Annotated in this window: 27 protein-coding genes; 19 read left to right on the forward strand and 8 right to left on the reverse strand. The window is 55.5% G+C overall.

Going from position 1 to position 55,426, the window contains the following annotated elements:
• Positions 1 to 214: 214 nt before the first annotated feature.
• Together WKJ04_RS04670 and WKJ04_RS04675 are read left to right on the forward strand one after the other, a co-directional pair.
• Positions 215 to 676 carry a transposase gene (locus WKJ04_RS04670; RefSeq protein WP_337879334.1) on the forward strand — a complete coding sequence of 154 codons (462 nt, stop codon included), beginning with the start codon at positions 215 to 217 and terminating at the stop codon, positions 674 to 676.
• 171 nt (positions 677 to 847) lie between these two features.
• Positions 848 to 2,221 carry an MATE family efflux transporter gene (locus tag WKJ04_RS04675; protein ID WP_337879335.1) on the forward strand — a complete coding sequence of 458 codons (1,374 nt, stop codon included), beginning with the start codon at positions 848 to 850 and terminating at the stop codon, positions 2,219 to 2,221.
• Between the two features lie 22 nt (positions 2,222 to 2,243).
• Here the strand turns inward: WKJ04_RS04675 and WKJ04_RS04680 are convergent, their stop codons facing one another.
• Positions 2,244 to 2,954 carry an SGNH/GDSL hydrolase family protein gene (locus tag WKJ04_RS04680; RefSeq protein ID WP_337879336.1) on the reverse strand — a complete coding sequence of 237 codons (711 nt, stop codon included), beginning with the start codon at positions 2,952 to 2,954 and terminating at the stop codon, positions 2,244 to 2,246.
• 244 nt (positions 2,955 to 3,198) lie between these two features.
• On the opposite strand from WKJ04_RS04680, the gene WKJ04_RS04685 reads away from it, so the two are divergent.
• The 6 genes from WKJ04_RS04685 (at position 3,199) to WKJ04_RS04710 (ending at position 8,912) form a co-directional block, all read left to right on the forward strand.
• Positions 3,199 to 3,654, forward strand: coding sequence for a hypothetical protein (locus tag WKJ04_RS04685; protein WP_337879337.1), 456 nt, complete (start codon positions 3,199 to 3,201; stop codon positions 3,652 to 3,654).
• 153 nt (positions 3,655 to 3,807) lie between these two features.
• On the forward strand, positions 3,808 to 4,941 hold the full coding sequence (locus WKJ04_RS04690; RefSeq protein ID WP_337879338.1) for a glycoside hydrolase family 43 protein: 1,134 nt from the start codon (positions 3,808 to 3,810) through the stop codon (positions 4,939 to 4,941).
• A gap of 52 nt (positions 4,942 to 4,993) precedes the next feature.
• Entirely contained in the window at positions 4,994 to 6,007 is a 1,014-nt protein-coding gene (locus tag WKJ04_RS04695) for an alpha/beta hydrolase (protein ID WP_337879339.1), read from the forward strand.
• A gap of 924 nt (positions 6,008 to 6,931) precedes the next feature.
• The gene (locus WKJ04_RS04700; RefSeq protein WP_337879340.1) at positions 6,932 to 7,957 is read left to right on the forward strand and encodes a RelA/SpoT domain-containing protein; all 1,026 of its coding nucleotides are present in this window, start codon (positions 6,932 to 6,934) and stop codon (positions 7,955 to 7,957) included.
• A gap of 95 nt (positions 7,958 to 8,052) precedes the next feature.
• On the forward strand, positions 8,053 to 8,316 hold the full coding sequence (locus WKJ04_RS04705) for a hypothetical protein (protein WP_337879341.1): 264 nt from the start codon (positions 8,053 to 8,055) through the stop codon (positions 8,314 to 8,316).
• A gap of 11 nt (positions 8,317 to 8,327) precedes the next feature.
• Positions 8,328 to 8,912, forward strand: coding sequence for a hypothetical protein (locus WKJ04_RS04710; RefSeq protein ID WP_337879342.1), 585 nt, complete (start codon positions 8,328 to 8,330; stop codon positions 8,910 to 8,912).
• Positions 8,913 to 9,025: 113 nt separating this feature from the next.
• On the opposite strand, the gene WKJ04_RS04715 is transcribed toward WKJ04_RS04710, so the two are convergent.
• The 5 genes from WKJ04_RS04715 to WKJ04_RS04735 all read right to left on the reverse strand — a co-directional run bounded on the left by WKJ04_RS04715 (position 9,026) and on the right by WKJ04_RS04735 (position 14,075).
• Complete coding sequence (locus WKJ04_RS04715; RefSeq protein WP_337879343.1) at positions 9,026 to 9,439, reverse strand: biopolymer transporter ExbD; 414 nt, start codon at positions 9,437 to 9,439, stop codon at positions 9,026 to 9,028.
• Positions 9,440 to 10,195, reverse strand: coding sequence for a MotA/TolQ/ExbB proton channel family protein (locus WKJ04_RS04720; protein WP_337879344.1), 756 nt, complete (start codon positions 10,193 to 10,195; stop codon positions 9,440 to 9,442). It lies immediately after the preceding gene.
• A 45-nt stretch (positions 10,196 to 10,240) separates the two neighbouring features.
• The gene (locus WKJ04_RS04725) at positions 10,241 to 10,927 is read right to left on the reverse strand and encodes an energy transducer TonB (protein ID WP_337879345.1); all 687 of its coding nucleotides are present in this window, start codon (positions 10,925 to 10,927) and stop codon (positions 10,241 to 10,243) included.
• Positions 10,924 to 11,604 carry a Fe2+-dependent dioxygenase gene (locus WKJ04_RS04730; RefSeq protein ID WP_337879346.1) on the reverse strand — a complete coding sequence of 227 codons (681 nt, stop codon included), beginning with the start codon at positions 11,602 to 11,604 and terminating at the stop codon, positions 10,924 to 10,926. Before WKJ04_RS04730 ends, WKJ04_RS04725 begins: the two co-directional genes overlap by 4 nt.
• A gap of 140 nt (positions 11,605 to 11,744) precedes the next feature.
• Positions 11,745 to 14,075: a catecholate siderophore receptor Fiu gene (locus WKJ04_RS04735; protein ID WP_337879347.1), complete on the reverse strand. Its 2,331-nt coding sequence runs from the start codon at positions 14,073 to 14,075 to the stop codon at positions 11,745 to 11,747.
• 248 nt (positions 14,076 to 14,323) lie between these two features.
• Between WKJ04_RS04735 and WKJ04_RS04740 the strand changes: the two genes are divergently transcribed.
• On the forward strand, positions 14,324 to 15,283 hold the full coding sequence (locus WKJ04_RS04740; protein WP_337879348.1) for an ATP-binding cassette domain-containing protein: 960 nt from the start codon (positions 14,324 to 14,326) through the stop codon (positions 15,281 to 15,283).
• Positions 15,280 to 16,443 (forward strand): ABC transporter permease, encoded by a 1,164-nt coding sequence (locus tag WKJ04_RS04745; protein ID WP_337879349.1) that lies wholly within the window; start codon positions 15,280 to 15,282, stop codon positions 16,441 to 16,443. Before WKJ04_RS04740 ends, WKJ04_RS04745 begins: the two co-directional genes overlap by 4 nt.
• Here the strand turns inward: WKJ04_RS04745 and WKJ04_RS04750 are convergent.
• Positions 16,426 to 27,921, reverse strand: a complete 11,496-nt coding sequence (locus WKJ04_RS04750) for an amino acid adenylation domain-containing protein (protein ID WP_337879350.1) — start codon at positions 27,919 to 27,921, stop codon at positions 16,426 to 16,428. The genes WKJ04_RS04745 and WKJ04_RS04750 overlap by 18 nt on opposite strands.
• A 1-nt stretch (position 27,922) precedes the next feature.
• Complete coding sequence (locus WKJ04_RS04755; RefSeq protein WP_337879351.1) at positions 27,923 to 45,811, reverse strand: amino acid adenylation domain-containing protein; 17,889 nt, start codon at positions 45,809 to 45,811, stop codon at positions 27,923 to 27,925.
• Between the two features lie 401 nt (positions 45,812 to 46,212).
• Here WKJ04_RS04755 and WKJ04_RS04760 point away from each other — a divergent pair, with 401 nt between their 5' ends.
• The 9 genes from WKJ04_RS04760 to WKJ04_RS04800 all read left to right on the forward strand — a co-directional run.
• Entirely contained in the window at positions 46,213 to 46,773 is a 561-nt protein-coding gene (locus tag WKJ04_RS04760) for a DUF697 domain-containing protein (RefSeq protein WP_337879352.1), read from the forward strand.
• A gap of 87 nt (positions 46,774 to 46,860) precedes the next feature.
• Positions 46,861 to 47,946 carry a DUF481 domain-containing protein gene (locus WKJ04_RS04765; protein ID WP_337879353.1) on the forward strand — a complete coding sequence of 362 codons (1,086 nt, stop codon included), beginning with the start codon at positions 46,861 to 46,863 and terminating at the stop codon, positions 47,944 to 47,946.
• Between the two features lie 35 nt (positions 47,947 to 47,981).
• Positions 47,982 to 49,616 carry a cyclic peptide export ABC transporter gene (locus WKJ04_RS04770; RefSeq protein ID WP_337879354.1) on the forward strand — a complete coding sequence of 545 codons (1,635 nt, stop codon included), beginning with the start codon at positions 47,982 to 47,984 and terminating at the stop codon, positions 49,614 to 49,616.
• Entirely contained in the window at positions 49,613 to 50,557 is a 945-nt protein-coding gene (locus WKJ04_RS04775) for a prohibitin family protein (protein WP_337879355.1), read from the forward strand. The genes WKJ04_RS04770 and WKJ04_RS04775 overlap by 4 nt, the downstream gene beginning before the upstream one ends.
• Entirely contained in the window at positions 50,557 to 52,377 is a 1,821-nt protein-coding gene (locus WKJ04_RS04780) for an ABC transporter substrate-binding protein (RefSeq protein ID WP_337879356.1), read from the forward strand. Before WKJ04_RS04775 ends, WKJ04_RS04780 begins: the two co-directional genes overlap by 1 nt.
• 23 nt (positions 52,378 to 52,400) lie before the next feature.
• Positions 52,401 to 52,580 (forward strand): hypothetical protein, encoded by a 180-nt coding sequence (locus tag WKJ04_RS04785; RefSeq protein ID WP_337842006.1) that lies wholly within the window; start codon positions 52,401 to 52,403, stop codon positions 52,578 to 52,580.
• Positions 52,581 to 52,669: 89 nt separating this feature from the next.
• Positions 52,670 to 53,428, forward strand: coding sequence for a 4'-phosphopantetheinyl transferase superfamily protein (locus tag WKJ04_RS04790; RefSeq protein ID WP_337879357.1), 759 nt, complete (start codon positions 52,670 to 52,672; stop codon positions 53,426 to 53,428).
• Between the two features lie 96 nt (positions 53,429 to 53,524).
• Positions 53,525 to 53,761 (forward strand): FeoA family protein, encoded by a 237-nt coding sequence (locus WKJ04_RS04795; RefSeq protein ID WP_337842004.1) that lies wholly within the window; start codon positions 53,525 to 53,527, stop codon positions 53,759 to 53,761.
• 28 nt (positions 53,762 to 53,789) lie between these two features.
• On the forward strand, positions 53,790 to 55,426 hold a 1,637-nt coding region (locus WKJ04_RS04800), incomplete at its 3' end, for a ferrous iron transporter B (protein ID WP_337879358.1).

The following is a 55,426-nucleotide window of genomic DNA, read 5'->3' on the forward strand; positions in this document are numbered from 1 at the left end:
ATGATAAAAATGTGTGGGTCACCGCCAACCAATAAATTGTCGTAGGGGCGGGGTTTGGCCCGCCCGACGTGAGACGGTTGATAATGTGTTTTGGGGCGCAGCAAGCTACGCCCCTACAATGTATCGGTGGGTATTGGATTCGAAGATGGAATAAAACCCCTGGGGCGGGGTTTAGCCCGCCCGTGGATAAATGAACAAATTTGTGGAGGCAAGGATGCTTCAGCGCAAACAGGTCAGGCTGGCCAATTATAACTATGGAAGCCCGGGTTGCTATTTTGTGACCCTGTGTTGTTGCCAACGGCAGCACTATTTGGGGTGGATTGACGAGTCTGGCTGGCATCCTAACAAGCATGCTGATGGGGTCTGCAGCCTTTGGCTGTCACTTCCACAACGTTTCCCTGGATTGTTGTTACATAGTTGGTGCATCATGCCAAACCACTTTCATGGCATCCTGGAGCTGACCTGTCAGACGCAAGCACAGCAGGTGAAACTGCATGACCCTATCCGTGTTTTTAAGTCACTTAGCAGTAAACTCTTTAGCCCGACAAAGTTATGGCAACGTGGTTTTTATGACCATGTGATACGTTCAGAGTGTGATTTTCTAAAAATTTCGAAGTACATCCAAAATAATCATCTGCAATGGCAATTGGATTATTTCAACTCAAGCAAACAATGACTGTAGGGGCGGGATTTACCCCGCCCGACGTGAGACGGTTGATCATGTGTTTTGGGGCGCAGCAAGCTACGCCCCTACGATGATAAAAATGTGTGGGTCACCGCCAACCAATAAATTGTCGTAGGGGCGGGGGTTAGCCCACCCGGATGACAACAGGCAGAGAGAACGAGAATGACAGATTTAACCCAAGGGCCTGTCCATAAACACCTGGTCAGCATGGGCTTGCCGATGATGATTGGGATGGTCGTGCATAGCCTGTATTTGTTTGTCGATTTGTATTTTGTGTCGGCACTGGGCGCCAGTGCGGTGGCGGCTGTCGGGGCAGGGGCGGCGCTGATGTTTTTGGTGATGGCGTTCAGCCAGGTGCTGGGGGTGGGCACGGTCAGTCTGATGGCGGTGGCCATAGGGGCGAAAAAGCGCCGTAAAGCCCGCCAGCTGTATCAGCAAAGTTTAACCCTGGCGTTAGGGATGACGCTGGGCACTGTAGTTCTGGGGTATCTGGGCATTGGGCATTATATGCAGCTGCTGTCGGATGACCCGGATGTGCAGCGTCAGGGGTATGCCTTTTTGCAAGCTTATCTGCCGGGTCTTTGCTTGGCTTACCTGTCGACAGTATTAGGCTCAGGCCTGCGTTCCTTAGGTATCGTGAAACCGGCCATGCTGGTGCAGCTGGCGTCGGTGGGCTGCAATATTGTGCTGGCGCCTGTGCTGATTGCCGGTTGGGGCACTGGTGTGCCGTTGGGGGTTGCCGGGGCTGGCCTGGCCAGTACCATATCGGGCTTGCTTGGATTTTTACTGCTGTTTTATTTTGTGCGACGCGAGCACAACGCCATGTTGCAGTTTGCCAAACCCGCGCGCTGGTCGCCTGTGCTGAGTAAAGCTTTGCTGAAAGTGGGTTTTCCGGCTGGTGGTGAATACGGCATTATCTTTTTGTACAGCGCCTTTGTGTATTGGGTGATTGCCGATATGGGCACTGAAATACAGGCGGCCTTTGGTATTGGTCTGCGTGTAGTGCAGGCGTTGTCGTTGCCCGCAGTGGCGTTGTCCTTTGCCATTCCTGCTGTGGCCGGGCAGAATTTTGGTGCCAAACGGTTCGACCGGGTTCGTCAGACCTTTGTAGCCGCGGCGCAAATCTCTTTTGGTCTGATGGGCTGCGCTTTGCTGATGATGCAGTGGCAGGCTGAACATCTGGTGGCATTTTTCACTTCAGACATCGCGGTGATTGCGGCCGGGGCTTTGTTTATCAAAATCAGCTCCTGGAATTTTCTGACGTCCTCGTTAGTCTTGTGCTGCTCAGGCATGTTTCAGGCGCTGGGCAATACCTTACCCTCGTTGCTGGCGTCGTTAAGCCGTTTACTGTTGTTTATGGGCCTGGTGCTGTGGTTGCAGCAGCAGGCTGGGTTTGATGCCGAACAAATCTGGTGGACGTCGGTAGTGACAGTGCTGCTGCAAGGCCTGCTGGCGCTGTATTGGCTGGACAGACAGATGAAAAAACGGGGCATTGGGCTGCTGGCCAACAGCCAGCCTGTGCAGGGGCGCGGTTAACCGCACTGCGACAAGGCAGGAGCTAGTCTGACGCCTGCAGGGCTTGTTGAATGGCGGGCGTGATCAGCGCCTCCATCACCTGGTAACCTGCTTTGTTCGGGTGAACCAGGTCTTTTGCACTGGTGTAGTCGGGCACCTTTAAACCGCCGTGACCGTCGACCAGAGCGCTGTAAAAGTCGACATAGGCCAGCTGATGCTCGGCCGCATACTGCTTAAGTTTCCGGTTCAGTGCCAGGATGTTCTGCGCAGGCTCGATACCCTGGCGCCACGGAAACGCAATGGCTGGCAACACCGAACATAAGATCACCCTGGCGCCATGCAGCTGCGCCAGTTCTGCCATTGAATAGATATTGCCTGCCGTAGCGTCCAAACTGACCGGGCCGCTGTTTTGCGCCAGATCGTTGGTGCCAGCCAGAATCACCACCACTTTGGGTTTCAGCGCAATCACATCGTCGCGAAAGCGCAGCAGCATCTGATGGCTGACCTGGCCGCTAATGCCACGGCCAATATAGCCATGGCGGGCAAAAAAATCCGGGTTGTGCACTGGCCAGAATTCGGTAATGGAATCGCCCATAAAGACCACACGCTTCTCACCCACAGCAGGTTGCCCCAGCCCGGCATTGGCCTGCCGGTACTTTTCCTGATTGGCGTACCCGCTGACAGAAAAGGGCCCGTTGGCCGCCGCCATGCTGGTGACAAAAATCAAAGGTAAACAGGCGATAGCTTTTCTCACGACAAAATTCCATAAGGCAAGTTATTGAATGTTATTTTAATTTTTCAGGTATCTTAACCAATGTCAATGCAACTTATGTTGCAGCGCTGTGATAGACGCTAAAGGAGTGCAATGGGCCCAAAGGGGGATCGCGATATAGGAAATTCGCAGCGATTCAGAAGCCGTTCTACTGATGGAGCCGACAAGAGAGGCGTGCAACCAGATAAAGCCTCTTATTGAACAGTCTTACTGACAAGGAGTTGCTATGAAATATTTCCTCGTACTTTGTTTTATGGTGTTCTGCGCAGCCGCCCAGTCTGACCATGCAGATGGTATTTCGAATAAAGTACTTAATGAGTACTTTAAGGATGAACTGAACTACGAAGCGTATTTCAGTAAATTTAAAACTGCTTTGTTAGCCGGCGATAAGCAACTGGTGGCATCACTGAATTTATACCCCCTTCGGGTTAACTATCCTTCCGGCCCCGTTTATTACGCCACCAAAGAGCAATTCATTGAAAATTACGACAAGGTGATTACTGCAGAATTGCTGAACAGAGTAAAAGGGCAGCAGTTTAAAAACTTATTTTATAACTACCAAGGGCTTCACATAGGCTTTGGTGACATTTGGTTTGGCGCCATTTGCCTTGACGGTGAGCAGTGCAAGAAGGTTGAAATATATGCCTGGGCTTACAATGTCATGTCGATAAGCAAGAAGTAGCTCTGCCCCTGGAAAAAACTGCAGCAGCAACGGCAAAATAAGGTAAATCTGTCCCCAGCTTTCGTAATGGGCTTATGGCGATTTTTTCTTTAAAAACTATGGTCATGAGCAATGACTGACTTCTAAAGTCTCAGGACGAAACGCATGCGCTGCATGTCAACTAAACACGTCAGGCCTCTGCTGTTGGCCGCAGTGCTGGCTGGGCTTTGGGCTTGCCCGGCAGAAAAGGCCCAGCTGACCGACACAACCAGGGCGGCCATGGCCGTGCCCGACACCTTTGCCAACCCCATTATTAAATACGACACAGCTGACCCAACCCACCAGGTGGGTGAGCTGATTTACACCGCCGACCCGGCCGTGATGGTGCTGGACGATACCGTCTACCTGTACAGCACCCACGATGAACAAAGTGCCGAAGGCCAGGATTATCGTATGTACGATTACCGGCTTTGGACCAGTCGCGACCTGCAGCGCTGGGAAAATAAAGGTGCGGTGTTTCGTTATTCTGATTTTGCCTGGGCACGCGGCGATGAAAAAACCGGCAACGCCTACGCCCACCATGTGATAAAGCGCAACGATGCGTCGGGCAAGCCACGTTACTACTTTTATGCTGCGGTGGAAGGCGGCCAGACCGGTGGGAAATTTGGTTTCTCTATTGGCGTGGCCGTATCGGACAACCCTGAAGGCCCGTTTAAAGACCCTCGTGGTATGCCCATGATTTTGCTGGAAGATACAGCGCAGTACAAAGACCACAGCTGGCGCAATATAGACCCGGCGGTTTTTGTTGACGATGATGGCCGGGCTTACCTGTACTGGGGCAACAAACAATTATGGTGGGTGGAACTGGAGGACGATCTGGTTCACCTCAAAGGTGAGCGTTACAGCCTGGACGGCCAGGGAAAAATGCAAAACCGCGACGCCAGCCAGGTGCAAATTCATGCGGTGGATACCTTACCCAATTTTGAAGAAGGGCCTTATGTGTCCAAGCATAACGGCCTCTATTACCTGGTGTATGCCGCTGGGTTTCCGGAAAGCCTGGCTTATGCCACCAGCAGGTCGGCCACCGGCCCCTGGCAGTACCGCGGCATTCTGATGGACCCTTTGCCCAACACCACCACTATTCATCCGGCGCTGTTTGAGTTTAAAGGCCACACCTATCTGGCGTACCACAATGCCGACCTGCCGGGGGGCGGTAATTATCGCCGTTCAGTGGCGTTGGACCGGGTGGTTTTCAATGCCGATGGCAGTATCAAACCTGTGATCCGCACCACAAAACAACCCAACTAATGGCCGGCCTGAATGGCGGCTTTGCATCACGGACACTAAGGAGACGGAGACTATGTACCCACCACGCACAGGCTTCAGTGCCATCTGGCGGCAATTCACTCACTTACATTCAGTGCCAAGCCATCGCACAGGGGGGCTGACGCGGCTGGCCCTTGTTGGCCTGGCGTGCTGGGCCTTGTTGGCCAGTACTCAGGCTGCGGCTCAGGCCCATGATGCGATGACGCCGATAGCCACCCCGGCTCAACCCACGGCCATTGAGCTTGGTACAGGCCCGCTGCCCAATGCCAAAGCCGTTGAGGCCTGGCATTCGCAGTACGGCAGCCAGTTTACCCGTAATGTGACACAAGCCACCTTAACGCCATTTTTTCCTGAACCGGGCAAAGCCAGTGGGGCGGCGGTGATCGTTGCACCCGGTGGTGGTTTTCGCACCCTGTCGATGGAAAATGAGGGCTGGCAGGTAGCACAAGCCCTGGCCGCCAAAGGGGTCACGGCTTTTGTGCTGAAATACCGCCTGAATCAGACACCCGCCGACATGGCCGCCTTTCAGGAAGAAATGGCGCAGATGTTTTCCGGCACAGCACGCCGCCCGCCGCGGCCTGACCCATCCACCATGAAAGCACAGCTGGCGCCACAAATTGCCGACTCCCGCGCTGCTTTTGCCTTGGTTCGTGCCAGGGCTTTGGAGTGGAAGCTCGACAAAGACCGCATTGGCATGCTGGGATTTTCGGCAGGTGCCATGCTGACTATGGCGACAGCTTTGGTGGGTGACGACGCCAAACCGGCCTTTATCGGCAACATTTATGGGCCTTTGGATGCAGTGCCAGTGCCTGCGGACGCGCCACCGCTTTTTGTGGCGCTGGCAGCCGACGACCCGTTTTTCGCCCACAGCAAATTCGGCTTAATTGAAAGCTGGCAAGCGGCGAAAAAACCGGTGGAATTCCATTTCTACGAGCAGGGCGGCCATGGCTTTGGCATGTACCCCAAAGAAACCACCAGCACCGGCTGGTTTAACGCCTTCGCCAGCTGGCTGCAAATGCATGGCCTGCTGCAACCTAAGGCGCGGTGAGTTAGCAACACTCAAGGTGTCCTGTAAGTGGGATGAGTAAACATGGCGGACCAGCCACCGGCAGTTATTGCGTTCGTCCGCTCACGCTTGGCCTAATGGGCTGAGCTTATAGTTTGTTGCTTATTCCGTAATAACTCTGTTTGGTTGATGGGAAGGCTGATTTGTGCCGATGGCAGACATATGTAGATCGGTATTGTCTCAAATATTTTAGATAAAGCCCTAAAAACACTGGTGAAACATCCAACACACGGTTATGAGTTAAATTTCGGGCAACTAGCGTATAGATAGTACGGATTTTGTCGCCTGTGTTTGTAAAGCATTAAAAAATGGTTGATAAATAGGAACTTCGGTATTAGCTTAGATTGAATAAATATCAGGAAAGAAGGCAATAAATTTTCCGACTTGCGTGCGTTATGGCTATTCAATTCATTTAGGTGAGGCACGATGAAACGAGATATGGAGATAATCCGTAAGCTATTGTTTGAAATTGAGGAGAATCCACGTCAATTAACCGTTGATGGATACAACAAAGAAGTTGTTAAATATCATGCTTTACTGTTGATTGAGGCAGGGCTGCTTGATTGCAAGGTTTCGGACACATTAGCAATACGTCAGTGGTACCCAGTCATATTTTCGTTAATCGTCTAACTTGGGATGGTCACGAGCTCCTTGATAATATTCGAAAAGAATCAGTTTGGAATGCTATCAAGTGAGAGTTTAAGAATGCGAGTGTCTCAACCATTTTGAACATAGGCAAAGAGCTTGCGGAAAGTTATGCAAAGAAAAAGTTGCGGTCTATTTTAGGTGAACAATAGTCATAACAAATCACGTCATTCGGGGCCTGTGGCCCCTGCGACGCTCACAAGTTCGAGCTCATGCGCAGGGCGTTAGGCAAAACTATCGTAATACGATTGGAATATTGACATGAATGAACAAGACAGGCCATTTCCAGGTGGGTCGAAAAGCCGAGTGAATCGAGCAGGTGACAATGTCCGACACGGAAGAGCTAATAGTGATGATCTTTATGCAATTGATGAATGGCGGGCCGCTCACAAAGTTGTGTTGAATACTTTTCAAGCGAGTTTGCGTAATAGAACTAGAAATAAAAGTATTGTTGTCGCACAAAGGCATAAGAGGCGGAACACGATCTTTAACAAGTTATTGAGACAGCCAAAGATGGAATTGTCTCGCATGGATGATATCGCAGGATGCCGGCTTATATTTGAATCAGTCGATGACTTAACTAAGTTTAGAGAGCAATTCCATAAGGCTCGATTCAAACACAAACGAAAAAATGACGTTGATAAATACAATTATTTATTGCGGCCGAAATCTACGGGCTACAGAGGAATTCACGATGTCTACAGTTATGATGTGAATTCTAAGAATGGCGAATTACATAAAGGCTTATTAGTAGAGATTCAGTACAGAACTTTAGTACAGCACGCATGGGCAACGGCTGTCGAGGTCATCGGTTTTATAACAGAGAATCAACCCAAATTTCAGCAGGGTGATAAGAGATACGAGCTCTGCATGGCATTGGCCAGTGAAATATTGGCAAGATATTATGAAGGCGGACACGGTCCGTTCCCTGAATTGTCTGATAAAGATTTAGTTAAGCAATTTCTTGAATTGGATGCGGAGCTACATTTAACCAGAAATTTTACGGGGTTGAATACGACTGAATCAGAGACTACAGCCAAAAGAAATACTATTTTGATATTTAAGCCAGATGGAGAGTTAGAGGCATTTTCATATAAAAGCGAATCAGATGCTCTTAAAGAACTCTTTAGAATAGAGAAAGAAAATCCTTCTCTTGATGTGGTTCTAGTGAAAGCAGATACGAGCGAGGAGATACGACTGGCTTTTAGAAACTACTTTTCCGATGCTAAGGAATTTATTCGGCTTCTCACACAAGCTATTGAGGGGATTAACGAAAAAACAGCCTAACAAGGTGCTGCTAGGGACAAACCTACACTGCGCTTCAGTTTGCCCCAGAGCAAGGTGTTGCAACTGAGAACTCCCTCTCAAATGGAGAAAATCAAATGAGTATTGATTCAGAGTTAGATAAAACCATTGCATCGTTAAGGAAGCTAACTGCAGCTCTACAGGATAATGCGCACTTAAATGACGAAGCTAAAGAGTTTTGTTTAAGACTTATCCGAGAGAATATAAAGCAAGTAGGTGGTTGGTATGCCGCAACAGGAGTGCCGACGTCCGTGCCAATTGGAGGGGGCGCTAGTTCGGGCAGCAGCAATGCGAAATGCCCCCACTGTAAGAAAGATATTTATGTAAAGAAAGCACCATAGGAAAGGGCATGATGGATTGGAGTATTATAGGTTCAGGAATTCTTGGTTCACTTGTAGGTGCAATTGTTGCAATTGTTTCCGTTTATTATTCTCACAACTTAAATATGAAAAAGGAAGAAAATGCTCATGCGTCGGCATTACTAAACTATAAGCAAGCTCTTTACGATGAATTGGATGTGTTTTGGAAGGCATACAGGCAAGGAATTGGAAATAAAATTTCAATTGCAAGTGAAGAATTTATTCTAAATGAATTTTATCCTGAAATAATTACGCCATTTGCTATTTATGAGGGGAACGTAGGGTTTCTTGGTAAAATTAAAGAATCTGACTTACGAAGACTAACTGTTAAAGCTTATAGCGAAATTAAAGCTCTGTTGGCTCAATTGTCTCTACATAACAAATTGTTGGTTAAATATGAAGAGGCGCATTGGAAAAATATAGAGAATTCAAATGAATATATGCAAGCTAAATTTGAAGGTATGAGAAATAGCGTGTATGCAAGTACAAGGATCTTGGTCTCTCTTCATAAAGAGAGTGAGTCGTCATTAGACGCATTACTCCGAGAGTTTAATAAGCATGGTGTGCTCTCAAGCTAGCTCTAACAAACACGTCAATTTGGGCACTCACAAGATCGCGCCTATTGCTCGGGCGTTATCGTCTGCTTTTCGCAATAAGCTGCCTTTAAAACCAATGAAAATACAAGTCCCTGCTAGGACGCGGGCTCGCTGATAAAGCCCAGTTTGAGTAAACCGGCTTGCTGCACGGCGGCCATCACTGTTAACACCTGCTCATAAGGTGTGGCTTTGTCGCCGCGGATATGAATTTCCGGCTGCTGAGGCAAGGCGGCCTGTTCCGCCAGTTTGACGGGCAGGGCGTCGCGGGGGATGGCGTCGTTATTCCAGTACACTGAGCCGTCGGCCTTCACTGTTAAGGTGACGGTGCTGGGTTTGGTCTGGTGTTGTTCGTTGCTGACGCGCGGCAAATCCACCTTCACACTGTGGGTGATCACCGGCACTGTAATAATAAAGATGATCAGCAGCACCAGCATCACGTCCACCAAAGGCGTCATATTGATTTCGCTCATCACCTCGTCGTCCTGGTCAAATCCGCCGCCAAAAGCCATTTATTTTGCCTCCTTCAGTGGCACCACCATGGCGCTTTTCGGCGCGGCCCCTGTTAAAAAGTAGGCGTGCAACTGGTGCGCAAAGCGGTTGAGTTTGCCTAAAACGTCTTTATTGCCGCGTTGCAGCGCGTTGTAACCCAGCACGGCCGGAATAGCCACCGCCAGGCCAAAGGCCGTCATAATCAGGGCCTCACCGACCGGGCCAGCCACTTTGTCGATACTGGCCTGGCCCGAAGCACCAATGCTGACCAAGGCGTGGTAAATGCCCCACACCGTGCCGAACAAACCCAGAAAAGGCGAGGTGGAGCCCACAGAGGCCAGAATGGCCAGGCCTTTTTGCATCTGCTGGGCGCTTTCGTCAATGGCGCCACGCAGGCAACTGGTCAGCCAGTCGGCCAAAGGCAAATGGCCGTGTAAATCCTGCTGATGGCTTTGGTGGTGATCCAGCGCCGCCTGGCCTTCGTCTGCCACGTAACGGAATGGGTTGGCCGGGCCGCCTTGCTCAGAGGCGGAGCTTAAAATGCGCAGTCCTTCGGTAAAGCTTTGGGCGTGCCAGAAATCGCGGCTGGCGGCCGCTACTTTTTTCAGCCGCCATAAATTCAGCGCCCGCAGCACTATCACTGTCCAACTGGCGACCGACATCAACAACAACAGCACTGCCACTGTTTTAATGACAAAATCGCCTTGGGCCCACAGGGCGGCAATGCCGTAAGGGTTTTCCTGCATCAGGGTGGTTCCTGTTAACACGTCATTCATGGGGATATTTCTCTGCGTTTAAACTATTTGTCTGACCGATCATCATTAACTTTTGGCCGCCGGATTGAGCTGAAACACCACCGGCTGGGCAAACCATAAATCGACCGGCTGGCCCAGCTCTTTGGCCGGGCTGTAAGTCCAGTGCCGCACCGCATTGACGGCCGCCTGATCCAGCCGTGGGTAGCCTGAGCTGGTTTTCACTTTCAGCTGGCCGACTTTACCTGTTTTCAGAACCAGCACGTCCAGCACCACTGTGCCTTGCTCTTTCAGCTGGCGCGACAGCTTGGGGTAAACCGGCGCTTTGTTCACCGCTTTATTGGCGGACGCCACGGGCGGCGTGCTGCTGGGCTCTGGCTCGGCAGTTTTCACCGGTGCAACAGGGGCCGGTGTTTGGTCTGGCTTGCTTTCGCCTGGCTCTGGCGCACTGACTGCGCGCTCTGAGGCGGCGGCTACCGGCACTGGTTTAGGCACTGGCTTGGGTTTTGCTTTTACCGGCTTGGGTTTGGCCGCTTTGGGTTTGGGCGGCTCTGGCTTTTTTTCCGGAATGAGCGGTTTAGGCTTAGGCGGCTCAATAGCCGGTGGTGCCGGCGGCGTCGGCACCGGAATAATCACGCCTTCAATGGCTTTGGCCACAGGCGCTGGCAGCGGCGCTGAGCTCAGGCTGACAGCGGCGGTAAGGCCCGCCAGATGCAGGGCCAACACCAAAGCAAACAGCAGTGCAGGGCGTTTCACAGCTCGGCCCACATGCGTACTAAATTATGGTAATGCGAAGTGAGCGCCACGCTTTGTGGGCTTTCACCAAACTGCTGGCGCAACGACTGTATGGTCTGGTCCAGTTCAAACAGCATCTGGCGTTGTTCGGCTGAACGCACCATGCTCTGAGTCCAGAAAAAACTGCAGACCCGCTCGCCTTGAGTTACAGGCAGCACCTGATGCAGGCTGCTGGACGGGTACAGAATCAAGTCACCGGCGGGCAGTTTCACTTCATGCAAACCAAAGGTGTCCTGAATTTGCAGTTCACCGCCCTGATAGTCGTCGGGTTCTGATAAAAACAAAGTCGAAGACAAATCAGTGCGCAGGCTGAGTGTGGAGCCGGGAATTCCACGAATAGCCCCGTCCACATGCAAACCATAATGCTCGCCACCCTGGTAGCTGTTAAACAGCGGGGGCACGGAGCGCAGCGGAATAGCCGCCGCCATAAAAAGCGGGTGCTGGTACAGCGCCTGCAGAATAATGCTTCCCAACTCGCGGCCAAGCGGCGAGTCCACCGGCAGCTGTTTGTTGTTCTTCACCAAAGCCCCTTGCGGCCCGACCGTTTCGCGGCCGTCTGTCCAGTTCACTGCAGCCAGTTGCTGGCGGAACTGCGCCACCTGGGTTTTGCTTAGTACTTCAGGTATATGCAGTAACATAAAAATCAACTCGTTGTTGTGGCGAAAGGGGCGGGGTAAACCCCGCCCCAACACAAAGGCACTGTTGACGCATCCATTTTCACTGTAGGGGCGTAGCTTGCTGCGCCCGTGACAGGTCCAACGCCTACGCCCATTGTCTATCAGAACTTCACATTGACACCCAGACGGGCCGAACGTGGTGTGCCCATAAAGTAACGCGAGCCGCCGTTGTTCAGTGAAGACATATACTCTTCGTCCAACAGGTTGTAGACGTTCAGCTGCACATCCACAGTCGGGGTAACAGGGTAAGACGCCATGGCGTCCACCACCCAATAATCCGGCACTTCAGGCACTGAGGTTTTCGCCAGGTTCAGTGTCGTGCTGCTGGAGCGGGAGACTGTATCCACATAACGCAGGCCTCCACCCAGCACCAGGCCATTGCCAAAGCTGTAGCTGTTCCACAGCGTCAGGGTCAGCTCCGGAGTCCATTGGATCACGCCGCCATCGGTCGGGTTGGTACCAGATTGGTTACCTCGGGTAATTTCACTGTCCAGGTAAGCGGCACCGGCGCTGATTTGCCAGGCCGCGGTAATAGCACCCACTAAGCCCAGTTCGACACCACGGACCTGACGTTCACCGACCTGGGCGGCGGCGCCTGTCGGGTCTGTGGCAATTTCGTTTTCGTTGGTGCTTTCAAACACCGCAGCCGTGAACGCCAGTTTATTGTCGAATACATCCCATTTGGTGCCCAGCTCCAGGTTGGTGCCTTTTTGTGGGTCCACATTGGCGTTATTGATGTTGTTGGCTGTGGCACTTAACGCAAAGTTAGCGCCGCCCGGCGGTAACTGGGTGGTTGCATACGACAAATACACACTGCCATTTGTCGCCGGCTTATACAAAGCTCCCACTTTGTAACTGGCCAGATTGTCTGAGGCTTTTAAGGTTGAGCCTAACAAGGTGCCCACCGGAATATTTTGTGGGGTGCTGGTGCCCTGCACAGTGACAAGGTCAGTTTCTGTGCTGTAGTGCTCAAAACGGCCGCTCAGGTTCAGTTGCCACTGGTCGTTCAGGTGCAGGGTGTCCAGCACATACAGCGCCGACGTCATGGTGCTGCCTTCGGTGCTGGCACCGGTGTGAACCGGGTCAACGAAGCTGTCGCTGGTGCTTGGGTTGTACAGGTTGGCTGCAGCCTGGCTGGTGCCGGTTGGCAGCGCCAGCGTGTAGTTGCGCTGGCTTTCATAAATAAATTCCAGGCCTGAGCTGATGTCATGGCGGATAGCGCCGGTCTGCACACTGGTGTTCAGCTGGGTCTGGTTGGTCAGAATACGGTTACGCTGGTCTTTGCCCTGACGTGAACGGGAAATGGTCCAGTCGTTCGGATCCTCAATAGCCACAGCCGCAGCGCCAGAACCCGTGGTGGTGGTGATGGCATTGACACCTGTGAGCAGATAATCCTGGTCCGACTGACCAAAACGTGAGGTGTTACGCAGCACGGTGTTTTCGTTCAGGTCGTGTTCCACTTTGGCGGTGACCATAGTGGCTTTGACATCATCCTTGTCATGGCGGGAACCGTAGAAATTGCTGGTGTCGACCGGTGCAATGGTTTTGCCGGCATTCGGGCCACCGTTCGGGTAGTTGGTGCTTGGGTCGGCGTCAAAGGCGGCATTGTAAAAGCCTTCCAGGCCCACAGTTGGAATACCACCGTCAGGGATATTGTCCTGATCCAGGTGGAACAGGTTCAGGTAAGCGCGGGTGGCAGTGCCTAAACCCAGCGCCAGTGAGCTGGCAATACCGAGACGGTTATCTTCCACCACGTCGCGGCCAGCCACCCCTGAATCCTGCGCCAACAGGTTCACCCGCAGCGCACTGGTGTCGCCAATCTGGCGGTTCATATCCAAAGTGCCACGTTTGTAAGAGCCTGACCCAGCGGTCAGATTGGCCACAGAAGAATCCTCCAGGGTTGCCATTTTGCTGGCCAGGTTGATATACCCTGAAGAGGAACCACGGCCATTGTCGGCACCGGCCGGACCTTTGGCAATTTCCACCTGTTCGGTATTAAAGGTGTCGCGGCTGATGGTGCCTAAGTCACGAATGCCGTCCACAAAAATGCTGCCCTGGGTATCAAAACCACGCATAAAAATAGAGTCGCCGGTGGCGGTGTTGCCGTTTTCACCCATCAGCATGGTAATGCCCGGGGTGTTACGCAGTGCATCGGACAGGGTGGTCGCCGCCTGCTGCTGGATCAACTCTTTTTTCACCACCACAATAGTTTGTGGCGTGTTGACCAGCGGCTGAGTTTGTTTGGTTGAGCTGACACTGTCAGCTTTGTACTGTGCTTCGACTTCGTCTGCACTCACCACGACTGCATCCAGTTCGGTTTGTGTCTGTTGAGCCTGCGCCACTGCAGGAATAGCCAACGCCAGAGCTGAAGCCAGCAGGGTACTGTTGAACTGGGTCACCTGCGAATGTTTTTTTGCTTTGATAAAAGCCATCGGACAAAATCCTTGTGTGAATTTATGTTAATGCAGAGATGTTTTTTGTTTACAAATGTCGTTTACAAACCTGGGTCTCCGGCGCCGGAGCGGCACGATTTTATCTGTAGCAAAATATAAATGCAAACTGTTTGCATTTGCGTAATTGAGCTTTTACAGAGGTCAGGGCAGGCATTGCCGCCAAAAACAGTGGCATGTTAATGTTGGTAAGATGTTAAGTTTTGGAAAACAAAGGAAAAGGATCATTTATGTTACATATCGAAGCCAGGCAAATCAGTAAAAGCTATGGTGAGGTTGCCGCTGTGCAGGCCATCAGTTTTGCCATTGAGCCCGGGCAAATTTTTGCGTTGCTGGGGCCCAATGGTGCCGGCAAGTCCTCGTTGATCCGTATGCTGGTGGGGCTTACCCGGCCTGACAGCGGCGATATTCTGATCCACCAGCAGCATCAGCTTGTACCGCAGTTACCGCAGCGCAGTTATGGGTATTTGCCGGAGGACAGAGGGCTGTACCACGACAGAACAGTGCGGCAGAACCTGAGTTATATAGGTGCGCTGCGCGGTTTGGACAAACGTCAGCTGGCAGCAGAAATAGACCGCTGGTGCACCCGGCTGGATTTACTCGATAAGCTGGACGACAACCTGAGCAAGCTCTCCAAAGGCAATCAGCAAAAAGTGCAGCTGATTAGTTGCCTGTTGCACAAACCAGCCCTGGTGATCCTGGATGAACCTTTTTCCGGCCTGGACCCGGTCAATCAGGAGAACCTGCTGGTTATTCTGACCGAACTGCGTGACGCCGGTACCACAGTGCTGTTGAGCGCGCACCAGATGGCGCTGGTGGAACGGCTGGCAGACCAGATGTTATTGCTGAATAAAGGCCAGCAGGTGGCACAGGGCAGTCTGGCGGCTATTCGCCGGCAGTTGTCGCCAGAGCAGTGGTTTGCGGTGAGTTTTGCCCAGCCCGTCCGCGCCGAAGTGTTGCAGGCGCTGAGCACTGTGGCTGAACTTAAAGTGCTGTCTGACAGCGCCTTTCAGTTGAGTCTGGCTGCTGGCGTCAGTGTCAGTCCGTTGTTGCAGCAGCTTGGCAGCGCAGGCGAGCTGACCGACTTCAGCCGCATTGAACCCAGTTTGCATCAGCTGTACCTGACCGCTGTGGCACAACACAATGCACAAAACGCCCGTCAAACCCACACAAAAGGAGCAGCCGCATGACCCGTTGGACAGTCGCCGTCTTTGAATTTCAGCGGTATTTTAAGTGGAAACAGGAGCTGGTCAGTCTGGGGTTGATGGTACTGACTGTGGCCCTGATGTCGGCCTGGCCCCTGATCAAGGGGTGGGTGGATAAAGACTACAAAGTAGCACTGGTGTCTGAGCTGGCTGCGCCTAAGGTGGCCGGTTACAGCATCAGCCAGATCCGGCCAGAGGCGCTGGACAATGCCCGTGCCGGTCTTGGTGAGGTTTGGGATCTGCTGGTGCTGGTGGATAATCAGCAACTGACCCTGGTGGCGCAAAACAGCGCCAGTTGGCAAGACAAGCTGGTGCCAGAGCTGCAGCGTTGGCTGCAGCAACAGCTTATTGCGGCCATGCCGCTGGAACCGGCACAAAAAGCCATGGTGCAGCAGTTGCCCAAAGCGGAGTTTGAGTTTCTGCACAAAGACAGCAGGGAACAAAACAAGCAACAACAACTGATAGGCGGCGGCATTTTGATCCTGTTGTCGATTGGGGTCTTTTCCGGTTTTGGTTTTATGTTTACCGCCATTACCAGCGAAAAGCAGCAGCGGGTGACGGAGCAGTTGCTGACGCTGATCACGCCGTCTCAGTGGATTGACGGCAAAATTCTGGGGATTTCGTTGTTTTGTCTGAAAACCATGTTGACCACCGGCTTGTTTATGTTGGTGGTTATTCAGGCGGTCCGTATCTTGTCGGATAAAGCTTTGTTTGCTGTGCCGCTGCAGCCGCTGCCAATAGTGCTGACACTGGTTTTTGTGATGCTGGGCCTGTTGCTGATCAACAGCTTTATGGCCGGTTTTGCTGCCACCATAGACGATCCAAACCATTCCAGCCGCTCTGTGGTGATGTTTCTACCGGGCTTACCCTTGTTTCTGGTGTTCAGTGCCATGGACAATATTGAAGGTGGCATGATGCAGTTTTTAAGCTGGTTTCCCCTCACCAGCTACGCCGCCATGCCCATGCGAATGGCGTCCACGGAGGTGGCCTGGTGGCAGTGGCTGGGCTCTTTGCTGCTACTGGTCGCCTTTTTGTATTGGGCCCGGGCCGCAGCAGCCCGGATTTTCGAGCTCGGCATCCGCATGTATGGCAAAGAGCCGGACTGGTCTGTGTTACTGAAAACCTTTTTACTGCCCTCCCGTTAAGGGGGCTGAGCAGCCAAGCGCCAATAAGTCTGCCAGCTCGGCAGGCATGGCATCAAAGTGCCCGGCAGCAAAGGTTTCTATCTGCACCTGGCGGGCGTAGGCGCCGATAAAATTATCGGCGATCGGCAGATAAGCTTGTTCCAGTGCGGCCAGCACAGCGCTGGGTGGCTGTTTCGACAGCCTGGCTGCTTTGTACAGCCTGACCTGCTGCTGCAATGGCCGGCTGGCCTGATGGCGACCATTGATGTCGGTTGTTGCATCAAAGCCCTGCAATGCCTGCTGCAATGCCGTGGAGCTGGCTCTGGCCTTCGGCAGGTCAAAATAGGCGTCAATCAGCTGCACCGAGGCCAAAGGCAACTGCTGCTGTTCCAGCAGCGTGGCCAGCTCCAGCGCCAGGACGCCACCAAAACTCCAGCCCAGTAAATGGAAAGGCCCGGCGGGTTGCCAGTGCTGCAGCAACGGCAACAGCTGCAGCGCCAGGCTGCGGAAGCTGAGCTGTTGTGCTTGCTGTGGCGACTGTTCAGCCAGATAACGGTAGAAGTTTTGCACCAGCACTATGCGGGTCTGTGGCAGCCGCTGCAGCAGCGGCTGGTAAAAGGCCTCAGGGTCCCCCTCTCCGGGCGGCAATACAAAGAGGCTGTGTTGTCCGGCCGGGTTCAGCACTGTGCAAGGGCTGAATTCAGGGTACTGCCAATAACACAAAGGCAGTGCTGGCCAGGTCTGCTGGCACCACTGCAGCAACTGCTGGTTCAGCTGCCGCAGCAACTGGTCGGTAAAGTGGTCGCCAAAAAGACTGCTGATGGCCAGATGCAGCTGACCGTTTTGTTGCATCGCCAGCACAGATACAGGCTCCAGCGCCTGCTGCGAGGCCGGATAGTTGGCGCCGCTGCTTTGGGCGGCCAGTTGCCAATCATCGTCACTTTGGCCCAGCTGGCCTAAATAATTCAGGTACACCACGGGGTCCGCAGCGTCCAGCCCCAGACAGCAGGCCTGCAGGTAGCTTTGACCATACTGTTGGGACAGCCGGGCGCTGTGCTGGCATTGCATCAACAGGGCCGCCGGGTCTTGTGCCGTATCCAGCCGCAGCGGGAACAGGCTGGTAAACCAGCCTACAGTGCGGAGCAGGTCACAGCTTTGTGTGGTGCCGCTTTGCAGTGGATCCGGCTGCTGCTCAGGCCGGCCATGACTTTCCAGCCAGATCAATTGCTGTGCCTGACCTGTCAGCCGGGCCAGGCTTTGTGCCAGCGCGACCAGCAGCAGATCCTGCACTGAAGCAGAAAGCCGCGCTGCCTGTTGTTGCAATAGTCTGGTCTCCGCCACAGGCCAGCACAGCTGCTGGCGGGCCTGGGTGGTGGGCGCAGGCAAAGGCAAAGGCGGCACAGACTGCAGCAGTTGCTGCCAATACTGGACTGGATAGAGCGGCAGCAGTGCTGCCTGAGCCTGCACCCATTGGCGGTAGCTGCTGGTTTTATCGGCGAGCGGCGTGCCATGGTACAGCTGTTTTAAATCGTCCAGCAGAATACGCCAGCTGACCGCATCCAGCAGTAAATGATGGGCCGCCAGGTAAATACGGGCGCTGCCATCCGGGTAGTTGTACAGATAACCCAGCTGCAGCAGCGGGCCTTGCTCTAAATCAAAACCGGACTGCCACTGGCTTAAGTGTTGCTCCAGCTCCTGTTCTGTGCAGCGGCTGCGGTCCAACAGCCTGATCTGTGCAGAAAGCGCCGGGCCATACGTCTGGCGCCAGCCTTCTGTGGTGCGGATAAAGCGGGCGCGCAGCATATCGTGCTGATACAGCAACTGGTCGCAGGCCAGCTGCAGTCGTTGCAGGTCCAGCGGCTGCACCCGGATCAAAAAGCTTTGGTTCCAGTAAGCTGGGGTATCGATGCGGCCTGACGCCACCTGGCAGAAGAACCAACGCTGAATGGGCAACAGGTCGAAGTCGCCGGACAGCAACCCCTGTTCGGTCACCTTCTGAGGTTGGGGTTGCGCTGGTTGCAAGGCACTGGCAATACGGGCCAGGCTACGCAGCTGCATCAGTTGCTTCAGCGAGAGGGTCGCACCCGCTTGTTTCAGCAACGTCAGCAGCTGCATTGCCAGAATGGAATCGCCGCCGCTCTGGAAAAAATCATCCTTCCGGCCTGGGGTGCTGCCGGGCAACAGCTGCTGCCAGCAACGCGCCACCAGCAGCTCTGCTTCCCCTTCAGGCGGCTCGCAGCTGTCGATGAGGCTTGGCCTTGGTAAGCGGGCCGGGTCCAGCTTGCCATTGCGGCTGAGCGGCAAGGCGGCTAACTGCATCAGATGGTCCGGCAGCATATAAAGTGGCAACTGGCTACGCAGCATCGCCTGTACTGCGGTCAGGTCCAGAGGGCCGGCGTCCGGTTTAGCCACCAGGTAAGCCAGCAGTTGTGGCCGGCCACTCTGATGGCATTGGATCACCGCTACCTGCTGCACTGCTGGGTAGAGCTGCAACTGCTGTTCAATATCAGCCAGTTCAATGCGGTAACCCCGGTGTTTGATCTGCTGATCGGCGCGGCCACACAATTGCAGGCTGCCATCGGCCCGCCAGCACGCCAAATCGCCGCTGCGGTACAGCCGCTGGCCGGGCTCAAAGGGATGGGGGATAAATTTTTCTGCCGTCAGTTCCGGCTGGTTCAGATAACCACGCGCCAGACCGGGCCCGGCTATACAGAGCTCGCCGATGATGCCGGCAGGCACAGGCTGCAGTGCAGCATCCAGAATATAGAGGCTGGTTTCTGGTAACGCGAAACCAGCGTAACCTGCGACACCGGCGCTGACCCGGCCGTAGCTGGAGGTAATAGCGGCTTCGGTCACACCATATTCAACATAGATCTCAGATTCGGCAAAACGCTGTAAGGCCGCCGGGCTGGCGGCACTGCCGCCATAAATCAGGTAGTTCAGCGCAGGCAAGGCTTGTGGGTTGAGTGCATCCAGTACGGCGCCGGACAAAATTAAATGACTGACGCGCTGAAGGTCCGGGTGGTTGAAATCAATGTCCTGGGTCAGCAACAGCGTGCCACCGGCTAACCAGGCATTCCAGATCACCGCCAGTGACGCATCAAAGGCGTAGGACAGGCCAAGGTACAACACCGAATCCGGCCCAAAGCTGTACTGCTGTTGCTGTGCCAGCAAGGTGGACAGCAGCGCCTGATGCTCAACCATCACGCCTTTGGGTTGGCCTGTGGTGCCTGAGGTGTAAATCAGATAGGCCAGAGCACCTGGGTCTTCCGCCAGTTCAGGCGCGCTGGTGGGGTAATGGCTGAAATCCAGCTGATCAAGGCAAAGCACTGCTGTTGAAGTGGCAGGGGCGCAGCTGCTCAGGCTGAGCAGCAAAGGTGCCTGGCAATCCTGCAGTATATGCTGCAGCCGCTCCGTCGGGGTATCGGGCTCCAGCGGCAGCCAGGCGGCACCCACTTTTAATACCGCCAGCAGCGCCACCATCATCTGGGTGCTGCGTGGCAGCAGCAGCGGCACAAACTGGCCCGCTGTCACCCCCTGGCAGCGCAGCAGGTGCGCCAGTTGGCTGGACTCCTGGTCCAGCTGGCGGTAACTCAGGTGCTGTGCCCCCAGTATGACAGCCTGCTGCTGCGGGTAACGTTCAACAGTCCGACGGAAATGGCTGAGCAAATGCCGGGCAATGCCACTGTGCTGCGGCGCTTGTTGCGCCTGACCCATGGCCAGTGCATTGCTTCGTTCTGCCGGACTGAGCAGTGACAGGTCCGCCACCGCCTGACTGGGGTTGACCACCAGTTGGTGCAGCAACTGCACAAAACAGCGCTGGAACAGCGCCGCCCGTTCGGCGCTGAATAAAGAGGTGGCGTAATTGAGTACTGCCGACAAGCCCTGTGGCCTGTGTTCCAGCAGCAAGGATAAATCGACCTTGGCGGACACTACGGCCTCAGGTAGCTCTGCCGGGCTTAACCAGCCGAGCTGTTCACTTTTGGCGGCAAAGTTCTGTACTGAAAACATCACCTGAAACAGCGGGTGCCGGCTGGGGTCTGCAGGCAGTTGCAGCTGCTCTACCAATTGCTCAAAGGCAAAGTCCTGATGCCGCTGCGCCAGCGTCAGCTGGGCCTGCGCCTGTTGCATCAGCTGATCTGCCGCCATCTGGGGCTCTATCTGCAGCTGCAGCACCAGGTTGTTAATAAAACAACCGATCAGCGCTTCAGTGCCAGTCAGCTGGCGGTTGGCGCTTGGGGTGCCGATGCGCAGCAGCTGTTGGCCGCAGAGTTTCTGCAACGTGATGGCCCAGGCGCTCAGTAGCAGGCTGTACAAAGTCAGTTGCTGTTGTTCAGCCAGCTGCTGCAATGCGGCCGTCAGTTCAGGGCTCAGGCTGAAGTGGATCTCAGCGCCTCTGTGGTCAAAAACGGCAGGCCGGGCTTTATCGCAGGGCAGCGACAAGGCCGCCGGCTCGATAAATTGTTGCCAATAGGGCGCATGCTGCGCCAGCTGCTCAGCTTTGCATTGCTGCTGTTGCCAGCGGGCAAAATCGCGGTACTGGTACGGCAGTGCTGGCAGACGGTCGGGGTGTCCCTGGTAAAACGCATCCAGTTCAGCAAAAAACAGATCCATGCTCCAGCCATCAAAAGCAATGTGGTGCAGCACTAACAGCAGCCAGTGCTGACCGTCCGCCTGCTGCCAGAGTGCGGCGCGTAGCGGCAGTTGCTGCTCCAGCACAAAAGGCCGGGCGATAAAGGCCTGCCAGCTGGCCGCAAGCCCGGCAGGCTCGGCCCTGCAGCGCTGAAGTTCAAAAGCTGCTGGCCCCAGGTAACACTGGCAGGTTCCCTGGCTGCTTGTCTGCAGCACCGACCCCAGCACCTGGTGGCGCTCAATCAGGCGGCGCAGTGCCTGCTCCAGCCGCTCTGGCTGACAGGGCCCCAGCTGCAGCAACATAGGGATATGGTAAACAGCGCTGTCCGGCTCCAGTTGCTGTAAAAACCAAAACCTTTGTTGTGCTGAAGATAAAGGCGCCAGGTACAGATCCGAAGCGGCGACAGGGCCACTGATCTGCCGGTCTGGCGCTGCACTGCTGTCCGTCTGCTGTTGAGCCAGCAAGGCCGCTATAGTGCGCTGTTCAAACAGATCCGCCACTGTGACCGTCAGGCCCGCCTGCGCTTTCATCTGATGCACCAGTAACAGCGCTTTAATTGAGTTGCCACCCAGGCGGAAAAAATCATCATCCAGCCCTGGTCTCTGGCCCAGCAGTTGTTGCCATAAAGCCACCAATTGCAGCTCCAGTTCTGTACTGGCTTCGCGGCGGCTGTGGCCTGAACGCTCAGGCAGCGGCAGCGCTTTACGGTCAATTTTGCCGTTGCTGTTCAGCGGAAAGCTGGCCAGTTGCAGGTAACAATCCGGCAGCATAAAGGCCGGTAACTGCTGGCTTAAAAAATGCTGCAGACTGTCGCTGTTGAGGCTGCGTTTCGCACGGAAATAGGCGATAAGCCGCGGTTCGGCTTCCGGACTTTGGCACACCAGCACCTGCTGCAGCTCAGGGTAACGCAGCAACTGCTGTTCAATTTCGGCCAACTCAATGCGGTGGCCGCGGATCTTGACCTGAAAATCACGCCGGCCCAGATAGTCAAAACGGCCATCCAGCCGCTGCCGGGCTAAATCGCCGGTGCGGTACAGGCGCTGTTGCAGTTGTGCCTGGTAGACAAAACGCTCCAGATCCAGTTCGGGCCTGTTCAGATAACCCAGACTGACACCGGCCCCGCCAATACAGAGCTCACCAATGACACCAGGAGGCAGCAGCTCGCCTTGCTCTGAGCACAGATAAAGCCCTTCATGAGGCAAAGCACGGCCAATGCAGTGGGCAGGGGTGTCGGGGCTGCAGCGTTCAACGCTGCTCCAGATGGTGGTTTCGGTGGGGCCATACACATTCAGTACTGTGGCAAACCGCTGCAACAACTGCTGTTTTAAATCCTCGTCCAGCGCTTCCCCCCCAACCAGGCAACAGAGGCCGGACAGGTCCGGTGGGCCCAGCTCCAGCAGGGTGCGCAGCACAGAAGGTGTTTGTTGCAGCAGATTGATGGATTTGTGCTGCGCCAGGCAGGCATTGGCCTGCTCCAGGCAGGACAAATACAGGGTGCCGCCACGCACCAGCGGCAGGCCATACTCCAGACCAAAAATATCAAAGGTGGCGGCTGTCAGCGACAGGCAATGCACGGGCTGTTGTGCAGGCAAGGGCAGCGGAAAGTGCAGCAAAAAGTCACAGAAGCTGGCCTGACTGACCAATACCCCTTTGGGTTGGCCTGTGGTGCCCGACGTGTAGATAAGGTAAGCCGGTGCCTCGGCCCGGCAGTGCACCGGCAAGGCGGTTTTCGCTGCACCCTGGTGCAGCCGCTCTGTCGGGTTGTAGCTGTCAATGGACAGCTGTTGGGCCAGCTGCGGCTGGTCGGTCAGCAGCAGGCAGCTCTGGCTGTCGTCCAGCATAAACTGCAGCCGGGCTATGGGGCTGTCCAGGCTCAGCGGCAAATAGGCGGCGCCGGCTTTTTGCACCGCCAGCAAGGCGAGAATTAAGTGTTCGTTGCGTGACAGTGCCAGCGCCACCGTATCGCCGGGTTGCAGCCCGGACTGCTGCAGATAATGCGCCAGCTGGTTGGACGCCTCGTCCAGCTGCAGATAGCTCCATTGCTGTTGCTCACAGACCAGGGCTATGGCGTCGGGTTGCCGGCGGACCTGGGCGCTGAACAGCTGTGGCAGGGGCCGGTAACTGGACGCTTTGTCCGGTGCTGTTGGCATGGGGTCGGCCGGGCTCCACCAGTTCAGCTCTGCCACAGCGGCATCCTGATGGTCCAGCGCCGACTGCAACAGCTGCAGATAACGTTCGGAAAAACGTTGCATAGTGGCGCGGTCAAATAACGCGGTGCTGAAATTCAGGGCACCGGACAAAGTAGTGTCCTGATCGATCAGATAAAGCGACAGATCGTATTTGGCCACCTGATAACTGCTGCCGAGGTCCATCGGCTGCAGGAAAGGCGCCAGCGCTGCGCTGCTGTCGCCGGTGTTTTGCTGGCTGAACTGATCCAGCGAAAACAGCAGCTGAAACAGCGGGTGGCGCGACGGATCCTGTGGCAGGTTCAACTGTTCAATCAAATGCTCAAAAGGCAGATCCTGATGCTGCTGCGCCTGCTGCACTGTGGCATCCACCCTGGCGACCCAGTCAGACCAGCGCTGCTCTGGCTGGTATTGCAGCCGCAGTGGCAGGGTATTGATAAAACAGCCAATCAAATGCTGGCTGTCGGCCAGTTGCCTGTTGGCAAAAGGACTGCCGATCAGCAGATCCTGCTGGCCGCTGTAACGGCCGGCCAGCAGCGCAAAAGCCGACAACAACAGGCTGTATAAACTGACCTGCAGCCGGGCGGCCTGCTGTTTTAAGCCGGTAGCCAGCGGCTGGGGCACCGCAAAGATCAGGTTATCCCCCTGATAGCAGAGCCGGGCTGGTCTGGCTCTGTCGGTTGGGAAAGACAGCGGCTCGGGTTGATCCAGTTGGTGTTGCCAGTACTGCAGCTGAGGTGCGAGTTTGCCCTGTGCAAAACTGTGGCGCTGCCAGCTGGCATAGGCGGCGTATTGCAGCGGCAACGACGGCAACTGGGCCGGGCACTGCTGCAGCTGCTGGCGCAGTAACTGAGTCAGCTCCTGCTGCAGCACGGCCTGGCTCCAGCCATCAAAAGCTATATGGTGCAGCAGCAACAGCAGCACCGGGGCTTGCCCCGGGCTTTGCAGCCAGCGCACCCGCAGCGGCCATTCCTGCGCCAGATCAAAAGGGGTGCTGCACAGCTGCTGCAGATAAGGCATCAGGCCTTCAGGCGGCAGCTGCACTTCTGGCAGCTGCAACTGGTCGCTTGCCTGCAGCTCCAGTCTGGCCTCGCCCTGATCCGGTATGATCAGGCAACGCAAAATCTGCTGGCGCTCCACCAATTGACGCAGCACCTGCTGATAGTCAGCGCGCTGGCCTTGCTGCACCTGAAACAACAGCGGCACATGGTACGCGGTGTTCTGGGGGTCGTATTGCTGTAAAAACCATAAACGGCGCTGGGAAAAAGACAGCAGGCTGTTGGGGTTGTCCTGTCCGGGTTGGGACGCCGGGATTTCGGCTGTTGCCTCTGTGCTGTCCCAGTGGCTGGCGACCTGACGGATACTTTTATCGCGGAACAGCCGGGCCAGCGGGTAATGCCCACCCAAGACTTCCGACATCGCATGGCACAGCCGGATCGCCAGAATGGAATTGCCGCCGGAGCGGAAAAAATCATCGTCCACCCCCAACTGCTCAGTCCCAAGCAGCTGTTGCCACAGGCAAAGCAGGCGCTGCTCCGTGGCGTTGGCGGGGGCGCTGTGGCCGCGTTCCGGCACAGGCGGTGGGGGCAGGGCCTGGCGGTCCAGTTTGCCGTTGACGCCAACCGGAAAACGCTCCAGCGTCACAAAAATATCGGGCACCATATAATCCGGCAACTGCAGCAGCAGCGCCTGACGGGCGCTGTCCTTCTGCAGCGGTGCCGGGCTTTGGCAATACGCAATCAACTGCTGTTGTCCGGCTACAGGCTGCAGCAGCACCAGCGCCTGGCTGACGCCTGGCAACTGGCACAGCGCTGCTTCAATTTCGGCCAGTTCAATACGCATCCCCCGTAATTTGATTTGGAAATCAAAACGGCCCAGGTATTCAATGCACCCGTCCTGGCGCTGCCGCACCCGGTCGCCGGTTTTATAGAGCCGTGGCCCGGCGGCTTCAGGCTGCTCAGGGTTAAAAAACGGGTTGGGGATAAAACGTTCAGCGCTCAGCTCAGGCCGGTTTAAGTAGCCGCGCGCCACCCCGGCACCGGCAATACAGAGCTCACCGGCCACCCCTTTGGGCACCAGCCCACCTTGCGGGTTCAGCACATAGAGCTGGGTGTTTTGCACCGGGTAGCCAATAGGCACCACCGCATCGCCAGGCTGGCAGTTGTAAAAGCTGGAGTCGATGGCGGTTTCGGTGGGGCCATACAGGTTATGCAAAGTCGCCTGGCTGTTCAGCCGGTAAAACAGCGCGGCAGTGGCTGGGGCCAGCGCTTCGCCTGAACAAAACAGGTACTTCAGGCTGGCTGGCAGGCGCCGGCCACGAAACAGCAGGTCATCCAAAAAGGCCTGCAACATGGTCGGCACAAAATGCACCACAGTGATCTGCTGTTGCTCCATCAGCTGGTACAGATAATCCGGATCTTTATGGCCACCGGCCTGGGCCAACACTATTTCCGCACCCTGTGCCGTGGCCCACAGCAGCTCCCACACCGACACGTCAAAGCTGTAAGGGGTTTTTTGCAACACTTTATCGCCCGGCCCTATAGGGTAAGCGCGTTGCATCCAGTCGAGCCGGTTCAGCAGCGCCTGATGCTCCAGCATCACCCCTTTGGGTTGACCTGTGGTGCCTGAGGTGTAAATCAGGTACGCCAGCTGATGGGCGGCCGGCGCCGGCCAGCCGGGCGGCTCAGCGGGAGCAGCGGCTGAACGCTCAGCACGCCAGCTGTCGAGCGCCAGCACAGGACCGCTGTAATTCAGTTGGGCCAGTCTGGGGAGCAGCGGATTTTGGGTCAGCAGCACCGACGCGGCCGAATCCTGCAGCAAAAAGGCCTGACGCTGCTGCGGCAGTTCCAGTGCTATGGGCAGGTAAGCAGCACCGGCTTTGTGAATGGCCTGAATGGCGATAACAAGCTCCAGCGACCGCTCCAGCAGCAGCGCCACTATCGCCTCGGTCTGACCGGCAAGCGCTGGCCGCAGCTCCTGTGCCAGTGCGGAACTTTGTTGGTCCAGCTGCCGGTAACTCAGTGACTCCCCATTGAACCAGAGCGCCTGCTGCTCTGGCCGCAGTGCCGCCTGTTGCCAGAACAGAACTGGCATGGAGGCGCCCTGAGGCAGCGGCTGCCGGGTCTGGTTAAAGTCAAACAGCAGCTCGTTCAGTTCTGCCGGCGACAACAGCGGCAACTGTGCTAGCGGGGTATCTGGCTGCTCCCGGAACAGCTGTAAAATCCGCTGGTAGTGCTGCAGCATCTGGCGCACGCTCTGTGGCGCAAACAGCGCCGTGGCGTAATTCAGCTCCAGTGCCAGTCCTGCCGGGCTTTGGCTGATAAATAATGACAAATCGTATTTGGCGACCGGGTAAATCTGCTCTGGGGCCAACAGCTCCAGCTCAGACTGGGGGTCGTCCTGCTGCAGGGACAGACTGAAAAACACCTGAAACAGCGGGTGACGGCTGGGGTCTCTTGGCAGTTGCAGCTGGTCCACCATCCAGTCAAAGGGCAGATCCTGATGCTGCTGCAGCTGCAGCAACTGCTGATGCAGCTGGGCCAGCAGCTGGCGCAGGCTTTGCTCTGGCTGCAGCTGGCAGCGCACCGGCAGGCTGTTGACAAAAAAACCTATCAGCGATTCTGTGCCCTGGTAATGCCGGTTGGCAGCGGCTGTGCCTGTGACGACATCCCATTGCTGGCTGTAAGTGGCAAGCAGCACCAGCCAGGCTGACAAGCCCACCGCATACAGACTGGTGTGTTCAGCGCGGGCCAGCTGCAGCAAGTCATGGTGCTGTGCCGGGCTTAACAGCGCTGTTTCGCTGGCACCACTGTAATCAATGGTGGCCGGGCGGGCATGATCCATCGGTAATTCCAGCGCTTGCAGCCCATCCAGCTGTTGTTGCCAGAAGGCCCATTGCTGCTCAGCCAGCCCGCCCTGCAGCAGTTGGTGCTGAAAATACGCAAAATCCTGGTACTGCAGCGCAAGGTCGGGCAGCGCCAGGGGGCGGCCAGTGCAGAAATGGTCAAACAGCTGGCTGAATTCCTGCAGTAAACAGGACAGACTCCAGCCATCAAAAGCTATATGGTGCAGGCACAGCATCAAGAGTGCTTTGCCCTGATAGTCCGGCCAATAACAGGCGCGCAGCGGCACATCCTGCTCCAGGTCAAAAGGCCGGGCCGTTTCGGCTTTCAGTTCTGCGTGGATGGCACTTTCGCCTGAGGTGGTTTTTTCGACAAACTCAAGCGCTGAGGCCTCCCTCAGTTCAAGCCGGGCCTGGCCCTGGCTTGTGCGGATGCTGCTGCGCAGCACCTGATGCCGCTGCACTATGGCGTTCAGCGCCTGCTGTGCCTGCTGTGGTCTGGCTTCTGGCAGCCGGATCAGCAGCGGAATATGGTACGCCATGCTGTCCTGCTGGTACTGCTGCAAAAACCAAAGTCGCTGCTGGGCATAAGACAAAGGCCAGGGCCCGGCCAGGCCGGGGTAAATGGCCGGCAGCGTAAACTGCTCCGAATCCGCGCCAGCGGCACGCAGCAGCGCTATCAGCTCGGTTTTGTGCACTTTGAGCTGCGCCAGCCACTGCTCTTTGTCGGCCAGCGGTTGGCGCAGGCTGAACTTCAGTTTGTCTTCATCGCCCTGGCGTTCGGTCCACAGCAACATGCCAAGCGCATTGACCTGATACAACAATTGCAATGCCGTCATGTTAAATCTCCCCGCTGTCCATCGTCTCTGGTGGTGATTGCTGTTGCAGCGCCTGCGCCAGTGCCCTGATGGTTTTTTGCTGCAATACTGCAGCCACATTCAGCCTGGCCTGGCCTGTCAGGTGAAGTTGCTGATTGATCAGCTGAGTCAGCCGGATCGCCAGGATCGAATCGCCGCCCAACTGGTAGAAGTCGTCATCAATGCCCAAGGCGGGCACATTCAACAACTGCTGCCAGCACTGGTGCAGCTGGCGCTGCAGTTCAGTTTCAGGTGCTGCGCTGCTGTGGTTAAATTCAGGCGCAGGCAAGGCTGCTTTGTCTACTTTGCCGCTGGGGGTTAATGGCAGCTGCGCCAGGGCCACCCAGGCGGCAGGGCGCATATAATCCGGCAAAAGGTTGCACAAGCCGGCCTGCAGTTCTGGCAAGTCCACTTCAGTACCGGCCAGGTAATAGGCGACCAGCAGTTGTTGTTGCCCCTGTTGCCAGGGATGGATCCAGACATTGAGTTCAGGCGCCAGCGTGCGGATCTGCAGCTCAATTTCAGCCAGCTCAATACGGTAGCCCCGGATTTTCACCTGCTGATCGCGCCGGCCCAGGTAATACAGCTGGCCATCGGCGGCCAGACGGACCAAATCACCGGTTTTGTACAGACGCCTGTAGTCGCTGTCCTGGCTGAAGGGGTTGGCCAAAAACACCTGCTGTTCAAGCTCCGGCTGGTTCAGGTAGCCCCGTGCCAGGCCAGGCCCACTTAAATACAACTCGGCGACAGCGCCTGGCAGCGCCGGTTGTTGCCAGGGGTCCAGCAGATAAGCACGGCAGTTTTGCACAGGCCGGCCTATCGGAATATCGGCCAGGGACCTGACCTCGGCCTGCAGCGAACAGACGCTGACTTCGGTCGGGCCGTACTGATTCAGCAGGCGGCAATGCGGCAAACGGCGCAGCCCCTGCAGCGCTTCGCCACCTGTGTACATCAGCTGCAGCGCACTGCAGGACAAGTCCGGCAACTGCTTCAGCACAGCGGTGCTGATAAAAGCATGGCTGATACTGTGCTGACAGAGGTACTGCTCCAGCGCTGGCAGATCGGTTTGCAGCGCCGTGGGCAACAGATGCAGGCTGGCACCAGAACAGAGCGCCGGGAAAATTTCATACACTGAGGCATCAAACACATAGTTGGAAAACTGCAGTATCCGGCTTTGTGGGGTCAGCCCCAGCGTCTGCTGCTGCGACGCGCAGATATTCACCAGGCCGGCCTGTTCAATCTGCACCCCTTTGGGTTGACCGCTGGTGCCCGAGGTGTAGATGAGGTAAGCCAAATCTGTGGCGCGCCGCTCCAGCGCCGGGTTGTGGTCCGGGCAGAACTCAAGATCCAGCTGGTCCAGACACCAGACTGCAACTGAACTCAGCTTTTCCAGCCGTGCCGCCGCACCAGCGTCCGCCAGCACCACCAGAGCCTGACTGTCGGTCAGCATGTACTGCAGGCGCTGCGCCGGTGCATCCGGGGCCAGCGGCAGGTAAGCGGCCCCGGCTTTTTGAATGGCCAGCATGGCGATCACCATCTGCAGGGACTTGTCCATGCAGAGGGCGATCACTGTATCCTGTGCAGGTTGCAGTTCTGTCAGCAGGTAATGCGCCAACCTGTTGGCTGCCTGGTTCAGCTGTGCATAGCTGAGCTGTTGCTGTCCGGACAACAGCGCCGGCTGGCTGGCATGAAGCCGGGCGCACTGCTCAAACCATGGCAGCCAATGGTGGGCTGGCAATGCACGCTCTGGGCCCTGCAAACAGATGACGTCTGTCTGACCGCAGCGAAGCTGGGCCACTGGGCTCTGCAACTGGTCAGGCAAGGACAATAGCAGTTGCTGCAACTGGCTTAACAGCAGCTCAGCGCGGCCAGCCGACAGATGGCTGCTGCTGTAATCCAGTTTCAGCTGCAGCTGACCCTGCTGTTGCCAGGCCACCAGCACCAGGGGGTAATTGACTTTTTCTACCGCAGCACGGTAACTGAACGGCAGTGCCGCCGGGCTTTCCACATCGGGGTAGTTTTCAAAGACCACAATGGAGTCAAACAGGCGGCCACGGCCACGTTGCAGGCTGGCGAGGTTGACAAAAGAGCACTGGTTCATCTGCGCCACCTGCAGCCCTATCTGCTGCAGTTGTTGCAGCACGGTCAGGCCTTGATCCCAATGCAGTTGCAGCGGCAGGGTATTGATATAAAGGCCAACGCTGTGTTCTATGCCTGGCACAGGCAAAGCGCGGCCCGCCAGTGTGGTGCCCACCACAGTGCTGGGGCTGAAACAGTAACGGGCCAGCAGATGATGCCAGCCAAACTGCAGCAGGCTGTTCAGAGTGATGCCCTGTTCACGACAGCTGTGTTGCAGCGCCTCCAGCCTCAGGCTGCAGTGCACTGTCGCCACCTGACTCACCAGCAGCTTGTCGTTGTTTGGGCCCGCGCTCCGATCAAACAGTGCTGACAGATCGGTGCGTTCATCCGGCAGCCAGTGTTGCCACTGTGCCAGCGCCGCCTGTTGCTGGCGCTGCATATAACGCTGCGCCTGGTGCCAGCTGTGGTCCTGTGCATGGGATGGGGTTTCCCCCTGACACAACGCCAGGTAACACCGATGAACAAACTCCATCAGACGGCTGCCACTCCAGCCGTCGCTGATGCTGTGGTGTTCACTGCGCAGCAGCGCATAATGAGCCGGCGCCAGGCGCACCAGATACAGCCGCAGCGGGCAGGGCTGGCTTAAGTCAAAAGGCAACAGCCGGTCTTGTTGCTGCAGCAGCGTCAGCCGGTGTTCGGGCTGAGGCTGGTCGCTGAAATCCAGCAGTTCAAACTGCGCCTGAGCCTTGGGGTGCACCAGTTGCAATGGCTGTTCAGCCCAGTCAAAACTGGTTCTGAGAGCCGGGTAATGCTGCACCGCCAACTGCCAGGCTTGCTGGTAACAGCGGGTATTGAGTTCAGTGGGATAGTCCAGCAGCAATTGCACGCGGTAGGCGTCATCGTCCGGTTGGGCCAACATATGGGCAATAAAACCCTGCTGCAGCGAGCTGGCAGGCCAGATCGCTTCCAGCGGCTGACGGCGCAGCAGCTGGTCATAATGGGCCAGGGAACAGGGCAGACCAAAATCGGCCGGCACCTGCTGCGCCAGGCTGGCAACTGGCTGTGCCAGGCAATGGTCCACCAGCGCCTGCAGTGCCCGCTGAAACCCGCTGGCGAGTTGTTCGCTCTGGGGGGCCGGAAAACGGCTGTGCAGGCTGAAACTCAGGCAACCCTGTTCGACGGCGCCATTCAACGACAACCAGAGCGGCGACTGATTCTGCGGCGACAGGCCTTCGGACAGCTGGTCCAGCTGCACTGTCCAGAGCTGGCCATCGTTTTGGTCCGCGTCCAGCACTCCAAGGTAGTTCAGCTGCACAGGCGGCAATTCCAGTTGCAACGCGCTGGCAAAAGCGCCAAAACCCAGGCCCTGGTTCGGCACCTGGCGCAGTTGTTGTTTCACTGAACGCAGCAACTGCCCCCAATCCGGGTTCGCCTCCGGGGCCCGATCAGTCTTCAGACAGACAGGGTACAGGCTGGTGTACCAGCCCACCGTGTGGCCACAATCCGGTGCGCCCGGCAGGGCATGGCGGCCGTGGCTTTCCATCGTCAGCGCCAGCGTCTGGTTGCCAAAACACAAGCCCATGGCCTGATACAGCGCCGTCAGCAGCAGGTCGTTCACCTGGCTGTCGTACGCCTGATGTGCTGGCCCCAGCAGGGCCTGGGTCAAGGCCGGACTGAAATCGATCCGGTAGTCAAGCCAGGCGGTGCTGATGGCCGGCAACTGCTGCAATGCTTCCTGTAATGCACTTTGTTGTTGCTGCCAATACGCGGCTTCCTGGGGCTGCTGCGCCGGGTAGGCGGCCAGATAAGAGACCCAGTCCGGGTACTGACTGCGAACTGGCGCCGGGCTCTGCTGCTGGTACAAAGCGGCCAGGTCCGAGGCGATAATACGCCAGGACACTGCATCCAGCAGCAGGTGGTGGGCACAGATAAACAGCAGGGGCTGTTCTGCCTGGCCCGCCAGTTCCAGATAGGCCAGCTGCAGCAGGGGCCCCTGCATAAAATTCAGGCTTTGCTGCAGCTGGTTCAGAGACTGTTGCAGCTCGGTCTGGTTTTTGGCCTTGAGCAAGGTCAGTGTCAGAGCGCTGTCCGGCCTGAACTGGTGCTGCCACCGGCCCTGCTGATCCCGGGTAAAACGGGCACACAGCTGGGGCTGGCGTTTCAGTAAGGCATTCAGTGCCTGTTGCAGACGGGTCGGGTCCAGCCTGGGCACCCGGATAAAAAAGCTCTGGTTCCAGTGCTGGGGTTCGGGCAGCAGCCCTTGTTCCAGCTGCTGGAAAAACCATTGCTGAACCGGCAGCAGCCCATACTGAGCCGGCAGCTGGCTGCTGATCTGTGGTTGGGCTGAGTGCATGGGCTGCGCTGACAACTCGCGCGCCAAAGCCCGGACAGTGCGGCAGTCGAAAATCTGCCGCACTGTGACGGCAAAACCCGCCTGACGTAACCTGGATACCAGGCTGATGGATAAAATGGAATCGCCACCGGCGCGGAAAAAATCCTGCTCCACTCCGAGTTCCGGCGCCCCAAGGCACTGTTGCCAGATAGTCAACAGCTGCTGCTCCACGGGGGTGTCGGCCGCTGTTTGGCTTTGGGCCAGCAGGTCCGGCGCCGGTAACTGACGTTCATCCAGTTTGCCGTTCAGGGTCAGTGGCAATGCGGGCAGGGCGACAAAAGCACCGGGCAGCATATAGTGTGGCAACAGCTGAGCCAGCGCTCTGTGCAGCTGTTCGCTCTGTTGGGGCTGCTCAGCAACATAATAAGCGACCAGCAGCTGTCCGCTGCGCTGATCTGACTCCGGCTGCAGTTGACGCAGCAGCACCAGGGCCTGACGGATGCCGGGCTGTGCCAGCAGTGCCGCTTCAATTTCCGCCAGTTCAATGCGGTAACCCCGCAGTTTCACCTGGCTGTCGGTTCTGGCCTGATACTCCAGCTCACCGGACTCCAGATAACGCACCAGATCGCCGGTGCGGTACAGCCGGTCAAAACCGGGTTGCTGACAAAAGGGGTTCGGCAAAAAGCGCTGCGCTGTCAGTTCAGGCCGGTTCAGGTAACCCAAAGCCACACTCCAGCCGGCCAGATACAACTCCCCCCAGACGCCTGGTGGCAGTGGCTGCATCTGCGCATCCAGCACATAAGGCAGGATATTCTGATAAGGCCAGCCTATGCCCTGATCCCGGCTTAAATCGGCCAGACAGGCACCTACTGTGGTTTCGGTCGGGCCGTACTCATCAAGCAGCCGTTTGCAGTGACGCTGCAGCAAGGCTTTGGTGCTGGCTTTGAGTTTTTCGCCACCGACCATCAGCACCTCCAGCTGCAGCTCCGGGTACTGCAAAAACAGCTGTTCGGCCAGACTGGGCACCAATTTGGCAAAACTGATCTGATGCTGGCGCAAATGCTGGCTGTACTGATCGAGGTATTTTTGTTCCTCACGGAAGATCTGGATTGGGGCGCCTAACAACAAGGCGGCCAGGCTGGTGGTCACACTCAGGTCAAAGGCCAGGCTGGAGGAAAAGTCCACGTTCTGGCCGTCCAGCACCTGGTGCTGCCGCAGGTTGGCCAGATAATTGACCAGATTTTGCTGCGACACCAGCACCCCTTTGGGTTGGCCTGTGGTGCCAGAGGTGTACAGCATATACACCAGCTGATCGGCCGCCGCCCCGCTCAGCATAACCGGAGCCTGGCTGGCGGCACCGTCGTCAGGCTGCTGTTGCAGAGTGTCCATACAGAGCACTGTACAGGCCAGACTCTCTGGTGCTGGCAACAGGGCCAGCAATGAAGCCTGGGTCAGCAGCAACTGGGCGTTACTGTCCTGCAGCATAAAAGCGACCCGGCCTGCCGGTGTCTGAGGGTCCACCGGCAGGTAAGGCAGGCCCAGTTTCAGGCAGGCCAGCAGGGCCACCAGCATGTGCGGGCTGCGCGGCAGACAAATCGCCACTGGGTCAGGCCACAGGGCCGCCGGGTTGTCTGCCAGAGCCTGTGTCGCTGTTTGACCCGGGCGGATATGGCTTCTCAGCTGCTGCGCCAGCCGGTTGGCCTGCTGATCGAGTTCGGCCACGCTCAGGCTGGTGGTGCCTTCACAGAGGGCGAGCTGTGCTGGCTGTTGCACCAGCCGCTGCTGCCAGAACTCAAGCAGATGCTGTTCTGGCCACTGTTTTGGAGCCAGTGCAGAAGGCAGCAGGGCCTGCTGCGCCAGCGAGAAGTGCCGCAGCGCCTGCTGCGGTGTGGCCACCAGCTGCTCCAGCAGCAGCTGGTAACTGGCGGCCATTTGCCGGATAAAACCAGCGCTGAATAAAGAACTGGCGTAATTCAGCTCCAGCACCAGCTGGTCCTGCTGCTGGCGGATAAACCAGGTCAAATCATGTTTGGCCACAGGGTACAAGGCGCTGGTGTCCAGCCGTTCAAAGGGCTCATGCGGCGTCTGTCCAAAGTTTTGCAGCGCAAACATCAGCTGAAACACCGGATGGCGGCTGCTGTCACGCTCCAGCTGCAGGCTGTCAACAATGAGCTCAAAAGGCACATCCTGATGGCCTTGCGCCTGCACCAGTTGCTGATGCACCAACTGGGCCCAGCTGGTAAAACTTTGTGCCGGGTCCAGCAGGCATCGCACCGGCAGTGCGTTGACAAAAAAGCCAATGATCGACTGAGTTCCGGCGTAATGCCGGTTGGCAACGGGCACGCCGAGCAGCAGATCCTGCTGCCCTGTGTATTTAAATAACAGCAGTTTGTAGGCCGCCAGCAATAAACTGTTGGCGGTGATCTGCTGCTCTTTGGCCAGTTTCAGCAATTGCTGGCTGAGCCCGGCCGGTAAAGGCCATTGCAGATCAGCGCCGCGGTAATCAAAGTCTTTCGGGCGTTGTTGCTGCAACGGCAGTTGCAGAGGGCTGAACCCCTGCAGTTGCTGTTGCCAATACGCCAGCTGGCGTTTCAGCTCAGGGCCGGATAAAAACTGCTGTTGCCACAGCGCAAAGTCGCTGTATTGCAGTGGCAACTCGTCCGGCAGCAGCGGCTGGTGCTGCTGATACTGCTGGTAGCCCAGCGCCAGTTCATGCTGCAGCAGATCAACGCTCCAGCCATCAAAGGCAATATGGTGGATCACCAGCAGCAAATAACAGTCTGGCCCGGCCTGAAGCACAGTGGCCCGGATTGGCAACTGCTGCTGTAACGCAAAAGGCTGGCCTATGCAGGCCTGCACCCGGGCTTCCAGCTGATCCGGCTCCAGCTGCAACTGCTGCAGGCTAAACTGGCTGACCGGCTCCAGCTGCAACAGGGTGTGATCGCCAGCAGGGCGGTATACAGAGCGCAGCACCTGATGGCGCTCCACCAGGCGGTGCAGCACAGGTTGCAGCCAGCTTGTATCGGCGCTGTGCAGTTTTAACCACAGCGGAATATGGTAAGCGCCGTTGTCCGGGTCGTACTGCTCCAAAAACCAAAGCCGGTTTTGGGCAAAAGACAGGGGTTTTTCATCGGAAGCCGCTGGTTGGATCTGCAGCTGCTGGCGGTGCAGCCCATGCTCAATTAAAGCCGCTATGGTGCGGTGTTCAAACAAAGCGGCCACTGTCAGCTCTCGCTGCACCTGCTCGGCAATACGTTGCACCAGCCGGATCGCCAGAATGGAATGACCACCCAGCTGGAAAAAGTCGTCCAGAATACCGACCCGCGCTACCCCCAGCACTTCCTGCCACAGCCGGCACAACTGCTGCTCCAGTTCAGTCACAGGCGCCTGATAACCACAGCGCTGCAGGCCGGTATCAGGTTCAGGCAAGGCTTTGCGGTCCAGCTTGCCATTGGCGGTCAGGGGCAGCCGCTCCAGCTGCACCAGATGATTGGGCACCATATAAGCGGGCAGCCGCTGTTCGAGGAACTGGCGAATCGCCTGCAGGTCCAGCGGGTAGTAAGGTTCACGCACCCAATGGGCCAGCGGCAGCTCTGGCGGCTGAAACAGCGAGCGGCTGCACAGCGCTGCCTGCTCCCGGCTGAATACCAGCGTCATACAGGCAATATGGTCTGGCTCGGGCACCGCATAAAAGTCAAGCTGGTGGTGCCGCGCCAGTTGTTGCAATTGATGGTAATTCAGCACCTGCGACAGTGCCTCATCGGCGGGCTGATTGCTGTGCTGCAGGTAGCTGGCGTAGAGCCGCAGGTTTGGGTAATGATGCACGACAAAACCACTATGGTGCTGCGGGCACAGCTCTGCCAGCTGCAGGGTTTTTGAAAAATAGAACCGCGCTGGCAACGCTGGAGCGGCCGGGCTTTGGCTGGTCTCACTGAAATCCAGCAGCACGTCGTAGCGGTAGTCCAGCATTTCGGACGACAGCTGACCGGCTTTTAACCGCAAATCCACCCGGCACCCTGGCCAAAGCTGGGGCTGCAGGAAAAACTGCGGCGCTATCAGCAGCTCTTTGTCTTTTAATTGCAGCTGTTGTGCCAGCTGGCGCAGTTGAGGTTCCGCTGCGTCAGGCAGGCGGTAACGGGCAATGCTGTAGTGGAACTGCTCCAGCAGGCGCTGATCACGCAGATCGCCCAGAAAGACTTTGCCCCGGCCGGCCAGCAGGCTTTCGCAGTGATGCAGCACCTGCAGCAGGTAGTCGCGGGACGGAAAGTACTGCACCACAGAGTTGATAATAATCAGGTCCGGCTGATAGTCCTCCAGCACCTGAATAAAGGATGCGGCATCACAGACGGCAAAAGCGGTTTTGTGCTCTGCCGCCAGTTCGCGGGCACCAAAACGCAGCTTGGCAATGGCCTGCGCCGAGAAGTCGGTGGCAAAATAAAAGTCAACGGCGCTCAGCAGCGGATAAAACAACAAACCCGCGCCAGATCCCAATTCCAGAATACGGCGGGGCTGCTGGGCCAGAATGCGTTCTACTGTGGCATCGCGCCATTCGTGCATCGCGTCCAGCGCAACCGGCTGGCCCGTGTAGGAGCTGTTCCAGCCATCAAAATCGGCCTGGTTCAGGTCGGCCGCGGTTTTTTTACCGTATTCGGCTTCATACACCTGATTCCAGTTGGTCAGCAGCATGTCTTCCTGTGCAGGGGCAATACGTTCGGACGTCAGATAAGCCGCCAGTACCTGTTGGTCCTGCAGTTGGCGCACCACAGCCGCAGCCTGACCCACGCCGGGGTATTGCCGGACCACAGCTTCTATTTCCGCCAGCTCCACCCTGTGACCGCGGATTTTCACCTGATGATCGATACGACCCAGATAATCCAGGCTGCCGTCCAGCAAGAGTCGGACTTTATCGCCGGTGCGGTACAACCGCTGGTGTTCGGGCCGCAGGTCAAAAGGGTTGGCAACAAAACGTTCATCTGTCAGCTCTGGCCGGTGCAAATAACCTTTGGCAATACCAATGCCGGATACACAGAGCTCGCCGGGTACACCGTAAGGCGCAAGCCCGCCCTGACTGGTCAGCACATAACAGTGCAAACCGGCCAAAGCCCGGCCAATACGGCTGGCACTGTCGCCGGCCTGATAAAAATGCACTGTGCTGCAGACAGTGGTTTCAGTGGGGCCATAGGCATTCACCAGTTGACGGCCCTGGCTCCAGCGACGCATCGTCTCCCGGGGCGTGGCTTCGCCGGCCACGATCAGCAGCCGCAGTGCCGGCAGCTCGTGCTCTGGCATCAGGTTCAGCAAAGCAGGGGGCAAGGTGGCGACGCTGATCTGCTGCTGCTCCAGCAGCTGCAGCAAAGCGGCCGGATTTTCTTTGCAGGAATCGGGGCAAATCACCAGCCGGGCCCCGCTGAGCAAAGTGGCAAAAATCTCCCAGCTGGCGGCGTCAAAGCTGAAGGACGCAAACTGCAGCACCCTATCGGACGGGCTCAGCTGAAACAGCTGCTGCTGGTTTTGGATCAGATTGATCAGGCCTTGCTGCTGCACCATCACACCTTTGGGCCGGCCTGTGGTGCCTGAGGTGTAAATCACATTCACCAGTGCTTCAGCAGGCACAGTGACCTGCCGGAAGCTGTCGCTGCCGGACGGCGGCAGCGGCGCATCCAGCGTCAGCCAGGGCAGTGCTGGAGCATGCTGGCGCAGCGAGTGCCAACGCGCTTCCCCCAGCAGCAGGCTGGCGCCACAATCCTGCAGCATAAATTGAATACGGTCGGCCGGGTAGGCCGGGTCAACAGGCACATAAGCGGCCCCGGCTTTCAGTACGGCCAGTATCGCTACCAACATCTGGTTGTGGCGTCTGGTCAGCACAGCCACCAGGGGCTGGCTGCCGGCTTTTGTGGCTGAGCTCTGTTGCAACTGCTGCTGCAGCTGAGCGGCCAGCGCACAAGACTGCTGGTCCAGCGCCTCGAAACTTAATGTGCCCTGTGCATCCTGCACGGCGACAGCGGCGGCGAAGCGGCGCACCGCATCCGACCAGCTGTGCAGCAGAGCCGGAGCCGGTGGTAAATGTGGCTGGTGGCTGGCCAGCAGTGCGCTGCGATGGGCGGGGGTCAGCAGCTCTGTCACCTGGCCCTGGTCCAGCAACTGCTGCAGCTGATGCAGATAATGCTGCAACATTAACTGCAGGTGGGGCTGGTCGACGCAGTGGCTGTGGCCTTGCAAGCTCAGTTCAAACTGATCGCCGTCGCGGCTGACCACCAGCGCCAGCGGTATATTGGTAATGGCCTGCACATCCAGCAGCCTGGCGCCGGTTTTGGCCAAGGTGTGCTGCTTCTGATAAAAGTGAATGTAGTTAAAAGCGGCCTGGTATAAATCCTGTTCCTGCGCCAAATCAATTTTCACCTGGCTGTAGGGGTAGACTTTGTAGGGCATCAGCTGCAGCCGTTGCTGCTGGATGGCCGTTACTAAGGAATGGCTGCTGTTGGCTGTGGTTTGCGCCTGATCAAGCTGAATACGCAGCGGCATGGTATTTAAATGCAGGCCGAACTGGCTGTCGCCTCCCAATTGCTCCAGTCTGTTATTAACCACTAAACCGACACAGAGATCGCTGCTGTCGGTAAAAAGCTGCAACAGCGTGAAATAAGGTGCCAGAAACAGGCTGTCCACCGGCACCGACTGTGCAAAGGCCAGTTGCAGTGCCTGCTGGCATTGGGCCGCGCTCAGCGGGTGGCTGACTTCCAGCAGCACAGGTTCAGCCGCTGCTGGTTTGCTGTCTCGCAGCTGCAGCTGGCCTGGCTCATAACCCTTGAGGTACGTACTCCAGAACTGGCGCTGCTCTGGGTCTGAAAGCGCCTGCTGCTCCTGCTGCACATAATGCGCAAAGCTCAGCGCATGGCCGCTCTGGGGGACCAGATCCTGGCTGTAGCAGTGGATAAATTCACTGAGCAGGGACGCCACACTCCAGCCATCTTCAATGGCATGGTGTGAGGTAAACAGCAGGCGGAACTGCTGGGGCTCTTTTACCAGCGCGAGGCGGAATAAACCGGCTTGGTCGGTCGGAATGGGGGTCTGCAGTTCCTGCTGATAAGCGCTGGAGTAGTCCTGGTACTGCGTTATTTTGTGCTGCACGGACAGGCTGCTGTGCACCAGCGTCAGGTAACCCAAAGCCGGGTCTTTGTGGTAACTGGCACGCAGCAACTGATGTTTGTCGACCAGTTGTTGCCAGACCCGGACAAAACGGGCTTCGTCAAAAGGCTGAGTCACCAGGTTCACTTCAATATTGTGGTACACGGCGGCATTTTTTTCGGTTTCAACAAACATGCCCTGTTGCAGCTGGGTGGCCGGGTACAGATCGTCCAAGGCCAAATGAAAAGGCTGGCGCACCTGTGGGCTGACCAAAGAGAACGGCTGGTAAGCTGGCGGCTGGTCCTGACTGAGCTGGCTGGCCTGAGCCAGTAAAGCGGCTATGGTGCGGTGCTGAAAAATATCCCGCACTGAAATGCCAAGCCCCAGCGCTTTGAGCCGTGCCACCACCCGGATGGCACTGATGGAATCACCACCACTGCGGAAAAAATCATCGGTCAGGCCAATCTGTGGTACCGCCAGTTCCTCCTGCCAGACGGCACAGGCCTGCTGCTCCTGTGGACTGACCGGGGCGACCCGTTTTGTGCTGTGGCTGACGACAGGGGCCGGCAAAGCGTTGCGGTCCAGTTTGCCGTTGACGGTGAGGCGGAATTCGTCCACCTGCAGGTAATGCACAGGCACCATATGAGGCGGCAGACTCTGGCTGAGCCGCCCGGCCAGCTGAGAGGGATCTAAAGTCTGATCAGCCCGGTAATAGGCCACCAGCACTTTGCCGGACGGGGTTTCTCTGGCCAGCACCAGGCACTGGCTGATGCCGCTGATGGCGGACAAGGCCGCTTCAATTTCACCCAGTTCAATACGGTAACCACGGATCTTCACCTGATTGTCGATCCGGCCGCTGTAATCCAGTTCGCCTTCGGCGTTGTAACGGGCCAAGTCGCCGGTTTTATACAGGCGTTCAAAACCTGGTGTCGGGTAGGGGTGACGGATAAAACGCTCGGCGGTCAGCTCGGGCCTGTTCAGGTAGCCGCGCGCCAGGCCAGCGCCGGAAATATACAGCTCCCCTGTGACACCGGCGGGCACCGGCTGCAGCTCTGCATCCAGCACCAGGGCCTGCAAATCGGCCAAAGGCCGGCCAATCAGCGACAATTCGCCTATATCCCCAAGGTGGATGGCTTTGTAGGTCACATGCACTGTGGTTTCTGTGATGCCATACATATTGACCAGCAAGGGCTGCTGATCCCCGTAATGACTGAACCAGCCGGTCAGCTGCACCAGATTCAGCGCTTCACCGCCAAAAATGACATAACGCAAGGCCTTCAGCCGCTCATGACGGCAGGCCTCGGCGCTGAAGTTATAAAAAGCCGAAGGGGTCTGGTTCAGCACCGTCAGGCCATGTGTCGCACAAAACTGCACAAACTGCTCAGTGTCCTGCACCTGAGCCAGGCTTGGGATCAGCAGGGTGCCGCCGTAGGCCAAAGCGCCCCACAGCTCCCAGACACTGAAGTCAAACACATAGGAATGAAACAGGCACCAGACGTCCTGGTTGTTAAAATCGTAATTTGCTTCGCTGGCCCGCAGCAACCGGGCTACCTGGCGATGCTCCAGCAACACCCCTTTGGGTTTGCCTGTGCTGCCTGAGGTGTAAATCACATAAGCCAGTTGCGCCGGGGTAACAGTCACCTGCAGTTGAGCCGGATCCAGCGTTGACCAGTCGGCCTGATCCAGCACCAGGCATTTGCCCTGGTACCCAGTGAGCTGCGCGGTAAAAGCGCTGCTGGTCAGCACTAAAGGCGCGGCGGTGTCCTGCAAAATAAACCCGATGCGTTCGGCCGGGTAATTGACATCCACAGGCACATAAGCGGCGCCGGCTTTTAACACCGCCAGAATGGCCAGTACTGTGTGCCAGCCCCGGGGCAACAACAAGGCGATCAGGTCATCGGGACTGACCTCGATCTGCTGGCGGATCAGCAGCGCCAGCTGGCTGGACTCGCGGTCCAGCTGCTGGTAAGTCCATTGGCCTTCGTTGCTGTGGATCGCCGTCTGAGTGCTAAAGCGGCTGACTGACTGCTGCCACAGCTGCAGCAGCTGTTCTTCTGGGATGGCGGGGGTTGCAGTTGGTGGTGCGAGCAAGGCCTGCCGCTGTGCTGCCGGCAGCACCTGCAAGGCGGCCAGGCTGCTGTGCGGCGCACTCAGGCACTGGTCGGTCAGCAGACAGAGGGCCTGCAGCAGCTGTTCGGCCTGCGCTGTGCTGTATACACAAGTGCGGTATTCCAGCCGTAACAATAACTGCTGCTGATGATCAAACTCAAAATACAGGGGGTATTTGACCTGCGCCGGTAACGCATCGTTCTGACTGATGCGCCAGGGCAGCTCAATGTTGCTTTTGGGTTCGAGCGTCAGATAAACCCCGGGCAGGCGGTCGTCCGGTTCACCGTCCTGGCGCAGCCTTTCCAGCAGCAACTGGTAACTGAAAAACTGATCGAGCCGCTGCTGAATGTCGGCGAAACGCTCTTTTGCCAGCTGAATAAAACTTTGTTGGGCATTCAGCTCGCAGTGGCTGATGTCATTACACAAAAAATTGCCATACAGACCGTCGGTGCCAAGGCCACGGGCCGATTTGACGCCCCCCAGGCTAAAGCGGCTCTGGCCGGAAAATTTACAGACCAGCACAGCCACCAGGCTTTGCAGCAGTGCATACAGGCTGATTTTATGGTGCCAGGCCAGCTGTTCCAGTTGGCGGGTCTGTTCGGTGCTGAAGGCATAACGCAAAAACAGGCCGTCGCTTTGGCTGCTGCGTTTGCCCTGGAACAGATCAACCCGCTGCAAGGCGGCCAGCCAGGCCGGGTCCGGCGCCAATGGTGCCGGTAACATCGGCTGCCCGGCCTGAGGCGGCAAGGTGGCCAAAGGGTCTTTGAGCAAGGCGTACAGCTGCGGCACAAAAAGGTTGTACATGGCTTCGCCATCGCCAATCAGATGGTGGTGGATAAACACCAGCTTGCACGGCAGTTGTTGCCGGCTGAACAGGACAAAACGGTACAAAGGCCCTTGTTGCAAATCAAAGGGCCGGTTCAGCCAGTGACTCAGGCGTTGTTGGTAATGCTGTTCCTGTTGTGCAGGCTCCAGTGCGTTGGGCAGTACTTCATGCAGCAGCACAGGGCCAAGTTCCAGCGGCGCGCTGGTGCTGTAATGGCGCAAATCGTCGTCAACACAAAGCCGCAGCGCCGGATGATGGTTGATAAAACGGCGCAGCGCCTGTTGCAGCGCCTGTTCGCTCAGCGCCATACCGGCAAAATCAATGCTCAGGTTTTCGTTATAGACCACAGGGCTGGTCAGCAACTGGTGGTTTAAAATCAGCTGCTGCATTTCATTGAGCTGGTCCGGCGCCAGCGCCTGATACCGCAGTGGCTGCTGCCCGGTCTGCTGCAGGTGCTGACACAAAGAACGCACTGTGTTGTGCTGATACAGCAGTGCCGTGCTGGCAGCAAACTGGTGTTGCTGCAATAACAGGGACAGCCGCATTGCCGCTAACGAATCGCCACCGGCCAAAAAGAAGTTATCGGTGACACCAAACTGATCGGACTGCAACACCTGTTGCCACAACGCCAGCATTTGCTGCTCCTGCGCATTTTGTGGCACGGCACCGACATGGCGTGGCCAGTTGGGCTCCGGCAGCAACTGACGGTCAATTTTGCCGTTGGTGTTCAGCGGAAACGCCTGCAGCGCAACAAAATAGTGTGGCAGCATATAACCGGGCAACCGTTTGGCCAGTTGCCCGCGCAGCCATTGTTCATCGACGGCCTGCAACGCCTGGTAATAAGCCACCAGCCGCTTCAGTCCGTTACGTTCTTTGACCAGCACCAGGCATTGGCCTGTGGGGTCCAGCGCTGATAAAGCCGCTTCAATTTCACCCAGCTCAATACGAAAACCGTGAATTTTGACCTGGAAGTCATTGCGGCCCAGGTACTTCAGGTTGCCATCGGCGGCGGAGCGCACCAAATCACCGGTTTTATAAAGCCGGCTGTGCTGGGCGGGGTCGGCATGTTCTGCTGCATAAGGATTGGCAATAAAACTCCGGGCTGTTTGTTGGGGTTTATTCAGATAACCCCGGGCCAGACCCGGACCCGACAGGTACAACTCGCCAGTGGCGCCTATGGCGACAGGACGCAACTGCTCATCCAGCACATAAGAACACATATTCGGCAGCGCATAGCCAATTTCATTGACGTCGGCCGGATTCACCCTTTTGCCAGTGGCATAAATACTGGTTTCGGTTGGGCCATAGTAGTTGTACAAGGCATAACGCGCAGCAAAATAGGCGCCGACTTTCTGATCGCAGGGTTCGCCGGCAAAAATAATCTGACACAAGGCCGGGTAAGGTACCCGGGGCAACACCGCCAGCATGGCGGGTGGCAAGTACACCAGATGAATGTTGTGTTGTTTCAGGTACTGCGACAACAGATAAGCGTCCTGGCGCACCGGCTGGCTCAGCAGATGTAAAGTATTGCCCGCCAGCAAGGTGGCAAAAATTTCCGACACTGACACATCAAACACAAAACTGGTGAAGGCCGCTACCCGGGCCCCCGGCACCGCATACAGCGGGCGCAGTGCTTCCAGCGTATTAAGGATACTCCGGTGTTCCACCATTACCCCTTTGGGTTGGCCTGTGGTGCCGGAGGTGTAGAGGATATACGCCAGCTGGTCGGAACTGGCCACTGCCGGGCTGGCGGGGCTGTGGTCCGGCTGAATGCGGTCAGACTGGGCCAGGGCCGCATTCAGCCACTGATCAACAGATAACACTTCAGGCCCGGTCGGTGCGAGGTGTTGCAACGCGGTTTCAGTCAGCAACAAAGCGGCCTGGCAGTCCGACGCTATGTATTGCAGCCGTTCGGCCGGCACTTCCGGGTCCAGCGGCACATACGCAGCACCGGCCTTGAGAACCGCCAACATGGCGACAATGGCGTGCCAGCTGCGGCTGTGCATTAACAACACCGGCTGGTCGGTCACAGGTCCTGCAGAGGCCAGTTTGGTGTGCAGCAAGGCGGCCAACAGATCACTTAACTGATCTAACTGGCGGTAACTCAGCTCTGTACTGCCATCCACCAGCGCCAACTGATGGGGTTTTTGCTGTGCCCTCTGCTGAACGCACTGATGCAGACAGAGTCCCCGGACCGACGATGCAGGGGAAAGCTGGGCGGCTAACTCCAGGCCAAAGTCCTGCATCTGTTGCTGTAAAGCTGATAAATCGTTCGCACTGAAGTGCGCTGCATTGGCCAGCAACTGAAAATGCCAGTGGTCGGCGGCCAGTTCAAACTGCAAGGACAGATCGTAATCTTCGGTGGTGGTCCAGGGCACAGGCACAGGGGCAACCGCCACGGGGTCAGCGCTCAATTCAAGCTCAGACAGCAGGGTTTGGGAAAAATCTATATTCAGGCCAGCGCCGGACCCACTGTGTTGACGTTTTTCCAGCAGCACTGCAGCTAAGGCAGACAAGCCCTGCTGTTTGGCCTGACGGAACTGCTCAATCAACGCCAGGCTCTGTGCCTGCACTGAACCGGCACGCAAATCACAACGCAGTGGCAGGCTGCTCGCCAGCGGCTGCAGGCTTAACCGGCTCAGATCCCGCGCAGAGATCAGCAACTGCGACTGACCAATCAATAAACCCAGGCTGCAGCTGAACGCTGCGGCCAACAAAGGCATGACTTCTGTGTCCAGCTGCTCCGCCAGTTGGTGCCAGACCTGAAGCTCAGTCTGGGGCCAGCCGAACTGCCTTGATACAAAACGACCAGACCGCTCAGGTTGCAATGGCAGCGGGGTAAAGAGCGGAATACCGTCCAACTGCTGACGCCAATAGTCCAGTTGTTGTGGCGATGGCGGCGGCTCCTGCTGCAGTTCCTGTTCGGGCCAGACCAGCGTCGGTTGTAACTCCTGGCCGGCGTCTGAACAATGTTGCCAGATTTGCTGCAGCAACCAACGTGACAAAGGTGCCGTCAGCTCAAACTCAAAGGTATTGACGACAAAATAGTGCAGGCTGGCGTCCTGGCGCAGCAAAAAAAGGTGAGGCTGAATAGCGGAGGACAAGTCGTAGGGTTGACTGGTCAGCTGTTTGATGTACTCATAAATGCAACAATTCGGGTCGATACTGTCCAGGTACTGAAGATAATCCGCGGCCGTGGTGTTTTGCTCCGAAGGACGGTAGGCAGTGTCCAGATCCCGTCTTTCTGCCAGAGTTAAATCCAGATAATGCAGGCATCCCTGTAAAAAATCCTCGACGTCCAGAGGACCGGACAACCGGTAGATCAGAATGGCATTATTATGAGGGCTGAGGGGACTGGCGAAACACTGGAAAACTAACTCTTCAGAACTGCTGCTCAGGGCCATAGTAATTCTTCTCTCCTGTCTGATGGCTCAGAGACGCTTCACAACTGCATTATTTCTGATAAAAGCGAATCTTGTTATTTGTATTTGTTTTAACTACATTATTTTTCTTGTTGTATCCGCCATTTGTTTCAAATTAGTGAATATTTATACTGAAGGCAAATCTGTAAACGAAATTGTGGCAAATTTTCTGCTGACAACCTGGTTCACCTTTGGCGCCTGTCGGCCGCAACATTGGTGCTTGTCGAAGCCATACCAGCTTAGTCGAGTAAAACCGAGGCTTGTCAAATTGAGGAAAAAAAAACTACAAAATTCTGAACCCTGTGTATATTTACTGAGCAGTCGTTAGAACTCTTTGTTTAACATGAGGTTTTCAAACCCAATAACTTACGAGGGATATGAAGATGGCAACTACCAAAGCAGCCGCGTCAGCCAGGGACGCCAGTCAGGCAGGTACAGCAGAGCAGGCTGCTGCAACATCACAACCCGATCCGCAACGGGCAAAGGCCGGTGATTCCGATGCAGAAAGCATAGTCCGTCATCATACCTATGCCGCCGCAGGGGTAGGGTTAATTCCAATTCCCTGGGTTGATTTTATTGGCTTGACGGCCATTCAGCTGAAGATGCTGAGTCAGTTAGCAGAAAAATACAAAATTGAATTTTCGGAAGCGAAAGGCAAAGCGATTATTGGCTCTCTGGTCAGCGGCTTTATTCCTGTGGCCATAGTGCAGCCGGTCGCCAGTCTGATAAAAGCCATTCCGCTGATCGGTCAGACTACCGGAGCCATCACTATGTCAATCCTCGGTGGTGCATCCACTTATGCCATAGGCCGGGTGTTTGACCGTCATTTCGCTTCAGGCGGGACTTTCCTTGATTTTGATGTCGCGGCAATGAAAGCCTTTTTTGTCAAAGAGTTTGAAATTGGCAAACAAGTGGCTGAAAGCGCCAAAAAAGCAGCCAAATAATCCGGCTTTACGGGCAGAACCTTCCTTTTGAAGGCAGGTTTCTGCACAAGAAGGATTTTTAGTAAAACACTGAATTGCGGAGTGGTGATGAACAATGGCAAGGGGGTGAGTCTGGTTGCGCTGTGTTGCTGCGGGTTTTCTGTGTCAGCTGCAGCACAAAGTATTGATATAGGGTACCTGAAGCAACAAAATCCCAAGCTGTATCAGCAATTAATGCAGATTGAACGCTGTCGCACACAAGCCAAACTCCCTGAATGTCAGGCCGCCTCTGCAACCAGCCACAGCACAGTAGCAGCGCCTGTGGCTGAAACTGCAGCGGCAGCAGAAACTGCGCCCCCTCCAGGGAAATGGTGGTTCGCCAGCTCTTACTACGGCGGCCAGCCGAAACAACAATGGTGGCATGTGGCTCAGCTAAGTGCCGATCTTGAACTGATGGACGGCAATGTTGAAGGTGAGCAATACGATCTCAGTGCCAACTATTTTTCCCGTTATGCCGCCTGGACCAATTTATTGAGCCTGATCTATCAGAAAGACGACGTGAAACAGTCCGGCATCGTTGCGCTGGACACCAAAAAAAGTGCGTTCAACTATGGCGGTCGTTACGATTTCAACCAGACCTGGTATGGCCAGCTGGGCTATATAGCTCAGCAAGACACGAGCCAGTTACTTGATTTACAGCAGGTGTTGTATGCAGGCGCAGGCGCGCATGTGGTGAATAATCAGCATGTGACGTTAAGCACCATGCTGGCAGGGGGGTATCAGGACGACAAGTTTGTGCGATCTCAAACCGCATTGACCGGTGTCAGCTCGTTGGATTACGCCGTGACTTATGCGGTGCAGGAACTGACCTGGAAACTGTCAGATCGGATCAACCTGAACCAAAGCCTGAGTTGGGTGTACAGTCTGGACGATATGCCTGAATTCGCGCCCAGTCTTGCAGGGGATGCGGTCAATCCTGCTTGTCTGTACAGCTTTTCCGCGACAGCCAGTTACTGCGTGGTCAATGAAGAAAATAAATCGACTTTGCAATTGATGTTGGGTCTGGAATATCAGATCAGCGCGGCTATTTCATTGCTGTACAACTACAGCTACGAAAAAGACAGCTTGCCCTGGCTAAACGTAAAAGACTCGGACACCAGCAATAGCCTGAGCATCAGAGCCACATTTCAGTAACAGAACCTTGGAAAAAATCAGAACACAGGGGATGTATGAGATTTAACTTGATCAGCTTTATTTTGGGTCAGTTAGGGGAAAAACGTAACAAAATCATCAGCTCTATTGTATTCGCTGGCCTGGCGAATGGCATGGTGATGCTGGTGATTAACGATGCAGCCAAAGATTTTAATGAAATCAATTTCCGTAATCTTTGCCTGTTTGCGCTCTGTATTTCCGGTTTTATTTATGCCAGGCGATTCTCCGAATACAACACTCAGGCCTGCATTCAGTCGGCGATAGCGCAGCGCCACCTGCAAATCATCGACAAATTACGCAAAAGCTCACTCAGCCATTACGAAAAAATTGGCAAGATGAGTGTGATCACCAATTTGCTGGAAAATTCGCAAATCATCTATGAGTCGACGCGGATCCTGATCCACATAGCCACAGCGTCCGTGATGCTGGTGTTTTGTTTTTTTTATATCGCCTGGATGTCAACTATCGCCTTTTGGATTTGTGCTGTGATTCTGGCTGTCGGCATTTTCACTTACAAAACGGCGCAAAAGCAGGTGGTGGCGCTGTATCACCAGTTTCAGGCCAAAGACGCAGAGTTTTTTAACGCGCTGAATCATTTTCTGGATGGCTTTAAAGAGCTGAAAATTTCCCGGGAAAAAAGTGATGATATCTATCTGAATGAGTTCAGTCAGAACCTGCACCAGTCGGTGCGGCTTAAACTTTTGTCCGAGCAAAAGGTCGTGGCCAATACCACCTTTATCCAAAGCCTGTTTTATGTACTGATGGCCTGTATTGTGTTTTTGTTGCCGCAACTGGATGACGCCGAACCCAGTGTGCTGATGTCTATTACCGCTGTGGTGCTCTTTATGTCAGGTGCCATAGGGTTGCTGGTTGAAGCCATGCCGCTGATTATGAAAGCCGATATTGCCCTGGCCAATCTGGACAAAATGGAGCAAAAAATTGACCAGGCACTTGAATGCAAGCAACACAACAGGCCTGGGCATTTTAACCTGTTCAGCAGTCTGTCTCTGCGCGGTTTAACCTATGACTACCTGGATGAAAGCCGACAACGCATGTTCAGCATTGGTCCTGTCGAGCTGAACTTTGCGCGCGGAGAAATTATTTTCCTGGTGGGTGGCAATGGCAGTGGCAAAACCACCTTGCTGAAAAACCTCTGCGGCCTTTATACCCCTAGCGCCGGCGCTGTGCTGGTCGATCAGTACGTTATCAAAGCAGAAGATTATGACGATTACCGCAATCTGTTTTCGATGGTGCTGACCGATTTCCACCTGTTTGAAAAATTGTATGGCTTGCATAACTACAGTGACGAGCGGGTCAATGCGCTGCTTAAACGTATGCAGATTGAAAGCAAAACCCGGTTTGAGCATGGCCGTTTTACCAACCTGGATTTGTCCACCGGGCAGCGCAAAAGGATAGCCCTTATTGTCGCGCTGCTGGAAGACAAACCCATTATGGTGTTTGACGAAGTGGCAGCGGATCAGGACCCTGAATTCCGTGAGGAGTATTACCGGGTGATACTGCCTGAGTTAAAACGCCAGAATAAAACCATCATTCTGGTCAGCCATGATGACCGCTACTTTGATGTCGCTGACACCTTAATCAAACTGGAATATGGCAAAGTGGCCACAGTGCAAAGGCAGGAACATCTATGATTGCCGCAATTCGAAAATGTTCAGACTGGGTGCATAAAAAGGTCGATGACAACTTACCCAACATTATTATCATCGTCTTTGTGCTGCTGTTTCTGCTGATCCTGTTCTGGAACCGCATTTTTATTACAGTGCAGGCCGGTGAAGGCGGAGTGTTATACCGGCGTTTCGCCGGGGGGACTGTGGTGGATGAGCTCTATGGCGAAGGGCTGCATCTGATTTTTCCGTGGAACAAAATGGCGGTGTACAACCTTCGGGTGCAGACGGTGATGCACGAATTGAATGTGCTGACCAAAGAAGGTCTGAAGTTTAATGTGCGTATGGCAATTCGCTTTCACCCGGATCGCAATATGGTGGGGGTGCTGCATAAATTTGTCGGTGAAGACTACTTCAAGATTGTGGTCTTGCCGGAAATTGAAGCCACAGTCCGTTCTTATGTCGTGGATGATGACTTGACCAATATTTACGCGACGCTGGCGAACAAATCGACTTTTCAGGAAGCAGTGAATGAAGCCATAGGCCGGGTAGCCCGCAAATTTATTACTGTTGACGAGGTCATGATCACCGACATTTTATTACCGCCGCAAATTGATCAGGCCATTCAGGAAAAGCTGACGCAACAACAATTGGCACTGGCTTATGACTTCCGTATCGTGCGGGAAGAAAAAGAAGCCGAACGCAAACGAGTGGAGGCCGAAGGTCTTAATCGCTACAACAGCATAGTAAATGCCAGCCTGAATGCGGATATTCTGCTTTGGAAAGGCATTGAAGCAACTAAAGAAATAGCCAGCTCCAGCAATGCGAAAATCATTATGATCGGGCCCGATAAGAACTCCTTGCCGGTGATCCTGAATGCTGAAGCTGGGGCCGAAAAAGTAAAACTACCGGAGCAACAACCCAGCAGGAGTCCGGTAGTGGCAGACCCAGTGCAGGGACAGCCCTGATGGCAAGGTTTATTTTGTTTGGCCTGATTGGCTACCTGTGTTTTGTTGCCTGGCGCTTTTATATGCATTCGCAGCCTGTGACTGCACTTGAGCTGAGGCAACAACATATTTCGGCCAGCCAGACGTTGGACCTGGCCGTGGTTTGGCCTGACAGCGCTGCCTTTCAGGGGTACACAGAGGCAGCACAGTTGGTGGTGGATTTAGCCAATCAAGCAGGGGGGGTGGGTTGTCAGGGCGTGGCCGCTTTGGCCCAACACTGCACCAAAAGGCAGTTGCGGATAAAAACTTACCCTGAAAGCACTCAGGACAGGGAGCATGCAGTCCAGCAGGCCAAAGCAATAGCGGATAACCTCAATACGCTGGCGGTGATTGGCTATCAGCGCTCTGACGCAGCTGTGCCAGCCGCTATAGTCTATGACCGTCAGGGTATTTTGATGCTGTCGTCCGGCGCTACCCATGTCAAATTTACCCACTATGATTTTCGCCGCGTGTTCCGCCATCTGGCGGCCGATGATGTGAATGCCGCCTTGCTGGCAGATTACCTGTACAAAGAAGGTTTTATTAACCTGTATGTGGTGTACGAGCGCGATATGTACGGCTCAGATTTTTCTAACTTCCTGATGGAGTACGCCGTGCAACGTGGCTTGCAGGTGCCAACGTCGCATTTTTTTGAGCCGGGGCAAATTGATTTTCTGCCTATTTTGTCGCCGCTGCGGACCCGGATTGGACCCATCAATCTGACGCAGGAGCTGGCGATGTTGCGGGCCAGGCTGGAGCAATTGCAGCGAATGAACCATATTCGGGTCTTATCAGCGCAGGGCACACGGCAGGAGTTGATCCGGTTTTTGTCTGAACATGGCACGAATAAAAGCCAAAACGATCAGTTCTTTTCCGCACTGTCCTATGAGAAATTGATTGAGTATTTAAATCAGGAACTGACGCTCAGTAAAAAGCAGTCCTACCTCAATACTGTGTTTGAGCGGCATCTAGACACCCTGAGTTTAATGAACCGCGAGCAGCAATACGCTGAGCTGGAGGCGTTCAGCGTGCTGGTTGAGCAATTAATAACTGAATTGGAGCAGCAGCTCAGTGAAAGCCTGACGCTATCCGCCGACCTGAAGGCTGCTGTGCCGCCGCGCTTGCAGACCTTGCAGGCGGTAGATTTTGGTCAGGATCTGCGACTGGAAACTTTAAAGCAGATGCGTAAAAAAATAGTCCGGATCCAGTCAGGGCAGGTGGACGCAATTTTTGTGGCCGGTTTTCTACCAGAGCTGGCGGATGTGATTCTGCAAATCCGTGAATTAAATATTAAAAGCCCCATATTTGGCGGCAATACATTAAATGATCTAAGTACTCAATGCAGCCAGGATAAGAATTGCGAATTGTATGGAGATGTCTATGCTTTAGCCATGCATGATATCAGCGAATATACTCAGCGATATCAGCAGAAGCATAATGACTCAGACAGTTCAGAAGCGTGTACGGCTGATAACGACGGATGTATCAAAAAAAGGTATGAATGTTCCCGTTTTGATCTGGCTTATCAGCGCCTGCTTGAGTTCGACAGTCAGTATCAGCAACGGTATGGGAAACAAGCTGATCATTGGGCAGTACAGGGCTACCTGGCCGCCAATATTGTGATAGAAACCCTGAATGCCGCCAATACCTTTGAGCTGAATGTGATTGCCGATACGTTAACGTTACAAGGCAATAAGGAAATTGCAGACAAAGGTTTGATGTTTAGTTGTGCAGATGTAGGTGTAACAGAGGGGGATGTGATGGTCGACCCTATGTGGGTCCGGAAACTCATTCCACACTAACTAACTGGAAACAGGAGCATGGTATGTACGTATTGCTGTATTTAATTATTTGTTCAGTAGTCGCCTATTTTGGTAAAGAACGGAAGTTAGGGTTTTGGGGTTATTTGTTTGCCTCCATCCTGCTGACCCCTCTGGTAGGCGTTATTTTGTTATTGGCTTCAGACAAAAAAACGGTGGCGGCTGCGTCTTCTGACGCCAGCTAAGGCTGTCTCTGATCCTGATCGGTCTGTGTTTGACTGCAAAAATGTGTCAGTGACCGATCAGTCCTCTGGTTTTATTCCGAAGTTGTTCAATGCCATTATTGTCTTTTCATACAGCAGCGCTTCACAGTAATTCGTATCCGGACCAGTTTATTGACAGCCTGGAGTGCTGGCGGCATCCACAAGGTTGGGTGCTGGTGTGTTGCCACTTCCAACTGCAACACTACAGGCCGGATTTATACGCGTCGATGGCTATTGAGATGCCAGCCCCCCTTCAGGCATCGGTGATTAAGCGTCAGGCCGAGTTTCTGGCGGGCCGCTATGCAGCATTCAAGGCGATGCAACTGCTTTGGCCTTTACGGCCATTGCCACAAATTGGCATTGCAGCTCAGCGGCAGCCGCTCTGGCCTGCAGGCGCGTTGGGCTCTATCACTCATGCTGCACATTGGGCCTGTTGTCTGATCAGCAGAGCGGAGCAAACCGGCTATCTGGGAATTGATCTGGAGACGTGGCTGACGGTTGAGCAAGCTCGGCAGCTGTGTGGCGAAATACACAACAGAGAAGAACAGGAACTGCTCTGCAGTCTGGGGCTGACTGCGGCACAAGCGACCACATTAATCTTCTCAGCGAAAGAAAGCCTGTTTAAAGCAGTGCATCCTTATGCCCGTCAGTTTTTTGGCTTTGATGCGGCCACAGTAAAAACCGCAGAGCCAGGTACGGTCTGGTTAGAGTTGAAAGCCGAGCTGGCTAAAGCCTGGCAGGTTGCAGAGCGTTATTCTGTGAATTATCAGTTGCTGCCTGAACATGTTTTCACCATTTTGCACCGTGGTTCTTTAGCAGAGTTACGATAGGCTTCTGATTTCCCAGGCTGAAAAACTTGCCGGTTGGCCGATTTTTAGTGATACCATACTAAATAAGAATAAATCGTATTTTCCCAGAGGTAGCTGATGCGAAGTGTGTGGGATATTCCCAAAGGACAGACGGCTGTGATTGCCGCTCTGGAGCCCAGCCTGAACAAAGAGGTGGTGCTGCGGCTGCATGATATGGGGTTCGCTCCGGCGCAGCAGGTGTTATGCCTGCAACGTGGATTTTTAGGTGGTCCTGTGGTGGTGTCCGTTGCCGATGCCGTCTTTACGCTGGAACGGCAAATTGCCAGCAGCATTCTTGTTGCTCCCGCCGCCTGAGTTCAATTTCCGATAAAGCAGTTAATCTATGAAACGAATTTTACTTGTGGGGAAACCCAATTCAGGCAAAAGCCTGTTGTTTAACCAGCTGACAGGTTTGCGCCAGAAAGTGGCGAATTTCCCCGGTGTGACAGTGGACATCAAAACCGGCAAGTTTGACGGGTTTGAGCTGGTGGACTTACCTGGCGCTTATTCAGTGCATACCTTGTCGAAAGACGAAGACATTGCGATTGCGCAAATCAATAAAGCCATGGCGGACGACAACACCGCATTGCTGGTGTGTAACCTCGATGCGACCCGGCTGCAAAGCAGCCTGGTGTTTGCGTTGCATATGCAGGCGCTGGCCCGTCAGCACAATAAAAACGTGGTGTTTGCGCTGAACCTCTATGACGAAATGCAGAAAATAGGCCATGCGATAGACACGGAAAAACTCAGTGCTGAACTGGGCAGTCCGGTCTTTGCGGTGTCTGCCCGTACCTTGTTTGGCATCGCCGAGTTTAAAGAGGCACTGAAAGCTATTGCCGGCGGCCACCAACCTGTGGCGCAACCAGAGCAGCTCAGTGCGGCTCCTGAACTCATTCAGCAAAAAGCCCGGCAGATGGCCGCAAGCTATGGGGCCAAAGCCGATATCCTGCTGAAAAACCAAAACCGGATCGACAGCTTTCTATTGCACCATGCCAGTGGCAGTCTGATGTTCCTGCTGGTGATGTTTTTCCTGTTCCAGAGTATTTTTACCTTTGCCACGCCCTTGATGGACGGGGTCGAAGCGGGTATAGCTGCGATTGCAGAATGGAGCCTGAGCCTGATGGGCGAGGGCATGGCCGCTGATTTTATTCGTGACGCGCTGTTTGGGGGGGTGGGCGCTTTTCTGGTGTTTGTGCCACAAATTATGGTGCTGACTCTGGTGATAGGCTTGCTGGAAGACAGCGGTTATCTGGCGCGTGCCGCGCTGATTTGTCACCGGCCTTTGAGTTTCTTTGGTATTTCCGGCCGCAGTTTCGTGCCTTATCTGTCAGCCCATGCCTGCGCTATACCGGCCATTATGGCGGCGCGGACCATTGAATCGCCACGCAAGCGTCTGATCACCATGTTGACCATTCCGCTGATGTCCTGTTCGGCCCGTTTGCCTGTGTATGCATTGCTGGTGGCGGTATTTGTTCCTTCGACTCAGTATCTGGGTGGATTGGTCAGTTTGCAGGGCGTGGTATTTTTTGGCTTGTACCTGTTTGGTATTGTCACGGCGCTGTGTATCAGCCTGCTGTTATCCCGTTCATCGGCTCTGGACGGTAAACAATCCGATATGCCTTTTATTCTGGAATTGCCTTCGTACCGCTTACCGCACTGGAAACCGCTGATCCGCCGGGTAGTGGAAAGCGGCAAGCTGTTTATTTACCGGGCTGGACCCATTATTTTTGCAGTGTCTGTGGTCATTTGGGTGTTGGGGTATTTCCCACAAAATGGCAGCCTGCAGGATTCGTATCTCGGCATGATCGGCCACTGGATTGATCCGATTTTTGCGCCTCTTGGCCTGGACTGGCGTTATGGTGTCGCCATTCTGATGTCTTTCCTGGCGCGGGAAGTATTTGTCGGTGCGCTGGGTACCCTGTTTGGGATTGATGGGGCCGACGAGCATATTGGTGACCTGGCATCACAACTGCAGGCCGA

Origin of the sequence: Rheinheimera sp. (assembly GCF_037442345.1) — a bacterium.
GTDB lineage: Bacteria > Pseudomonadota > Gammaproteobacteria > Enterobacterales > Alteromonadaceae > Pararheinheimera.

Bases quoted from the DNA above. Each gene is read 5' to 3' on its own strand.
- WKJ04_RS04740 (WP_337879348.1), top strand. From the start codon at position 14,324: ATGTTACATATCGAAGCCAGGCAAATCAGTAAAAGCTATGGTGAGGTT.
- WKJ04_RS04745 (WP_337879349.1), top strand. From the start codon at position 15,280: ATGACCCGTTGGACAGTCGCCGTCTTTGAATTTCAGCGGTATTTTAAG.
- WKJ04_RS04775 (WP_337879355.1), top strand. From the start codon at position 49,613: ATGATTGCCGCAATTCGAAAATGTTCAGACTGGGTGCATAAAAAGGTC.
- WKJ04_RS04675 (WP_337879335.1), top strand. From the start codon at position 848: ATGACAGATTTAACCCAAGGGCCTGTCCATAAACACCTGGTCAGCATG.
- WKJ04_RS04670 (WP_337879334.1), top strand. From the start codon at position 215: ATGCTTCAGCGCAAACAGGTCAGGCTGGCCAATTATAACTATGGAAGC.
- WKJ04_RS04795 (WP_337842004.1), top strand. From the start codon at position 53,525: ATGCGAAGTGTGTGGGATATTCCCAAAGGACAGACGGCTGTGATTGCC.
- WKJ04_RS04705 (WP_337879341.1), top strand. From the start codon at position 8,053: ATGAGTATTGATTCAGAGTTAGATAAAACCATTGCATCGTTAAGGAAG.
- WKJ04_RS04790 (WP_337879357.1), top strand. From the start codon at position 52,670: ATGCCATTATTGTCTTTTCATACAGCAGCGCTTCACAGTAATTCGTAT.
- WKJ04_RS04770 (WP_337879354.1), top strand. From the start codon at position 47,982: ATGAGATTTAACTTGATCAGCTTTATTTTGGGTCAGTTAGGGGAAAAA.
- WKJ04_RS04750 (WP_337879350.1), bottom strand. From the start codon at position 27,921: ATGACGGCATTGCAATTGTTGTATCAGGTCAATGCGCTTGGCATGTTG.
- WKJ04_RS04760 (WP_337879352.1), top strand. From the start codon at position 46,213: ATGGCAACTACCAAAGCAGCCGCGTCAGCCAGGGACGCCAGTCAGGCA.
- WKJ04_RS04730 (WP_337879346.1), bottom strand. From the start codon at position 11,604: ATGTTACTGCATATACCTGAAGTACTAAGCAAAACCCAGGTGGCGCAG.
- WKJ04_RS04785 (WP_337842006.1), top strand. From the start codon at position 52,401: ATGTACGTATTGCTGTATTTAATTATTTGTTCAGTAGTCGCCTATTTT.
- WKJ04_RS04685 (WP_337879337.1), top strand. From the start codon at position 3,199: ATGAAATATTTCCTCGTACTTTGTTTTATGGTGTTCTGCGCAGCCGCC.
- WKJ04_RS04710 (WP_337879342.1), top strand. From the start codon at position 8,328: ATGGATTGGAGTATTATAGGTTCAGGAATTCTTGGTTCACTTGTAGGT.
- WKJ04_RS04765 (WP_337879353.1), top strand. From the start codon at position 46,861: ATGAACAATGGCAAGGGGGTGAGTCTGGTTGCGCTGTGTTGCTGCGGG.
- WKJ04_RS04755 (WP_337879351.1), bottom strand. From the start codon at position 45,811: ATGGCCCTGAGCAGCAGTTCTGAAGAGTTAGTTTTCCAGTGTTTCGCC.
- WKJ04_RS04735 (WP_337879347.1), bottom strand. From the start codon at position 14,075: ATGGCTTTTATCAAAGCAAAAAAACATTCGCAGGTGACCCAGTTCAAC.
- WKJ04_RS04780 (WP_337879356.1), top strand. From the start codon at position 50,557: ATGGCAAGGTTTATTTTGTTTGGCCTGATTGGCTACCTGTGTTTTGTT.
- WKJ04_RS04720 (WP_337879344.1), bottom strand. From the start codon at position 10,195: ATGAATGACGTGTTAACAGGAACCACCCTGATGCAGGAAAACCCTTAC.
- WKJ04_RS04695 (WP_337879339.1), top strand. From the start codon at position 4,994: ATGTACCCACCACGCACAGGCTTCAGTGCCATCTGGCGGCAATTCACT.
- WKJ04_RS04715 (WP_337879343.1), bottom strand. From the start codon at position 9,439: ATGGCTTTTGGCGGCGGATTTGACCAGGACGACGAGGTGATGAGCGAA.
- WKJ04_RS04690 (WP_337879338.1), top strand. From the start codon at position 3,808: ATGTCAACTAAACACGTCAGGCCTCTGCTGTTGGCCGCAGTGCTGGCT.
- WKJ04_RS04700 (WP_337879340.1), top strand. From the start codon at position 6,932: ATGAATGAACAAGACAGGCCATTTCCAGGTGGGTCGAAAAGCCGAGTG.